We start from the raw sequence: 57,671 nt of genomic DNA on the forward strand, positions 1-57,671 counted from the left end.
CCAGTGCGCCTTCCTCCGCCGCCTTGCCGGACCGGGCGCGGATACGCCGCCCGCTGATCGAACGCCCTATCCTCGGGCGCTCTAAGCGGATGGGAGCCCGCTGCCGGGGTCCCGGCGTGCCACACGGCCACGGCCACGATCGCGAACACCGCTGGCCACTTCACCGCGGTGGCCGCGGTGAGCAGGACCATGGCCGGTATCGGGCGTCCCGCTCGGGCAGCCAGCAGGCCCGCCGCAAGCAGCGCCATCATGATTGCTTCAAGATGGATGGCGCCGAGGAGCTGCAGGATCACGACCGGGCTCCCGGCGGTCGCGAGGGCCAGCGGCCGCTGCCGCGGGTCGGCGGCCCGGGTTACGCATCCCACGATCACAACGGTGCCCGCGAGCGCGACGAGCCGCAGGATGAGGACCGTTCCCAGGACGCTCCCGCCGGACAGCGCATAGGCGGCCTTCAGCAGGGCGAGCGCCAGGGGGCCATAGGGGGCCCGGGACATCCGCCAGACCGGGTCGCTCGCAAGCAGGCTGGGCTGGTGGCCCAGAATGGCCGGGCCGTCCTGGTATGGGTTGAGATCGGCGGTGAGCATGGCTCCGTGCGCTACGTAGCTGTAGACGTCCAGGCTCAGGACTGGCGGGCCCACGGCGACGGGCAGGCACCAGACGGCGATGATGATCCCGGTCTGGCTGAGCGAGACCGACCCCCTGCTGGCCAGCAGGCGCAGCTGCAGCCAGGCGACGACGACGAGCGCAACCCCAACGATCATAAAGGCGGGCAGTGCTGAGGCACGGTCAAGCCGTACCGGGACAAGTAACCCGAACCATTCGGTAGGTAGTTCGACTCCAGCGCGCAGCGCGAGCCGCCCCGCCGTGCCGACCACCAGGCATGTGCCGACAAGCCCGAGCAGGCCGGGCAGGAAGAGGCTGGACAGGAGGAACTTGCTGGGGGCGCTGGAAGCAGACCAGGTGGGCTCGGCCGGCTTCGGGTGGCTGGAGCCTTTGCCGGGGCAGGTGGTCGGGACGTCACCGCCCCGCGGCATGATGCCCGCGAGGGGAGCGCCGGGCCTCGCCGCTGTCATCCGTTCGAGTGCACGGCAGGGCATACGAGACAATCGTAGCTATTTGACATTTTTATATTGATTCCGTCAAAAGTAGGTCAACCCCGAGTTGCCGGCCGGCGATGCTGCCATGTGGTGCTGTTGTCATATGACGTTGTTGTCAACCGATGTTGACGGTGGGTCACATATTATATCATATGATGAACTATTACGTTATTCGCTGCGGCGTGATCGGGGCGGGCCGGGTCGCTGAAGATCTTCGAGGCATGCCCTAGTCTCCGTATGTGTGCCGTGCTACGGGGGTTGACGAACCGGCGTGTTCCGCGGCTGTCGGGACGGCCCGCGTGCTCGTCGCGTCCAACCGTGGGCCGGTGGCGTTCAGCGCGGACGATGACGGGTCCTTGGTCGCGCGTCGTGGCGGTGGTGGGTTGGTCAGCGGTCTGCACGCGGTGGTGGGCGAGGATGCCGCGTCCGGCGGCGGAGATACCGCCGGGGATACCGCCGGTGGCGGCGGGCTGGTGTGGGTGTGCGCGGCGCTGAGCGAAGCCGACCGGCGGGCCACCCGGCTGGCCCCGGACGGCCGGCTCGATCTCGCTGGCCACGACACCGGCGGTACCGCGGTGTGCATGCTCGATGTGGACCGGGTCGTGTTCGAGCGGGCGTACAACGCGGTCGCCAACCGTACGCTCTGGTTCATCCTGCATCTTCTGTACGCCCCGGCCTCCCAGCCGTCCTTCGGGTCGGTGTTCCAGCAGGACTGGCTGGCCTACGAGAGCTACAACACGCTGTTCGCCGAGGCACTGGCGCGTGAGGCGGCGCCTGGCGCGGCCGTACTGATCCAGGACTACCATCTGACCCTCGCGCCCGCGCAGCTGCGTCGGCTGCGGCCAGATCTACGGATCGCCCATTTCAGTCACACCCCGTGGCCGCCACCCGAGTACTTCCGGATGTTGCCGGACAGCGTCGCCAGCGCGGTCGTCGAAGGCCTGCTCGGCGCTGATCATCTTGGTTTTCTGACCGCGGCGTGGGCCGAGGCGTTCTGCCGCTGTGCCCAGGCAACGCTCGGCGCTGACATCGCCGTTGACCGGGCTGCCGAGATCGACCGTGGCGACACCGCGGGCCAGGGCAACACCGCGGGCCAGACCGGTGGGATGACCGATGGCACCGGCCAGCCGCGGCTGCGCTACCGCGGTCGGGCCGTCCGGATCGGTGTCCACCCGCTCGGAGTCGACAGCGCCGCCCTGGTACGGCGCGCCCGCGGGCATGATGTCGCGGCCCGCGCCGCCGAGATGCGGGAACTGACTGCGGGCCGTCGCGTGATCGTGCGGGTGGATCGGACCGAGCTGTCGAAGAACATCGTCCGCGGGCTGGAAGCGTACCGGGAACTGCTGCGTGAACATCCACGCTGGCATGGTCAGGTGATGCACATCGTCTGTGCCTACCCGTCACGTCATGATCTTCCTGAGTACCGCGAGTACACGGCTGCCGTGCAGCGGATCGTGGAGGAGATCGAGGACGAGTTCGCGACCGCTTCGTGGTCGCCGGTCCGGCTCGAGGTCAACGACGACTACCCGCGGTCACTGGCCGCCTTGTCACTCGCTGATGTCCTGGTGGTGAATCCAATCCGGGATGGTATGAACCTGGTCGCGAAGGAAGGCGCGGTGCTGTCGAGGTCCGGAGCCGCGCTGGTGCTCTCCCGCGAGGCGGGAGCCTGCGCGGAGATGGCAGCCGACGCGCTGGTGGTGAATCCCTTCGACGTGGGTGAGACCGCCGCCGCCATCCACACCGCGTTGCTGATGACCGCTGACGAGCGCCGCCGCCGATGCGAGCGGCTCGCCGCCGTCGCCGGCCGGCTTCCCCCGCGCAGGTGGTTTCGCGACCAGCTCGACGCCCTGCTCGCCTGACGGTCGGGAAAGCCCCGCGACCAGGCTCTCAGGAGAGGCGGTCGGCGAGGAGCCGCAGCAGCGCGACCACCCCCTCCGGGCCCGGAACGACGAGATCTGCCTGTTCCCGCAACCGGGCTGGCACCTCCGGGCCGTCACTGCACACGGTCAGCCCCGGGATACCGGTGGCCCGCAGCTCGTCGACCGCGTCGAAGGCTGGCAGATCGCCGAGGTCGTCACCGGCGAACAAGACCGAGCGGGCACCCAGCTCCGTCACCCGGTCGCGTAGCGTGCGGCCTTTGTCGTGGCCGGGCGGACGCAGCTCCAGAACCCGTTTGCCGGGCGCCGCCTCCAGCCCGTGGTCTCTGGCAAGGCTGGTCAGCGCGGGTGTGAGAGCCGCCAGCGAGGCGTCCGGGTCAGAGGTGCGGCGCACATGCACGACGAGCGCGTGCCCCTTGTCCTCTACGACAGTGCCGGCTGGGGCGTCCTCAAGCAGCTGCGGCAGGGCGGCCCTGACAGCCGTGACCCCGGGCAGTGGGTCGGGGCTCGTGATCTGATTGGTAGCGGCGTCCCAGCGTTCCAGCCCGTACTGGCCGAGGATGACCATTGAGTCGAGCCCCGGTTCTTCGCTGAACCGGGCGAGTTCGAGCAGCGCGCTGACCGGCCGTCCGGTGATGATGGCGACCGATCCGACCTGCTGGGCTATCCGTGCCAGCGCGGCCAGAGCACCCGGTACCGGAACAGCGTCCGACGGGCGGGCGACGATCGGCGCGAGAGTGCCGTCGTAGTCCAGCGAGATCAGCGCGTGGCGTGGGTCGGTGAGGAGGGCCGCGAGCCCCGCGCCGCCGGCCAGCGTCCGCGGCGCTGTGGCGATCGGGCCGGAACCGGATGTGGAAGTCATGAGGTCAGGTCCGTCACTTGTTCTCTCAGGGCCTCCGGTCGCGCGCGAAAACCCATGGTCGCGCGGCCTTCAGCCAGCTTGTTCACGCAGGGCCGCCGACGTCGCACACGGCAGGGTGATGATCACACGACCGTTGGCGGGTCAGGGTGCGGTTGGTGAAAAATCCTTGGTTATGACAAGGATGAGTGGGTCATCCGCGATGAAGTTCTTGTTCTTCGGTTTCGCCTGCTTCACGTCCGGGATGAGGTCCAGCACGGTCTGGGCCGCGTCCAGGTGCCCCTCGTCGTAGAACACGGTCGGGATCTCGACGTTGTATGTCGACTGGTAGTTGCCGGTCCGCGTCACCGTGAAGCCGGCGGCCTCCAGCCGTGCTCGGGCGGCCTCCGCCAGCCCCTTCTCCCTGGAGTTGTTCAGGATCACGATCGGGGCGAAGACGTGTTGCGGCGTGCTGGCCGGGGCGGCCGCGGCAGCGGCGACGGGTGGCTGAGATATGACTTTTGGCGATGGTCTAGTGCCCGCCGCGGCTGGCGGCGAGGTTACCGCCCGGGTCATCGCGGTCCCGGCGGCAGATGGCCCGCTCATCACCGGCGGATGCGTGGCGGTGGCCGCTGTCGCCGCCACGCGAGATTTCTCCGCGGTCGGGTCGTTCACCAGGTTGACGACAAGAATGCAGCCGAGTACGGCCAGCACGGCGATGCTGCCGGCCGCGATGGCGTGCAGCCGATCACCGCGACGCAGTCGGGGCGGCCGTGGCGGGCTGGGCGACGCGACAGTGGTATCGGTCATGGCGGATGCTCACATCTCAGCGGGGTCGAGGCGGGCGGTACCGCCGGCGCGCGCCCGTCGGCGTGTCGCTCGCAACCTGCGTAGCCGCTTGACCAACATGGGGTCGGTGACGAGGGCGGCGGGGGAGTCGATCAGAGCGTTCAGTATCTGGTAGTAGCGGGTTGCCGAGATTGCGAACTCGGCGCGGATCGCGGTCTCCTTGGCGCCCGCGTAGCGCCACCAGTGCCGCTCGAATTCCAGGATCCGCCGCTGCCGGTCGCTCAAAGCGGACACCTCATCGCGTTCAGTGTTCGACTGCGCGGTGCGGCTGGAGGCCGGTGAGTCGCCGCAACCCCCAGCCTCGGTGGCTCGCGGGCCGGCGGCCTGTGGCTCAGCTGCCTGCGGCTCGGTGGTCCGCAGTTCGACGGGATGCGGCGGCGGGCCGAAGGTTTCGGCCTCCGTTGCCAGGACGTGGGCGGCTTCCACGGCGATGGCCTCCTCCAGACGGGACGGGATCCGCGAATCACAGGGTTGTGGTTCGCCGCCCACTATTTCAGAGGATGGGTCCGACAACTTCGGCCGAGCCGGCCGACACGCGGGATCAGCCGGCCGACACACGGGATCAGATCACTGATGGCTCGCTGTTGAGCTTGCCGGCGACGCTTCCTACTCTCGGGGAGTGCCCCGTCGCTTCGTCCGTACCACCGAGGACTTCGAGTGCCTTGTCTGCCGGACACCGGTCCGCGGGAACGGCTATACCAACCACTGCCCGTGCTGCCTGTGGTCTCGGCATGTGGATGTCAACCCTGGTGACCGGGCGGCGGGGTGCCACGGCGCGATGCGCCCGGTCGCGGTGGAGACCGGTCCGCATGACATCGTCCTGACTCACCGCTGTGAGACGTGCGGCCACCAACGACGGAACAGGACATCCCCGGCGGACGACATCGATATGATCATCGAGGTGTCGGCGGCGGGCTGGGATGGGGGTGGCGTCCCCATCCCGCCCGGTGCCCGTGAGGAGTCGGAGGGGGGTCTGCGGGGCAGCGCTGTCAGGGGTAGAGACCGCGGGTCCGGTGCGCGTCGGCGACCCGGGCGACCCCGATGATGTGCGCGGCGGTGCGCAGACTCACGTCACGTTCCGTCGCTAGCCGCGAAACCTCCCCATACGCGCGGTTCATAATGTCGCGCAGCCGGTCGCTGACCTCGTCCTCGGTCCAGAAGTAAGCCTGAATGTCCTGGACCCACTCGAAGTAGGAGACAGCGACGCCACCGCCGTTGGCGAGGATGTCCGGGACGACCACGATCGCGTTGCCCTCGAGGATCGGATCAGCGTCCGCGGATATCGGGCCGTTCGCGCCCTCTATGATTATCCGTGCCTTGACCCGGTCGGCGTTCGCGGCGGTGATGACTCCTTCCAGCGCCGCGGGCACTAACAGATCGACGTCCAGCTCGAGCAGCTCGGCATTGGTGATCGTGTCGGTTCCGGGGTATCCGACGACCGTGTCCGCGCCGCGCTGGACGCGGCGGACGAGCGCGGCTGGATTGAGCCCCTGCGGGTTGTACACACCCCCCTTGACATCGGACACCGCGACGACCCGGCAGCCGGCGTCGTGGAGGTACTGCGCCGCAAGCGCGCCGACCTTACCGAACCCCTGGACCGCGACAGTAACGTCGTACGGGTCGAGGCCGTGTTCGGCCAGCGCGGCGAAAGCCGCCAGCTGGACGCCACGGCTCGTCGCGCCGGCCCGCCCGGCTGATCCGCCGATCGACAACGGCTTACCGGTGACGACTCCGGGCGCGGTGTAGCCGGTGTGCGTCGAGTAGGTATCCATGATCCATGCCATGGTCTGCTCGTCGGTGCCCACGTCCGGCGCGGGGATGTCCTTCTCCGGCCCGATGAGCGGGACGAGCTCGGCCGCATAGCGGCGGGTCATGCGCTCCCGCTCGGCCAGGGACAGCAGCTTCGGGTCGACGGCGATGCCGCCCTTGGCACCGCCGTAGGGGATACCCATCAACGCGCACTTCCACGTCATCCACATGGCCAGGGCCTTGACCTCGTCAAGGTCGGTGGACGGATGGAAGCGGATCCCCCCCTTGGCCGGTCCGCGGGCCAGGTTGTGCTGGACCCGGTAGCCGGTAAGGACAAGCAACTGGCCATCGTCACGCATCAGGGGGACGCTGACTGTGATCGAGCGGCGCGGAGTCCGGAGCAGATCGTGCAGGCCGTCATCGAGGCCGAGGTGGTGGGCGGCGTTCTCCAACTGGATCTGTGCCGTGTCCCACGCGGACGGAGACCCGAGCATTCAGACACCTCCTTGTGTCGTGCGCGGTCCCCGCTGACCGCGCCGAGCGCCGGACCGGCAAGCCTCCGGGGCTGCGAGGCCACCGTTGCGCGTTCACCGGTGGCCAGGCGTCAGGCCCTGGATTGTAGATCCCGGCCCTCGTGACCTGTGGCAGTTGTCAGTCTGATCGCCAGGGCGATCCATGCGGCGGTCGTGGGCCGCGGTCCCTCCGGGTGTACATCGCGTTAGGTTACGCAGAGTACTCGGCTGCTGGACAATGTGTCGCAGCAAGGTTGACCAAGGCCTCTCCGAGGTACGACGGAAATCCTACCGGTGCCGATAAAGCGGCTGGAAAGTGGTCGCTTATACAAACATGGTTGCAATTTGTTGCTGATCGGAAGCTCCCGGGTGGTGCTGGGGTTCGGGCCAGGGGTCCCCGTGCGACGCCGGAGGCGTTGCACGGGGGAGGCGGTCTACCGTCCTGATCGTGCGGACGGTAGATATCCGCCCCGCAAGGGCGACACCGCGACGGTCTGGTCGGCGGTCGGGGAACGGGTCTGCGGACCATCGCCCAGGCTGCGTGGACCGCGCCCGCGGGCGGCTGGAATCGGCGCTGCGACTGTGCCGGGCCGCGTGGCTCGAGCCGTGGACGGCCCGGCAGATCTGGCTGTTCTGGCTGGTCAGCCGGCTACTTCTGATTACCTTGGCCATCGCGGTGAAGGTGCTGGGTGCGCAGCATGGTGTGTTCGGCGATGTTCGGCTCTATGACCGGTGGGGCGGTGATCTCGTCGGTGGCCGGGGCCTGCCGGTCACCGACGAACGTTGGCAGTACCCTCCCGCCGCGGCCGTCGTGCTGGCCATCCCGTCCGCGCTGGAGGCGGTGACCAGGTTCCCGTACGGCGTCGGCTTCTTCGCGATGGTTCTCGCGTCGGACGCAGCGATCACCGCCATCGTTGCCCGCCGTTCGGTGTCGGCGGCCCGGTTCTGGCTGACCGGGATCTGCGCGCTCGGCCCGGTCGCGATGGCGCGCTTCGACATGGTGCCGGCGCTGCTGACCGTTGCGGCTGTCGCGGCACTGAGTGGGCCGAGCGGAGGTGGTCGGGGACACTGGGGCAGGGCTGGCCTGGCGGTGGGTCTCGGCACCGCGGTCAAGGTGTGGCCGGTGCTGCTGTTGCTCGCGCTGGGCGCGCCGGGTTCGGGCAGACGCCTGGCCCGGTTGTCGCCCCATCCTGCCCTGTTGCGTTTGGTGGCTGGGATGGCGGGAGCGGCCGCGCTGGTCACGGGGGTGCTGTTCGCCGCCGGCTGGTGGCGGGACGCCTTCGGTTTCCTGGACGCGCAGAAGGCCCGCGGCTTGCAGGTCGAGGCTGTCGCCGCGACTCCGTTCGTCCTCGCGCACATGGTCGGGTTGCATGCCGGGCCGGCGTATGCCTGGGGGGCATTGCAGTTCGGATCCGACGCGGCGCAACTGGTGGCAACGGCCTGTTCCCTTGTGGAGGTTGTGGTCGTGCTGGCCGCGGTCGCGCGCTGGTGGCTGCCTCGGCCGTCCCGCGACCGCGAAGAATGTCGGATGGCGATCGACCCTGCGGATCGCATGCTGGCGCTCCTGCTGGTCGTGCTCGTGACAAGCCGGGTGCTCAGCCCGCAGTATCTGGTGTGGGTCCTGGCCGTCGCCGCCTGCCGCCCGCTGTTGTCCGACCAGGCCGTATCAGCCGTATCAGCGGGGCACCGTGTGGTTGACCCGCGTCGCCGGGTCACCGTCGGTCTGTTGGCCACGTGCCTGTTCTCGTTCGTGGTCTACCCGGTCCGCTATGAGGACGTCATCCAGGGCAGGGTTGTCGCGAGCCTGCTGCTGGTCGCTCGCAACGGTCTGCTTCTCATCGTCTGCTGGTACGCCGTCCGCGCCGCTTGGCCGCTGCCGTGGCGAGGGGCACGAGGATCATGGCGGTGGACGCGGCCAGCACCGTGTGTCCGGGCGGACGTGCCCGGTCCAGCAGGGTCCAGGTCGGAGCCAGCGAGGCGAGCGATGTCAGACAGAGGGTCACCGATATGAAGATCATAATTCGGCGCGGTGTGTGTGCGCTGGTTATGGCGATCATGACTGCCAGGGCTGGGATGGCCAGTGCCAGATACCAGGGATAGAGAACAGGGCTGCCCAGGGCCACGGCGATGCCGCCGACGCCGACGATGGCGATATCGTCCGGGGCTCGTCCGGCAGGCCCGTCCGTTGACGGGTTGAGCCAGGCTCGCCCCAGCAGCCATGCGACGACAGCGGCGGCCGTGAGCAACGACAGCATGCGGCAGCCGGCGAGAGCCGCGTCGGCATGGCCGCCGAGACCCAGCAGCCGCAGCGCTGGGGAGATCAGGTGGGCGAGCAGCGTGGCCGGGGCGATGCCGGTCCGCAGTGTGCCGGAGGTGGCCAGCGCCGCGATCCAGGTCGGGCCGAAGCCGGCCATGACCATGCTGGCCGCGGCCGTGGCCGTGGCCACCGCGAGGTCCAGGAGCGCGCCCGCCGCCGCGGCGGCGCTGCCCGTGGCGCGCCGCGGCGCACCGGTCCTGGCGGCTGCGTCGGAGCCGGCCATGATCTGTTCACGAAGGTGGACGAGGAGCAGCACAACGAGACCGAGGAAGGCGGTCGCCTTGACCGTACCGGCCAGGCAGGCAAGGGCGACAGCGCCGGCCCGGCTCATGGTCGGACCGATCGCGAATCCAGGTGCCCGGTCCCGTTGCCGTTGGATTTCCCAGCGGCGCCGGTGGCGGTCGAGCACGAGCGCCGTGACTGTCAGCGCGCCGGCCAACGCGTCCAGGTGCGCTCCACCGATCAGATGGATGACGGTGACCGGGTTGCAGGCGAGCAGGGCGAGTACCAGCCCGGTCCGCTGGTTGCGGGTCCGCCGGGGCAGCAGGCGGGGTGTCAGCGTCACCAGCACCACCACCGAGATCACGGCGACGAGGCGCAGCAGGAGCACAGCGCCGATCGGACCGGTGCCGAACAGTGCCGCACCGAGCGCCGCGGCCGTCTTCTCGACGAACACGGCTGTTCCCCCGTAGGGGGCATGGGTTTCGCGCCAGCGTGGATCCACGGCGGCCACGAAGGCGTCCAGGTGGGGGCCGAACGCGCGCAGCGCCGAGATGCCGTGTGTCGCCGGGTCCAGCCCGTGGCGGGCAAGCTCGCCCTGACCGGCATAGGCGTAGACGTCCCGGCTGAACAGCGGCGGGCCGAGAGCGAACGGCAGGCTCCAGGCGAACGAGGCGACAGCCAGGCGGGATGGCGCGAGGACCGCGCGGGTGGTCGCACGGATCAGGATGCACCAGGACAAACACAGCATGATTACACCGAGGGCCGCGATCGGGGCCAGCCAGCCCCGGGTGACGTCAGGCGGCGCGCTGGATGGGAGGATTCCCCACCAGGACGATGGATTGAGCGTGTCCGGGTTACGCGGACCGAGCCGGGCTTCGGCGAGGACGGTGGTAACCGCCGCGACAGTGCCCATCAGCGTCGGGCATACGGTGGGTGCATGAAACGGGCCGATACGCGAACGAAACCGCCGATTGGGTCTTCGTTGCCCCCAGCCGATGGCGCCGCCGGGGGTCCGGACCGGCGCTGACCGGGTAGTTCCGGTCAGCGGGTTCCCAGACGTTGGACAGTGGGAGGTGTCGGGTGGGTCTGCTCGGCACCATCCTGCGCGGACGCGGGTCGCACGGGCGTCGGTCCTGGGAAGGCCGGTCGCGGGACGGGCATCGTGAGGATCATCCCGCCGGGTACCCCGACGAGCGTTGTGAAACCGTGTCACGTGAAACCGCGGTACACGGAACCGCGGTATGCCGAATCGTGACAGAGCGGTCGCTGACGGGGGAAACCGGACCACCGGTGACGCGCTCCTTCCCAACGGTTTCTCTCCCGTTCCGGCGGGCGGGGGCCTCCCGGGCGAGGGCCTCCGCGGTCGGGTCCCGCTCCGTCGGGCTGGTTGGCGAGGGACCTCGGCATCGGGCGGTCCGGGGGGTTCTCGCCGCCGCATCGGCCATCGTCGAGGTGCTCCGGCGTCGACCATGGCTGATCACTATGGTGCTGTGCGGGCTGTCGTTGGCGCTTGGGCTCACCGGCCCGGACACCCCCGCTCAGGAATACCGAGTGTGGCTGTTCAAGCACGGTGGCGCCACCCTGTGGGACGATCAGTGGTACGGCGGGCATACCGTACCCGGCTACAGCGTGCTCTTCCCTCCGCTGGGTGCGCTGTTCGGGGTGCAGGTGCTGGGCTGCCTGGCCGGTGTGGCGTCCACGATGATCGCGACGCGGCTGCTGCGCGGGCCCGGCCGTGCGCACGGTCACGACCTGGCCCTGGTCTGGTTCGCGGTCGCCACAGTGGCGAACCTCGTCGTCGGGCGGATGCCGTTCGCCCTCGGGATGGCCTTCGGCGCGCTCGCGCTGCTCGGCGTGCGTGAGCGCCGGATGACGGTCGCGTGGGTGGGCGCGATCGGCTCGTCGCTCGCCTCACCGCTCGCCGGTGGGTTCGTGCTGCTGGCTGGGCTGGCCCTGGTCGGCACGCTCGACCGGCGTCGAGTGCTGCCGCTGGCCGGGGCGGCGAGCGGCATCCTCGTCGCTCTGCTGTTTCCCGAACACGGTGTGCAGCCGTTTCCGGCGCTGACGTTCCTGTCGCTGCTTGCGCTGATCGCGGCCGGGTTGGTCGTCGTCCCGAAGAAGGAGGTGGCGATCCGGCGTGGCCTGGGGCTGTGGGCTGTTTCCGCGGCTGTCTTCTTTTTCGTCCCGACACAGATCGGCGGGAACATCGCCCGGCCCGCGACCCTGCTCGCGGGCCCGGTCGCGGCGATGCTGCTGGCCCGCCGGCCACGGGTACTGCTTGTTGTCGCGATACCGTTGATCGGTTGGCAGATCGGCCCGGTGCACGGTGCGCTGGCTACCTACGGGGACGCTTCCGGCCAGGGCAGCTACTACTCCGGCCTGCTCGACTATCTTGACCATGGTCCGGTGGCGGCGGGCCGGGTGGAGGTCCCGTTCACCCGTGCGCATTGGGAGGCCTCGTTCGTCGCGCCGCACGTCCCGTTGGCCCGCGGCTGGGAACGCCAGCTCGACATGAAGTACAACTCGCTGTTCTACGACGGCACCCTCGCCCCCGACACCTACCACCAGTGGCTGCTCGAGCGCGGCGTCCGGTTCGTGGCACTGCCGGATGTGGAACTGGATGCCTCCGCCGTCGAGGAGGCGAAGCTGCTCGCGGCCGGGCAGCCCTACCTGGAGCTCGCGTGGTCGGACGCGCACTGGAAGGTCTGGCTGGTCGCCGATGCGCCCGGCCTCGTGCGGGGGCCGGCGAGCCTGACCGAGCTCGGGGTCAGCTCACTCGCGGTGGACTTCTCCGCACCCGGGATGGCGACCGTCCTCGTCCACTTCACGCCGTACTGGCAACTGGATGACGGCCACGAGGCCTGCGTGTTCCAGGCCGCGGACGGCTGGACGGGCATCCTCACCGACTCGCCTGGGCCGGTGCGGCTGTCCGCCCGCCTGACCGTCAGCGGCCTGACCAGGGCCAGCGCCCTGGACTGCCCCGCCGACCCCCGCGTCCACTGAGTACCGGTCAGCGCCGGACGCTCGTCGGGGGTCGGGTCAGGTCTGGACCAGCCGGATTCCGTCGCCGGACTTGAGGAATCCGCGCCCGCGGGTCGGCCGGCTTGCGCCGTAGTCGAAGGTCTCGTTGGTGACCCGGTCGGGTGCGGACACGTCTGGCGCGAGGGCGAATCTCGGCCAGCCGGGTCGCTCTCTTGCGATCTTGTAAGTGGTCGTCTCGTACTCGGCGGACAGGAGTCGGTCAAGCCGGTCCGCAACCACGATCCGTAGCTGTGGGAACTTCTCCGTGAGTAGCACGTTCAGCGACTTACCGATGTCGCTGATGTCGTCGACGAGTAACAGAGCGGGGCGTTGCTCGCCACGTATGGTCTCCACCAAATGGCGCGCGGATAGCTCATCGTCGGCGACCCCGTCAAGGAACGAGCAGGTCCGCAGCGGTGACGACGCTGTGGGCGCGACGGCGTACACAGCGGCTGTGTCCGTCCAGCGCCGGCGGGTCAGCTCCGCGATCCGGCTCAGGAGCGTGCTCTTACCGCTGCGGGCAGGTCCGTAGACGAGCAGCGCCTCTCCCTCCGCCAGTTCGATCGAGACGGGTTCGAGCAGCCCCTGCGGCGACACAGCGAGCCCCAGGAGCAACCGCCACGGTGACATGTCCGGGCCTGGTCCACTGAGCAGGGCGGCACCGTCGATCTTCTCGGGCAGCGTCGGGATGCTCGGCGGTCCCGCCGACCATGGAGCAATCCATCCGTTTCCGCCAGCCAGGCGCTGTACCGCCTTCTCGGTGCCGTCGGCGGGCATGGCCACCTGTACCTCGAGCCCGGCGTCGCCGGTGGCGGCGCCGACGGTCCAGACGCCGCGGCCCGGTGTCGGCTTGGGTGCGACCCGCCGGCGCAGCCCCATCTCCACGTAGGTGTTCAGGTCGGCGAGCTGAAGCAGGAGGCGTTGGGACACCTTCGAAGTGATCTCGTTGGGCACCCGGCCACCGAGGACGGAGGCTGCGGTGTGGATGCCGGCCGCGGGGCCGCGGGCGAAGACGGCGAGGAAGTCCTCCGCGAGCCGTCGGCTCGCGCGGCTGCGTGTCTGCTGCTCGTAATGGGTGAGGAAGGCCCCGAGGTCGTCGACGAGAAGCAGTATCCGGGCCGGCGGGGCGCCGTCCGGTGTCCGTCCGGCCGCCTCACCGCCACGGGACCGCGCATCCATCGTGCTCCGCAGGTAAGCGAGCAGGTTGGCGTGGCGTTCCGGGTCGTCCGCGGCAAGCACGTTGCCCGCGCAGTGGGGCAGGTCGGCCAGCGGGTGTAGGTGCCCACCGCCGAAGTCGAGGGCGAACAGGTGGAACTCGTGCGGACCGAGCGCGCTGGCCTGCGCCAGGGCGAGCGAGGTGAGTGTGGTAGACGTCCCACTACCCATCACCCCATATACCAGGAGGTTGCCACGGGCGGTGTCCCAGGAGACCGGTGGCTGCTTGGCGTTCTCGGTACCCTCCGGGTCGTCGCCACGGGCGAAGACGACCGCGCAGGGGCCTGGAGCCGGGCCGTGCGCCACCGTCTCGGCGAGGTCGTCGAACGTCAACATCGTGGGCAGCGGGTCCGGCCAGACCTTTCGGATGGCCGGCCGCCGGCCCCCGTCGCGGTCCTGGTCGGCGAGGATGATCCCGGCGATCAGCGCTGACAGTTCTGTCGGTTCTGTCGCCGGGTGAGTGGCCGCCTCCGGGGATGCGGCCGGGGATACCGCCACCTCGGCCGGTGCGTGGTCGAAGTCCGCCCACCACCGTGGGCTCCGAAAGGCGTCAAGATCCGGTAACCACTGCAAGTCCTCGACCTCCTGCGTCCCGGCCAGGCGGAACCGCGCGAGGTCGAGGCTCTCCTCCCGGGTCGGGTCGATCGGCCCGGTCACCAGGCCGGCCTGGAACGGTCGAACCACGCCAGCTCCGAGCCGGGCGAGGGCACGGCCGGGGTGGCGGAACAGCGCGGCGTCCGGGACGTCGATGAGGCGGACGGAGTCCTCCTCATCCTCGACCCGCAGGGTGATCCGTAGCCGGGTGTTGCGCTTGATCTCGTCATAGTTGCGGATGGACGTCGGGCTCTGCGTGGCGAACAGCAGGTGCACGCCGAGCGAGCGGCCTCGCTTCGTGACGTCGATGATGCTCCCGAGCAGATCGGGAAGTTCGTCCGCGAGGATCTGGAATTCGTCGATGATGACGACGAGTCGCGGCAGCGGCACCTTCAGCTGTTCGATTTTCTGGACGTCATGCCGCAGGAGCAGCTCCTCTCGGTGGGTGAGCTCTGCCTTGAGGTAGCGCAACGCACGTTCGGCCTCGCTGAGGTCGGTCTCGCCGACCAGGCCGACGCAGTGTGGCAGCGCCTCCAGTTCCTGCAGCGACGTCTTGCCCTTGAAGTCGAACAGCCCGAACACCACATGGTCGGGGTCATAGCGCAGCGCGAGTGCCGCGACGATGGTCAGCAACAGTTCACTCTTGCCGGAGTTGGTCGTCCCGCCGATGAGGCCGTGCGGGCCGTGGCGGACGATGTCGAGCGCGAACGGGCCGGTCTCGTCCATGCCGATCGTCGCGGGAAGCTCGGTGCGGTCGGTGTTGGCCGCCCATCCTCGGCGGATCTTCGCGGCGAGCGCGTCGACCGGCGAGCTGAGGTCCACCTCGGCAGCTGCCAGTGCGGACAGCCGGACCAGCTCGGGTAGCGGGGGTTGGCGGAGCTCGACCAGCGGGTCGTCCAACCGGGCCAGTCCCCGGGCACAGTCGGCCGCGGCTCCCGCATCGACCCGCGTGAGCAGGACCCGGACCGATTCGCCGGTGTCGACGTCGGTCTGCCTCCCGGTGACACCGGCCGGGTCGACATCGATGAGCGTGGTGGTGAGGTCCGGCGGGGGCCCGCCGACGACGAGGGCCGCGGCCGACGTACCGACCGCCCGCCGCAACGGGCGGCTGGACCCGGGGCGCAGCCCGGCGCCGTCGACGATCACCAGCGTCCGACGGGCCTCGTCGGGGTCCGTCCGGTCAGTGCGCTTCCCGCCGGCGCGGCGGCCGGCCGGGATGGTGTCGATCAGGGTTTCGACAGCCTCGTCCAGATCGGCCGGGCCGTCGATCATCCGCACCGCGATCTCGCCGGTCGCCTCGTCGCGCAGGTGCGGGAGCCACTTCGCCCAGTCCCAGTCATCGATGCTCGAGCGGTCCACGAGCAGTGCCAGCCGGACGTGCGCGGGGCCCTGTGCGGTGACTACCTGGCATACCAGTGCCCGGACGGTGTCGAGGACGTACGCGCGCGAGCCGGTGACGGTGACTACCGCACCCCGGTTGAGCCCGACGGTCAGCGGGACGGAGTCGATGGTCGAGGTCCGGGCGAGGATGTCGCCCACATCGTCGGGCGGCGCTCCAGCGCGGTCGAGCTGCGGGCGCCACCACGACCGGCCGACCGCGGCGAAAGTGGCGAGGAAGTCGTCATCGGTGGGGTGGCGCGTCCACAGCTTCGCGGCCGCCCGGGCCGGCCATTCGCAGCAGTCCGGTGGCGACGGCGTCAGCGCCCAACGGCGGTGGAACTCGTCCTGACCGGCCGCACCGAGCGCCCGCTCGAATGCGGCCAGCGCATTCCTGCGGTCGGTTCCCTGCGCCCGCTGTTGCCTCCCGCGTCTGATCCGGCTTTCCACGAAGGTGCCCAGGGCGATGAAGACGGTGAGCAGCGAGATGAGCGCATAGCTGACGTTCCTGGTCGTCGCGTAGATCCCCCCGGCGAACAACAGAGGGGCGAACAGCATGGCGAAGTTGAACGGCGAGGTGTATGCGGAGTCCCGCGGATTCTCCGGCACCCGTAGGGGCGCCGATGCCGGCGGGGGAGCGTCCCGGTGCCGGCGGTGGAATGTCACCCGTGTCCGCCCGTCGGCGGGTGGGAGATCCGCCGTGCCGCGGGCGGCCGAGGAATGCTGGATGAGTTGTGACACCGCGTATGGGGTGGCGAAGACCGCTCCGGGGCCCACCTCGATCGTGCTGGTGGCACCGCGCGCCGCCGGGCCAGCCGGTTTCCGCCCTCGGCTGCGCCGGGGCTGGCGCAGACCAGCCGCCGGTGTGGGCGAACCGGTCGGGACGTCGGTGCGTACCGCGCCGCCGACCGACAGGGTCACGTCCGGCAGTACGGTGACGCGTACGCCGTCTGGGGAGACTGAGAGCAGGGCGATCGCGTCTGCGTCGGCGCGGGCGGTCGGCACTAGGCCGTCGATTGGATCCGCCCGCAACGCGTGGTCGCCGAACGGCAGCCGGCCGCGCACGCCCGCCCCAACGCCGGCGACGCCAGCGAGATCCCAACCACCTCGGGGTCGTTCCGGCAGCCGGGTGCGCTCCGTCTCCTCCCTGGTCGCCGGGGCGATCAGGGAGCCGTCGAACACCGGGGTCCGCCCGAGCCGCCGTTCGGGTTCGATGGGGATGCTGTCGATGACCAGGCCGTGGCGGTCGGCCGGGCCGAACAGCCTTTCGGCCAGCTCACCCGCGGTCGCAGCCGATCCGAATGTCACCTCCAGGTCGACCGCCCTGCCGGCCCGCACCACCCGAACCCGAACGTTCACGTTTATTCACTCCCGCTGCGAGAAACTCCGGCCGCTCGCCGCCGGGCCGGCCATTCCACTATTCGACGTCCTCGAAGTCACGACCCTCGCAGAGCACGTTGATCGCCTCTTCGCCGGATGGCGCCACCCGGAAGAGCAGATCGTCGACTCCAGCGAAGACTTCCCCCTTTTCGGTCATCAGGAGCGTCAGGTACCCGGATCTGGCCTCGCCGATCGGGCACATTGCCTCGCCGATCTTCTCTTCCCAGAAGTGCACGTTCTCCGAAAAAACGTCGGTCGCCGCGCGGGCCGCGTCGAAGTGACAGTTCTCCACCGCTGTCGGGACTCGTTGGTGGACGTAGGTGAGTTCCAGGTCGCCGAACCGTTGGAGGAAATCGAGCGCCGCTTTGTTCGTACGATGACCTTCAGCCCGGAACTGCTGCCGGAACGGTTCCGTGTTAACGTCGCGGTCCTCCCGCCAGCCAGCCTCGCGGAGGCGGTCCAGGGTTTTCGATGAGAAGAGGCCGCTGGTCACGGCAATATCTCCTTTGCTCCCTGCAGCGATATCTGACAGTTTGGGCAGGCCGGCATGGACGCTCCGGTGCTGACTCGTGCCGCCGCATATTGTATGTCCTCCATCCGGGCGCCATCACTAAGCGCGTCGTTGACCGCCTTGAATTCCGCACAGTTCTGGGGCTGCCACTCCTTGAGCGACGGATTAGGCATCTGCCGTTGCAGCACGGGGTCGAATTCCGTGGGCCACGGCTTACCGCTGTTATTGAAGTAGACCTGCCCGGTCCTGGTGTCCACGGCCACGCCCGCCATGGTCGGCCTTCGGCCGGTAGCGGCAGATCTGATGTCGTCCGCGTGGGTGCGCGCCAGCCCTGGAACGTCCGGAGCGCCGTCCTGCACGATACCGTTGGCGTCCGCTGTGAATCGCGCCTTACCGGCGGCCGCAAACGCGTCATCGGCTTGGCTATGCAAACGCGCCGGGCGTATCTTGCCGGGGCTGCCACCGAGAAGCCCGCCAGTGACGGCGCTGGCAACGACGGAGCCTGTATTGAGGCTGCCTGGGTGGTTCAGCTGCTGCCCGATGACGTCCTCGGCAGCGCCCCTGACGGCTGCAGAGCCGGCCTCGGCGGCGAGCGGGCCGAAACGAGCCAGCGCGGGGCCGGTCGCTTTGCCGATGAGGCCGCCCAGCGGTCCGCCGATCCCACCCATCACGCCGCCGATCGCGACCTGTCGGGGGTCGAAGTTCCCGGTCGCCAGCCCGATCCCGCCGGACACCGCGGCGCCGATGAGGATGCCGGCGCCGACCGCCTGCCCGCCCGGGACGAACATGAGCCCGACGCCGACCGCGACGACCCCGACCGCGGCAAGCGTCCCCCATGGATCCTCCTTGACGGCATCCCACGCCCGACCGAAGCTTCCCTTGCGTTCCTGATCCTGATGGGCCTGGAACTCGGCGTCGGTGAGCGGGCGTTGGCCGGTCGGATCCAGAAAGCCCACCGGGTCGTTCCAGGCGTAGTGGTAGGGGTTGCCCGCGCAGGGCATGCCCGGAACGTGGGGGAGCGGGTCCGGTGACAGGAAGGACCGGGTCGCAGGGTCGAGCACCCTGTCCCGCTGCCAGACCAGATCGCCGACCATCAACTCGCCCCGGAACCCGGGGAAGGCGGCCGGGGATGCGGTCGCGCCGTCCAGCGCAACGCCCCACGGGTCGAAGGTGCCCAGGGAGCCCTGGCCGTCGGTCTCCCACCAGCCAGTGCCCTGCGCCGTCGCCGCGTTCAACCCGGTTCGTTCTCCTGGTCCGGCGTTCGCCCCGCCCAGGGATACCGCCGCGATCGCCGCGCCGATCCAGCTGAACGCGGTTTCGTCCACGGCCCGCGCCTGGCCGGGCCAGGACAGCGGATCCCACCGGATCGGCGCGTCGTCGACCTGTATCGGATCGCCGCCGCCGTCACAGATCAACCGGTGATCCGTCCGCAGACCCAAACGGTCGGTGCGGACGACCGATTCCAGCCGGCCGATCCGATCCCAGCTGTAGGTCGTGGCTGTGCCGTCGTCTGCGTCTTGGCCCGTCCGGCGGCCCGCCGCGTCATAGCGGAACCGGCTCGAGGTCCCGTCCGGTCGGCGCAGGTCGGTGAGCTGGCCGGCGGCGTCGTACCGGCAGGCCGTCACGCCGGCCGGGCCACGCTCGGCAATCCGGCGACCGGCCGCGTCCCAGCTGATCTCCTGCGTTCCCCACGGACCTTCGGCGCGGATCAGTTGACCGGCCGCGTCATAGCCGTATCGCAGCTCGGCCGGGCCACCCGCAGCCGGGCCACGCACGGCGCGGACGACCCGGCCGGCGGCATCGTGTTCCCGGCTCTCCCCGGCGGTCCACAGCTCCCCGTCGGGGTGGCGGGGCACGGCGCGTACGCCGAGTTCCGGATGGCTGACCGAGACCAGCAGGCCGTCGTCGTCGTAACCGAACCGGAACGGCTCCGCGCCGCCCGATCCCGTGGCCACGCACCGGCCGTCATCGTCGTAGTCCCACGTCAGGGTGCCAGCGGGTGTCGTCCGGGAAACCAGCTGGCCCGCCTGGTCGTAGGTGAGGGCCACGTCCCGGCCGTCCTCGTGTGCCGCGACGAGCCGGCCAGCCTGGTCGTAGGAGTACCCCACCCGCGGGGAGCCGTCGCCGAGCGCCCCGATGCCGGTGACCTGGCCGCACGCATCACGCCACCACCGCTGGCCCGTTCCGTCTGCATAGCGCCGGCCGACGACCCGGCCCGCGGGGTCGCGCGCGAGCGATGTCGTGCGCGCCAGCGGGTCGGTGTGGGCGGTGAGCCGCCCCACCTCGTCGTAGCGCTGGCTCCATCGCCCGCCGAGAGGGTCCGTCCACCCAGCGAGCCGGCCTCGGGAGTCGTGGCGGTAGTGGGTGGTGGCGCCGAGCGGATCCACGGCGTGGACCAGCGCGCCGCGGGCGTCATAGCTGAAGGTACGGGTCGCCCCGTCCGCGCCGGTGACCCGTGCAGGCAGCCCGAGCGGGTTGTACTCGAAGTGGACGCGCCGGCCGGCCGGGTCGGTGGTCGTCTCCACCTCGCCGGCCGGGTTGTAGGTCATCCGGGTGACCCGCTCCGAGGGCGAGGTCACCGATGTCACCCGGCCGCAGCCGTCCAGGCCGAGGCGCACCCGGCGACCGGACGGGTGCTGAATCTCGACCAGTCGGCCAGCCCGGTCGTAGCCGTACGAGGTCGTGCGACTGCCCGGCGATGTGACCGAGCTCAGCCGGCCGGCGGGCGTCCAGACGATGGCGGTACGCCTACCCGCCGGGTCGATGACCCCGACGACACGGTGCCGTGCGTCGTGCTCGTACCGGGTTGCCCTGCCCGCGGGGTCCGTCTCGGCGATCACATTGCCGACTTGATCGTAGTCCCGGCGCCAGCTGCGTCCGTCCGGCGCGGTCGCTAGGACGACGCGTCCGGCGGCGTCGTGGCGTCGATTCCAGCTGTTGCCCTGGCTGTCGGTCTCGGCGACGAGCCGTCCCTCAGCGTCGAAGTCCGCAAGCGTGGTGGCGCCGGCCGGATCCGTTGTGATGACCGGGCGGGACAGCGCGTCATAGCCGAAGCGGTACTTCTGGCCGTCCGGCGCCACCACCAGGGTCGTGTTGCCGAACTGGTCGTAGTCGAACGCGACCCGCGAGCCGAGCGGGTCCCCGACGTCGGCGAGGCGTCCGTGCACACCATAGGTCGAGCGCCAGATCCCGCCGGCCGGGTCCGTGTGGCGGCTGACCCGGCCGGCGGCGGTGTAGGTGAACTGGCGGGTCCGGCCGGCCGGGGCGTGCTCGACGACGACGTTCCCGGTCGCGTCGGTCTCCCATCGGGTTTCCACACCGCCGGCGTCGACGATCGCGACCAGTGTCCCGGCGGCGTCGTAGCGCAGCTCGGTGCGTACCCCTTCGGCACCGCGGACGCCGGTGAGCTGGCCATCGCCGTCCCAGCGCAGATGTGTCGACACACCGTCCGGGTCGACGATGCAGTTCGGGAGATCCTCGGCGCTGACCGTGATTCGGGTGACCGCCCCGACGGGGTCGATGATTTCGACGGGCGTCCGCTGCGTGCCCGCGTAGGACCAGCGGGTGACCGCACCGCCCGAATCGGTGTGGCTGACTAGCCGGCGCAGCTCGTCCCATTCCCGCTGTTCGGTGACGTCGCCCGGCCCGCTCCGCTGGGCCAGGTTGCCGTCGGCATCGTGGGACATCCGCCACTGCCCGCCCGACCTCGTCCGTACGCCGGTCAGTCTGCCGGCGGCGTCGAACGACCGCCGCAGCGTCGCGGACCGGCCGTCGGTGACCGCGACGAGCCGGCCGGCCGCGTCATGCTGGTAGAGGTTGGCCGCGCCGCCCGCCTCATCGGTGACAACGGTGAGGCGGCCTTCCTCATAGGAGTAGGTCGTGCTCCGGCCGTCCGGGGAGAGCTGGCGCAGGACCCGGCCGGCGGGGTCGTAGGTGTTACGGGCCTCGACGACCCCGTCTGCGTCGGTGACGGCCAGCACCAGACCGGATGACACCTCGTAGTGCCGCGGCCCGCGCGGGGTACCCACCGCACCGACCAGATCACCTTCATCGTCGTAGGCGTAACGTACCTCGCGGCCGTCCGAGGACGTCACCGCGGCGATCCGGCCGCGGTCGTCGGCGCCCACCGTGTCGTCCCACCGGACGGTCACCGACCGGCCCGAGCCCGGGTGGGTGAGCCTGGTCAGCCGTGGACCGGCCCAGCTCAGCCGGGCCTCGGTGCCGTCCGCTTCGACGTGGACCGGCCTGCCGGCACTGTCGTACCACCAGGTCTCCCCACCGCGTGCGCTGCCGCCGTGCCGCTCGAGACGGAATCCGTCGGTGGTGGCCGTAAGAACCGCGTCGAGCAGTGGCATCGCCGTGGCCGCGCCGGGTGCGGGACGTGGCAGCGTCGACTCGGCTCCGTCCAGCCCGCACCACCGCAGCACGTCGGTGGACACCACCAGTGCGGTGTCCGCCCAGGAACTCCAGCCGCGGCCGTGCGCGCCTTCGGAGCCACGCGAGCGGGAGTTGTACGTCCGCCGCCAGCCGATCAGGCCGGCGCGTGCGGGCAACGGCAGGTCCAGTTCGGACTCGACGAAGTTCCCGTTCGCCGTACACACCGGGTCGTCGGCCCATCCGCTGTCCGCCGGCCTGCCCCGGACCTCTGGCGCATCGATCGTGATGACGGTCTTCGGCAGGTCACCGACACCGCGTTTGCGCAGCTCCGAGGCGATGGCGTTGTCGTCGACGACAACCGCGCCGTTACTGGTGAGCGATCCCGTGTCCGCGTCGAGGAATGCCTGCCGCACGCCTGCGACAAAGATCTCCCGGTCGTGGGCCTGGCTGAGATGAGTGTCGAAGGCACGCCACAGGCCGTGTTCGGGCAAGGGATAATCGCGGAGTCCCGGGGTGACCTGGTGATAGGTCGCCCGTACCCCGGCGGTCGTCGCGGCAAGGTCGTCGCGGGCCGTTGCGGCCTGGTCGACGAACGCTTTCAGGTCCTCCGGGTCAGCCGCGCTGGTCGCCATCCCTCGTTGTTCCCTTCGGCTGTGGTCCTGGCTGGTGTTGCTGCAACTGTCTCTGCCGCTGCCGTACGCTCGGCTGACGTGTCTGCGGCTCTCGGGGGTTCGTCGTGGGAATTCATGCGGGACAGCATGTCGTCTTCGACTTTGACGGAGCGCTGGAGCTGGCCCGGCAGCTGTGGCGGCTGGCCGACGACACCGAACGGCAAGAGGGCGTCCGGGTGACCGCCGCCCGCACCGCCCTCGCGGATTGGCAGGGCGGTTACGCCGTCGACTTTGCCGAAAGCATGAACGCTGAGACCACAAGCGCTTCGACCGTGGCCGCGCACCTGCGCAATGACGCCCGCATCCTCGCCCAGCAGTGGGTGCGGGCCATGGATGAAGAGGGCCGGGTGCGGCATGCGGAGCATGTCGAGCGTCTCAAGGCGCAACGTAGCCTGTGGGAGCATGTCGAGGACTTTTTCATCGGCGATGACCACGACTACGGCAACCTGCCCGCCACGCCCCTCGAGCCGCAGCCGCCGTTGTTCGATCCGACCGCGGTCCTGCCGCATTATCAGTAACTTTCAGTTGCCGCCAGCTGTCATGATATCGATATTAATCTTCGAGATCTGCTGACGGAGCTGCTCAAGTTCGGTGAGCGCCTTGTCGAGCGCGGCTTTTGTGTCAGGCCACACGCTGGAGCGGAACTGGATGGCGAGCTGGCCGTCCCAGTTGTTTGGGTCGCTCAGGAGCTGACCTTCCTTCGCGAGGTTCCCGATCTCCTGCTGGAGCCCGCTATTGATAATCGTCTGCATGCGAGTGACCGCGTCGCGTGCCGCGTCGGATGACACAACCCTTGCCATGAAGATTCCCCCTGCGTGCGCTGTGGGGCTCGGTGTCAGCTGGCAGACACAGTCGCCCGTCGATACTGAACGAATATTCTCGTTTTGAGGTCGTGCAGTCTGATTCTAGCCGTGTTGCCAGCGGATGTCGCCGACGACTGACGGCTCCCGTCATCCCTGCGGGGTCCGGCCGGATCGCAGGACCTCCTCGGCCGCCGTTCGTGCGGTGCCTTTCAGGTCCTCGCCGGCGGTCGGTCTCAGCACAACGGCCACGGCGACGGCGTGCGTCCCAGGCTGCGCGCTGGCCGGTACGAAGCCGACAGCCCAGGACGCTTCGTTGGAGCCATTGCTGCCGCCGAACTGGGCGAGTGCGAGATCCTTCCGGTCGTCCTGTGATCCTTTCATCGCATCCATGATTTCGCCTGCGACGATGTGGTCGATCCGAGCATTCTCCTGGTGACAGGACTTCGCAAAGCCGGGAGTGAACTGGGGGCAGCTGACAGGCTTATCGGTCCTGGCCCACGAGGCGAGGACAGCGGTGAAGATCGCGGCCTCGATGGCGGTGCTCCTGAGCGGACCCACGCTTTCAGCCTCGCTGGCGGCACAAAGACCCGTGGCTCCGAAGAAGGACGGCTCAGTGGAGATTTCACCGATCGTCAGTTTTCCGCTCGAGAGGGAGGCCAGTGGGCAGATGAACTCCTTGAAGGTCGAGGCCATCCTCGTGAGGTCGCGAGTTGGTATGTCGCACAGGCCGTGCACCACCGCGTCCATGAGGGGGCTCCTGCAATTCGGTGGCAGACTGTATTTGCCGAGGTCGTCCTTTGAGAACCCGGTGAGTGCGGCCAAGCCGGCGAGGCCGTATACCGGGAACAAGGTCTGTGTCGTCGATACGTGATCGCTGGCGGTGGCAGCGATCACATTGCCGGAATTAAGATCGATCGCGACTATGGCGCCTTCGTGCGTGCCCAATGCCTTGTGTGCGACCTGTTGGACGGCTTGGCTGAGCGTGACTGCGACCTTGTAGGGCGTTGTGCGTTTGGTGAAGGTTTTAGCGACCGCTTCGGCGAAGGGCCCGGGTACCGAGGCGGAGAGGAGAGGATGACCGTCCCGCAGCGTTACAGTCCCGATTGTCTTTCCGTCGGCCGCTACCACCTCATAGGTGGTAGCGGCCTGTTGGACGTGATAGAAGCCCACTGACACGATCAAGGATATGGTCAGACTGCCCACGATGATGCCTGGAGGCCGCGGTTGGGCCCGTTCTGGTATACCGGCTTGCACTCCCACGCCTGTGATGAACCCGATCACGGCGAGGGCGAGGACGAAGGAGGTTCCGTCGGCGGACAGCAGCGGCATGCTGACCCCGAAGGCGAAGCCGGTGAAGAACGCGATGATCGGGAGAATGCAGGCGGCAGTGAACATGGCCGTCAGGCCGAGCCCGAGGTCCCCGCCGAGAGTCCCGGCGGCTCGCCGTGCGCAGTAGAACAGCCACAGGATGAGGGCGGCGAGGAAGGCGAGCGTGAGGACACCACTGATCAATCCGTATTGTTCTATGACGCCGACCAGCCCGAGCTCATGGCGTACCCAGCGGGCGGTCTCAAGCCCGGGATCACCAGGGCCCACGCCCCATATTTTTCCATCGGCGTGCTGGACGGCCTGCGCGACATCATCCCGGGTGAACACGATTCCGGCCGCGTTGCGCTCCGTGTCGAACCACGGCAGCTGGCAGCCGAGTATTGCCGTGGCGCCGTATAGCACCAGCGCTGAAACGGCGGCGATCACACCGCAGCGTATGAGTAGTAATGTGAGCGTTCCGGCTGCGAGAAGCAGCGATGAGCCGAGGTCCGAGGTGAGGATCAGAAGCAATAAAGGTGGCGCAACTGTCCACGTGACACAGGCTGCGTTCTCCCGCAGTTTCCTTGCTAGCGAATGATTTCTGCCGGGAGGGTCCTCGCCCTCGCTTCTCGGGAGGGCAGAGGCGACCAGAATGAAAAGAAAATATGGTAGCAGCTCGGTCGGCTGGATTCCGAAGACGACCGAGCTGACGAGGGTCTGCTCACCGTTGATTTGTGCTACCAGGACGAGGCAGGAAGTCGCAACAGGCGCGACGGAAATCCACCGGGGAAAGTGGCTGCGATCACGATTTCTGCTGAGCAGCTCGCCGATCGAGAGGAAGGCCCAGAGCGCCACCAGAGCGCCAGCGAAGACGAAGAACGAGGATGCGTTCGTAGCAAGATGACGTCTCGAAAGGTACCCGATGAGCAGCAGGGGCGCCAGCAGCACGGCAGTCCGGGTCATGATGCAATACTTGCGACGCCGAGTATGAGCGCTACCAAGATTAATGCGATAAAAACGCCAGCCTGTTGGTCGAGCCTGTTCTGAATTGTCCGCATTCTGAATGGTGTAGAATGCGTACCATCAGCCTTTCGATCATTTTTGACGACTTTGCGGTTGATATTCTCCACGGTCTTCTCGAAGTCGAGCAGTCTGTGATCGTCGGTAGGCAAGAATTCTCGTAGGGGATTCAATTTGACAAGAAAATCGACGAGGGATTCAATGTTATTGATCTGGTTTTTTTGATCTAGGGTTTTTAGGCGCTCGGTCTTCTCGTTGAGGATTTTTCCGGCCCTGTCGGGATCGAGGCCTTTGCTGCGTGCGGTGGCCGCCGCCTTCCTGGTCTGATCGAGCTCGGCCGTGAGACGATTGAATCTTGCAGTTTCTGCAGCTTGGCGTTTGTCGTCCCAGGCACGTACGTGCGCATTGACGGCCGCACTCAGCTGGCGGACGTGCTCCATGAGTCGCTCGTCGTTCTCGTCGGTCTCGGCCCGGACGAGAACGACGATCTCCCAGAGGATGTCATTGCACAACACTGCCACGATGTTCCAGGCGTTTGGACCTGACTGGGTTTGCTGCAGCGTGGTGGTGGCGCTATTGATCCGTTTAACGATCCCCTCTTGGAGGGCGGTGAGATCCCTGGGAGCGATGTCTGCCGGGGCCTGCGCCGACCAGCCGTCACCGTCCGGTTCATTGGGGTATGTCGTGGCCTGCCTGCTGGCATTGTCTATCCCAAGGTGAACGAGCTGTTGTCGAACGAGATTACGGAGAGAGTGCCCGCGTTCCGTTGCGATCCATGCGCTGGCGAGTGGGATGTCCACCAAGGTCAGAATCACGTCGGCAAGGTGTGCGACCCGTGTGGTCCGCTGGTAGGCGGTTTCTAGCAGCTCTTCGAAGCGAGTCCTGACCGCGTCCCGCGCGCTCGTCGCTGGTGACTCGTCTGGTGGCCGCGGCCTGAACAGGGCATCGATCACGTTGCGAAGGTCGTTGATGGGACCGTCGCAACGCGCTGCTCCCGGCGGCCCCACAGCCTCCCGAGAGATCTTCTCAATCGCATTGACAAGCATGTCGGCGGCTTGCGCCTGCGCGTCGGAACGGAGTGTTTCTGTGGCTTGGCCGAACTCACTCAGAATTTTAGATGCTTGACGGCGAACAACGCTAACAGTTGAAGGATCGAGGCGCGAATGCAGCTGCCCGGCAGGATGATGTTGGCGATGGGGTGCTGTTAGAACCAGGCGTGTGAACAACGCTGGGCGTAGGCCCGCGAGATCGTGTTCTTCGAGCAGAGAGCCGTCCCGTGCCGCGTCCAGCAGCATCTCAAGGGTCCAAGCGGGCAGCGTCCAGCCTGATTCGAGCCGATCGCTGATCTTTCTGGTTGAAGTCTCGATCGCACGCGCCAAGCGGTCCCCGATGATCCTGATTGTCTTGTTGTCGTCCGCCTGCGGGTCTACCCTGTGTGGGTCCGGGCCGACGAGCGACTCAAGCGCGTTCCGCAGACGGACACCGGTCTCGGGCGGGTTAAACGGCATGAGCGACGAGACGAGCGCCTCGATGATCTCATCGCGGGTCGGTTTCCAGTTTCCATTGGCGTAGGCGATCAGCTTCCCAACGGGGACAGAGCGATTAGGCGAGTGGCGGCTGGAAGCATTGTGGCGGGCCTCGTGTCGGGATGGCCTGGTTGCCGTGTCCGGCAGGTCCCTCAGCAAGCGCACGAGAACGGGGTGCAGAATGTCGGCCTCGTGTTGGGAAATCAAACTTCTGGTTTCCAAGGCGTCGATCAGGGCGTCAACGGTGTGACGATCGTCGGGAATCTTTCGGCGCCCCATCGCGCGAATCCAGTTCCGGAGTACCGATTCGGCCTCGGCCGGGCTGAGCCGTGCCGATGGCTGGGAATTGATCGGCCACACAGGCTTGTTGTCCGTACTCGGCACGCCGGGTTTGGCGGAGCGGACCTCGACCTGCTCGACGTCTGATGCCGGTCGCTGATCCGGGGTGTCCCGGAGGCCGTGGGCGGCCCGAGGCTGCGACAGCGCGCTGGGCGCCATCGACCGGTCCCGTTCCTGCCACGAGTTCAGGTCTATGCCGAGCCGTTGCGCGTTCCGCACGACCGACGAGGCCCAAGCGGCAACGTCGCTCGTGGTCGATACCGATTCCGGCGTGATCCGCCGCAGTGTGTCATCAGGCTCAAGGTAGGCCAGCACGAGCACCTTGGCCGCCGGGACGACGAGGTTGCCGGGGTCCGCTTGGGAGCTGCCGAATTCGAGAATGTTCCGGTCGTGTGGCCGGCGTGTCCGGTCCAGGAACACGTATGCGGTCGGAGCGGAGACGCCGTGCTGCGGGGGCTGGTAATCCGGCATGAACAGCAGGTCCGGCGTCCGGTCCGGGTCCGATACGTTTGGGAAATCCGCCTCGAAGGAGGAGAAGGATGACCAGGACATCGACGGCGGCAGGACGTCGGTCAGCGCCCAGAGGAGGTACCGGGCACGTGGCTCGTCCGGTCCGATGACCGCGAGCTGGTATCGGGTTTCCCTATCGCGATGCAGCTGACGCTGCTGGAGTACGGCGGCGATGAGCGTGGCCAGTTCGCCTCGGGCTGAGTGGGCGACGATGCCGCGCACAGTCTCCGAAATTTGATCTTCGTATGCTCCGTCCAGGTGCGGATCCGGCGCGGCGACCGAAAAGGGCTCCAGCAGGACAGGGCCGGAGATTCCGGCGGCGGGCTGGACCGTCCAGAGAAGCTGCGACCCGGGCCAGAGATCGAGGCCTGCCGTCCGCAGCGCCCACCGAGCGGTCAGGGTCCTGGCTTGCCCGACGAGAACGTGTGTCCGTACGTCGCGGCGGCTGTCCGGACCCCGCTGCTCGCGGTGGATGACGGCGGCGTTCGTTCCGTCGGTGAGGTAGCACAGAGACGTGTGCGGAAGCTGGATCCCGCCACGTTGGCGGGGGTACTGCAAGGTGTCGAGCCACGTGTCCCACGCATGGTGGTGGTCACCCTGGAGGGAGGTGCCGGCGGCGGCGAACCCGTCCGACTGCTCGAACCAGGCGTACACGATCTGGTGGACCTCTATCCGGTCGACCTCGCCGCCGGCCTGGCCCGCTTGTTGGTGCGTCCCTTTGCCCGGCATATCAGATGCCCACCTCCTTGGCCGCCTCATCGCCCAGGATGCCCGTCATGGCGAGGATCGCGGCCAGCGGGTCCAGTACACGACGCGGGCGGACGCCACGCCGGAAGATCCGGACTGTCCCGGTTCGAGCATGCTCCTCGACCGGTCCGGAGCCGGTCGCCGACACGAAGTGCAGGGTGGACCGGCGGAACGCCTCGAACGGTCGCAGCCACGGCGTCGCGCCGTGGGCGTACAGGAACGCGTAGGCGTCGCGACTTTCCTCTTCGATCTCGCTCACGGCCGGTACGAGCCTGGGGCTGCGGTAGGCGGTCAGCGTAGGCCGGCGCAGCCAGCGGGCGACCGGTGGTTCGAAACGCCACTGGTCCGATTTGGCGATCACGGTTGCCGCCGGCACCGTAGAGATCATTCCGTCCTGGCCGCGCAGCCGGTTGAGCACCATGTCGAATGCCGGGTCGCCGCTGACGGGACGGTGGCTGGTGCCACCGTCGCGGCCGATCGCCTGCTCGGCATCCACGACGAAAATCAGCGCGTCGACGGCGAGCACGAAGTTCATCGATGTGGTGTTTCTGGTCAGGTCCTCGCCGGAGACGTCAAAAAAGGCGACCGCGCGCCTGCGCTGGGCGTCGCCCACGAGTAACGCGTCCATGAACAGAACCTGCGCTTCCGCGGGGACCGGTTCCGTCTGCGGGATCACCTCGCCGCGGGCGAGGGGCGCGACGCTGCTACGGACGAACTCCTGGTGCATGTCGATGTCCACCGGCTCTGCGGTCAGCCCGAGTGGACTGAGGCCGTTACGTTCTATTTCCATGATTATTGATGCCAGCAGGTGGGACTTCCCGCTTTCCGTCCGCCCCACCAGGCCGATCACCAGCGGCGATCCCGAGCGGGCGTACGCGACGGGGAGGTAGTGGTCCCTGGGCATGTCCCCGGACGGATTGGGGCACCGCTTCCAGGCGCCGAGCATCTTGTTCGCGCGCTTACGGCCGTCCGCGGTCGGACCCAGGTCGAGCTCGGCGTAGGTGCCGTCCGGTAGCCGTCGAAACAGGTCGGAGTCGTTCCAGGCGAACAGGTCCAGACAGATCGGGCACCGGACCTGGGTCGAGGGCTGGAGTCCACCCCGCGGGGAGCGGGCGTACGCGTACGAGCCACTCTCGCGAAAGGGCGGTGGCGGCGGTGGAACGAAGTCGCTCATCTCATCATCCCTCCCACGGCGGGTTGTCGTCCACCCGGGGGAAAATCCGGGTCATGTCGAGGTCCGAGTCCGAGTCCGAGTCCGAGTCCGATCTGCGCTGCCGCCGGATGCGGTCGAACCGCACCCTGCCCTCGAGGAACTTCGGATCGGCGAGCTGTGGCGGCATCTCGGCGCCACCGGCCGATGTGCTGGGGGGGACGCCCATCCGGGCCAGCACATCGCGTGGGGTCGACCGCAGGTTCGCGGCCTCGAAGAAGTCGGCCAGCACTTCGGCGACGTCCCCACCGACATTCCGTGGGTCCGGCGCACCGCTCATCCCCGGGAGGCGACCGGTGAGCATGTGTACGAGAACCAGGCCGGCGCTGTACAGATCTTCGGATGGGCGGGCGGGTTCCAGCCCGTCCCGTGTCTCCGGCGCCGCCCAGCGGAATTCCGGCGCGGGGCCGGTCGGCTCCTCGGCCAGTGCCGCGTGCCGGAAGTCGGTGACCTGGACGTGGCGGTCGTCCCAGCGCACGGTCTGCGGGGTCAGGCAGCGGTGGACGACACCAGCGGCCGCCAGGCATTCCAGTGCGCGCAGCAGGCTCGCTGGGAAGGCGTCTACCTGGTCGAGCAGGAGCCGGTTGGCCACGTTCTCTGCCGGGTAGCCGCGTTCGGCGAGCAGGATGAACGGTTCTTCCTCGGTGTCACCGAGGTAAGAGCCGACCAGTCGTGACAGTTCCCGCGGATAGCGTTCGGCGCTGAACGACTGAACGAGGTGGAGGCCAATCTGGATCTCATTGTCGAGTAGATCATAGCTGTCTGTGTCAGAGCTGGTGCTGGTTGGTGGCCTGCGTCGGCGGCTGCTCCCGGCCGGAAGTCGTTTCTGTACATACTCGGCGCGGGTCTGGGTGTCGACTACGCGGCGGGCCAGGTAGACCGGGTCCGTCGGCGGGCCGTCCTCACCCACCAGCGCGCGCATGACGCGCTGGGCGCCATGGATGTCCCGGTAGACGAGGTGGACGCTGTCCATGCCGTCGAAGGGGTCGGTCCGGCCGGCGCTGGTCCGCCGGCTGGACCGTCGTCCGGTCGGTTCCGCCGGCCACCAGGAGGGGCGCGGCGGCCAGCCATCCGCCGGGCTGGTCACGAACCCTCCTCGATGATGGTCTCCACCGCGCCGGGGCGCATCCGGGCGAGCCGGAGTACCCCTGCAACCTGGCCCCAGTCCGTCCAGACCAGATCACCGAGCAGGGCCGGGCCCAGGTTGAGGGAGGGGTCGGCGGGCGCTTCCTGCCCCCGGCGGGCCAGCGCATGTTGCGCTGCCTTGGGCGCGAACCGCACCAGCGCGGCGGTCGACGGTGCGACGTCGATGAATTGGAGGTGCTCGGGTGCGCACAGCTGCAGGATGCCCGGGTCGGTGACGGACGCTCGCAGCAGTCCGGCCACCCGCCGCGACTCCCGCCAGACCGCGTCGACCAGGTTGTGCCGGTCGGCGCTCACGGTGCCGAACGGCGGAGTGGCGTGGATACCGGTCCGGTCGAGATGTCGGCCGTAGACAGCGAGGGTCGAGTTGACCTCTTTGGTGACCCAGTGTTGCAGCGCGTCGATGGCGTCACGTTCAAGATCGGCCCAGCAGTCCTCGACCACGGTGCTGACGACGTCGACGATGTCGTCAGCGATGATCTTTGTGATCTCGGGGCTGTGATCGCGGAGCAGCCTCGCGACTTCGTCGTCCACTCCGGCTGCGCGGTCAGGCCGGGGCGACGGCGGATGTCCCCGCAACCGCTCGGCGTAGGCGTCCAACTCCGTGCTGATGTCCTCGAATGCGGTCGACATCGCCCGGGTAAGATCGGCGGCCTTGCGACGGACTGCGATCAGGACCCAGTCGTGCAGGGCGACGTCGACGATCAGGTCGTTGAGGTTCTCGATGTGACGGTCGGCGAAGCTCACGAGGCGCTCCGGCCGCCATTGCCGGACAGCTCGAGACCAGACAGCCTGTGGCCACCACAGCAGGCCAACTACCGCGACGCCGAGCGCCATCAGCTGGACCGGCGTGGTCAGGTACGGATCGAGCAGGGGCCATGCGGTCAGGGAGACGCCGACGGCTGCCCCGATCGCGGCCAGCAGGCACAGCACGAGCAGGTCCCTGGAGCTCTGGACGTGCGCTGGGGTCTGCCGGGCGACGGTGAGCCGCCACCCGCCGGCGGCGGACGCGGCCAGCGCGGCCAGCGCGATCGGTATCCCGAGGAACATCGAGCCGGCAGCCAGCCCCGCCAACAGACAGCAGACGACGACCGGCAGTGCCGCAGGCGTTGAGGTGAGTTGCAGGACCAGTGCGGGAGGGCGGCGTAGTAACACGATGTCCTCGTCGCTGCACACTCGGTCGAGATCATCGACGCGTGCGCGGCTGCCGGTCGGCGTCAGCATGGCGTGCATCCGGTCCAGCCAGCCGCCGATCTCCGTGATCGGGTGTCGGCGTTCCAGCGCGGTGCGGATCAGGTGCTGCAGGCCGCTGAGCACATCCCGGCCGCTGGTGTCCGCGGGTGGGGTGAGGTCGAAGCCGTGCCGTTCGAGATCCATGGTCGAGGTGGTGTCGAGCGGGTGACGGCTGTCGTAACGTGTGAACAGCTCCCCCAGTAGCCCGCGGAGCTCGGCGAGCCCGTCGCCGGTCGCCCGTACGTTCTCCCAGATCGTCCCGGCGTGGCTGAGCCCTCGTCCGGTGGTCACGCCCCCCGGTCGTAGGATCGCACCGCGGCTTGTGACGACTGCCCGCGAGTCGCTGGCCTCCTTGATGAGGTTCCGGCAGCGGGCGATATCGCGACCGACCGGTCCGGTCGGCCCTACCACGAACATGTCGGCGTGCGGTGTCCGTGGGTAGCGCAGCAGGAGGGTCAGCGGTTCGATCACAAGGTCGGGCGGGGGGATGTCGCCTCCGTCCGCGCGCCGCCGGACCAGTAGCCGGTCGACGGCGCGGACCTGTGCGTCGGCCAGCACCTCGTCGTCGGCCCGGCCGACCATCGCCCGTAGGCCCGGAGCGGCGACGCCCTCGGGCAGCGCGCCGACGGTCTCGTAGACCTGGTCGAAGATCCGCGGTGTCCGTAGCGCCTCGATGAGGGCGTCCAAGGCCGCGCCGTCGTCCGCGGCGTCGCCGACGGCGATGGTGGTCGGCTGTGCCTCGCTCATCTCCCAGCCGATCCCGCGGGCGTCACCCACCCACAGGGTCACATGCGGCGCCCGCAGCGCGAACGGCCTGCGCAACGCTACCCGCCGACGCGGTGGTGGCGCGTTCGCCGGGCCGAGCGGCGGACCGAACCGCTGGGCGACATCGTCGTGGGCCGGGCCGATGACCAGGCAGATCACCTGGCGGACGCTCGGCGCCTTGACGATTTTCTCGATCCCCGCGATGTGACTCTCCAGGTCGCGGGTGTCATCGATGATCAGGATCCGGCCGCAGTCGCTTTCGGTCAGGCCGAGGCCGCGGGCAAACGCGCGCTGGAGCTCGGCGAACGGCCCGAAGTCCATGAGGTCGTCGTAGCGTTCCCGGAAGTCGATGTCGATGACGGTCGGTTCGATGTCGGTCAGGAGTCCGGTGGTGCCCACGGCGTCACGCCTCCGGGTTGCGGGTCTCGACCATGTCGAGCAACTGCCGAAGGTTCGCCCGTACCGGGGTCGCGACGTTTTCAAAGGGCATGTCCAGCGCAGCTGGAACGGTCGTCGCCCAGAAGTCGTACTGCTGGCTGGCCCATCCCTGCGCGCCCGGTGGGAGTTTAGCCAGCATCTCCTGGAGTAACCTGGCCTGCTTTCCGGCGGTCTCGGCGAAGGCCTGCATGACCACACCCGGGTTTCTCAACCGGCCTGTCACACCGTCGGGCTGGGTCCGCATCAGTTGCTCGCAGAACTCACCGCGGATGCGATCGTCACCCGCGAGCGTCCAGTCCTCGTAGGCGCGCAGCACGCTACCCCAGGACGACGCCGGCTCGAACGGTGTGAGTTCCAGAGTCATCGCCGCCGCGTCAGCCGTCCCGAGCGATACCCGGATGGTGTCAGGGGATGCGATGACGCCGTCGATGACGGTGATCCTGTCGTTCCACATGGCGCAGAGAACGTGGTGCAGGATGCGGATCCGGTCCTCCTCGGTGGTGGCGAGCCAGCCGTAGTCGTATCCGAGCCGCTGTCGCCATTTCAGGAAGTCCTGCGGTTGCTCGTCCTTGAGCGCCTCGGCCCAGTGGGCCAGGATCTCGCGCAGTTCCGGTACCTCGGTGATGCTCATGGAGGTGCGGAACAGGACGACCGCGATGGAGTCCGCGTTGATCGGTCGGAATTCGACGACCGTGTTGGTTTCCTTGGGGAGGCGTATCTCCTCGCGGAGATACCGTTCGATCCGGGTGTCCTTGCTGCCAGCGGGGTAGGAGATCAGGACCTTCAGGTCACCGGAGCCCTGCGGGGAGAAGTTCGCCGGCACCAGCCCGTGCACCTTGTTGCGGAACTGGCGGATGTCATCGTCGCCGAGCGCAGTCGGCCCGTCCCGTCGGACGGTCGCGGTGAGCAGGCTTGCCATGGTGGGCAGCAGCGGTTCGGACTCGAACCCGTCCTGCTGCAGGAATAGCCGTTTCACCTCCTGCTTGAGCCGGTCCCGAGCCACCGCCACACCGGCCGCGCCACCCAGGTTGATGCTTGTCTCCCACACGTGCCGCCAGCCGTCCGGACCGAGGATGCGGTGGACGACATCGCCCTCCGTGCCGGCGCGCCGACCGTGGTGGATCTCGATGAGCCGGGCGAGGGCGTCGCGGTAAAAAGCGTCCATGTCGCCCCGCGGCGGCAGCAGGTAGGTGACCCCGACCCGGGGTCGGTAGAGATCCGCTGTGCGTTGGGCGAATTGGCCGGGCTCCGCCTGGGCGTGCTCCTCGAAGGCTTCGATCAGGCCGGCCAGCTGGCCGCGGAACCGCCGCATCGTCCTGTCCCAGCGGTTGACCTGCTCGTCCCAGGCCGCGTTCCAGATACACCTGGCCCGCCATGAATACCAGCTGTCCTGGTCTTCCAGCGTCTGGCGGACGGGCGTGTCGCCCCACTTCGCCTTGTCCGTGCCGAGCCTGCGGTCTTTCAGTGACCGCGTCGCCGGTGGGTTGATCTGGATTCCGGGGGGAGCGGGGGGCTCGGTGCGGCGGTTGGCGAGGAACCCGACAACGCCGCCCCGGCTGGCCGGGTCGTCGTTGGAGGCCGGGTCGCCGTCGACGACCCGGCGGACCCGGAACAGGTCGACGTCGGTGAGGAGGTCCTCGAGGCCGGCGGCGGGGTCGTAGGTCATCGCCAGTTCCGGCACCGTCCGGCGGACCTGGGCCTGGAGGGCGACCAGGTTGTCTTCCATTGTCTGGACGCGGGTACGCAGCGCCGAGAGGATGGCGGCCGACCCCCGGGCCGGGCTGGGCTCGCCGAACGGCAGCGGCTGACGGGAGACGATGGCGCCGATGTTGGCCGCGGCGGCGAACTGGCGGATCATAGCTGTGTTGTCCTCGCCGGCACCTGTCCGCAGGGTTGCCAGGTCCTCATAGGCCCGTGCGAGTAGCCGGGAGGCCACGACGTCAGCGAGGCCGTCGACCGGGATCGTCATGGACGCGACGAGGCTCGTCGACACCCCGCGCCGGCCGATACCCGAGGCGGCCGCCACTTGGCGCTCGACGCCACGGTTGATGAAGTCGTCGGCGAAGGACTGGTAGATCCGATCCGCCACCGTGCCGCCGTCATCGTGTTCGGTGCCGGTGCCGACCAGCGAGAGGATCAGCGAGACGACCGAGCGGTGGAGGTCGTCACGGTCGACGCCGTCGCTTTTGCTGAACAGGAACCCGGTCTGAATCGTCGAGGGCAGGAGAGAGACCGGGGTGTCTCGGTCCGGGTAGCGAACGCCGAGGGTTCCGGTGGTCCCGCGGACCGTCAGTTCGGTTCCGGACGCACGCCCGTTCTGGTCGTCGATGAGCCGGTAGAGGTCCAACAGTGCCCGCCCTGCGTTCAGCTTCGCCCGCCGGCCGCCGCCGACGCCGTCCTCGAAGGCAGACGGCATCAGCACGAGCGGGTAGATCTGCGCCCGGAACCTGGTCCGCTGGAACACATCGCCGATCAGATGCAGATAGTCGTAGAAGATGCCGGCGCCGGTGCCACCCGCGACCGAGAACGCGACGAAGACGTCGCAGGTCTGGCCGAGTCGGCCGCCGAGCGCGGCGAGCTCGGCCGCCGAGTTGCTGATTTCGCCGGTGGCATCGGCGAGCGGCTTACGCGCCGGGGACAGGCCATTACGGAACGTCTCGAACAGGGCGGCACGCCCAACGGTCGGTAGTTGGCCGGCGCCGCGGACGAGAGGCGAGACCTTCGGCTCGCCCGTGGGCGGTGGCAGCCACTCCCGGACGTAGTCGTTCGCGTTCGTGCGCAGGCTACGGGCGACATCCGGGAAGGTGTCGAGGTCGGGAATGAGGTCGTGGACTAGGTGCAGAGTCGGGCCGGCAGCCTCCTTGTGCTCCTCGGCGGGGACGACGCGCTGGCGCAGTCTGGTCAGCTCCGACTGGTTGAGATCCGCGTAGACGAACTGCAGGCAGGAGGGAAGCTGGTAGGGCAGATAATTCGTGCCGGGTACGCGATCGATGAGATCGCGACCGTCGGGTCCGCACAGCTCGTCGCGCAGCCGACGTTCCAGGTCGGTGCCGACGAGGCAACCGGTGCCGCCCAGGCCGACGAACAACATCGGCTGGTAGATGTTCATACGCGGATCCTCAAGTTAGTCGGTCAGGTCGTCGTTACGGGGGCGATCCCGGCGGGGCGGCAGGTCGGGGCGACTCCTTCTGGGCGGTCGACCATCACCAGGGCGGCCCTCGGTCTGCCGGTCTACCGACCTGCGGGTCGTGGCGTCGGCGTCGGACCATCCGCTCTGGGCCTCGGAGGACCCCGACCGCGGGTGGCGTGTGGTGTCGCCGTGGGACCCGGTCGGGCTGTCCCGTCGGGAGGACATGTCGTACGGATCGCTGTCGCGGCTGTCGCGGCTGTCGCGGCTGTCGCGGCTGTCGCGGCTGTCGCGGCTGTCGCGACCGGACCGCCCGTCGCGCTCGTACGTGTCGCCCCACCCCGCGTTCGAATCCCCGTAGGGATCATCAGCGCGGGTGTTGCCGTTGGTGCCGGAGGGCCGCTGGCCACCGCGAGCGCGGCCGTCCGCGACCCCGGTGGAGGCGGCGTCGCTGAAGGTCAGCGCCAGACCGCTCCCCACCGGCGACGGCGTTCGATCGCTCAGTTGCAGGGCCTCGCCGTCCGGGGGGCGGACCATGATGATCCCGTTCCTGTTCCTCGTCAGGACGAACACACGGTCGGTCGGGCTGGCGTGGTCAAGACGGGGCGACGGGGTGGCCGCGTCGCGGATCGTGAAACCGAACCTGGTGCCGGCCCCGTCGGGTGCCTTGAGCCGGCCGATCTGTTTGCCCTCTTTGTGTAGATGGACGGTGATGTCACCGACTCCGCGACCGGTTTTGTACGAGCTGCGCAGCCGCACGAGCATGCAGGCGCCGACGACCAGCGCCAGGATGAGCCCGAGCCACAGCCGCCACAATCGCCGCGGCCAGGACGGGGGGATCTTGACGTCGGTGTCGAAGAAGGCCGACGCGTAGACGATGGCAGGGTCGGCGGTGTCGACGAGCTGGATCCGGCCCGAGGCCGGACCCTGCACGCTGTCGGCGGCGAACACGATCGTGAACTGTCGCTCGTCGTGATTGTCGGCGGGGCTGTCGATCTCGGCCGGTGTGATCGTCGCGTCTGTGCCCTTGTCGAGGTCGACCATCTGCAACCGGAGTCGATGTGGCGCGGTGCCGGTGTTGGCGATGGTCACTGTTCCGGCGAGACTGGCGCCGGGGCGTACCGGCCCCCGGCCGACGGTGATGCTCGCGGTGATCGGCGGCGCGCTGCGGGCCACCCGGGTGCTGAGGTCGGACTGGGCCGACACCACGCCGGGGCCGTCGACGATGCCCCTGAACAGCAGGCCACCGGTCGCCCCGGCGGGAATCGTGACGTGTCCGGTGTATTCGCCATCGGCCGCACGATCGTCCGGCGCGTGCCCGTCGTCGGCGAGCTGAACGCTCTGCTCGGCAACGCCATCGCCGCTCATCGTGGCCTCGAACCTGAGGCCTTTGAGGAGGGCAGCGTTACTGATCGAACCGGAGCGGGTCTGCAGGCGGACGGAGACCTTCACGACCTGGCCGGCCTGGGGCGCGGGCGGGTCGAGATTGATGACCGCCCGCAGCACGCCCTGCCAGATCACCCCGGCGGCAACCTGCTGATTCGGTACGTCGGATCCGGCCCGCAGCTGGACCTTCCAGGGCCCCGGGCGCGGGTTCTCGATCCGCAGCGACTCGACGGTTCCGCTTGTGGCACTGGCGGAGAATCTTGATCCGTTGGCCTCGCCGGCCCGCGGCGCTTCGTGGCCGTCCGGGTCGAGGTAGGTCACGATGACGCGCGTGTCGCCCTTGAGTACGAGGATGACGCCGTCCGTGCTGATTTCCGGTATGTCGACGACCAGCTCCGCCTCGGAACCGCTGCCGAGTGGGGCGGAGTGAAACGGCGTGGTCTGGGCGCAGGTGGCGGAGCCGATCGCGGCGGCCAGCGCGGTGACGACGTCCTGAGAACTGCCGACGATCCGCGCTGCCGGCCTGGCAGACGGGTCGTTGTTGCAGGTCTGTTGGGCACCGCCGGTCGCGAAGGCGTCCAGGGATGCCTTGTCGACCGCACCAAAGCCCAGCGGCCAGATCTGCGCATTTGCTTGGCGGGCCGCGTTGATTTCCTTGGTGAGATTACGCTGGGCATTGACGTTGCGCGAAGCCTTGCTGCCGTATTGCGGGCTGTTGGGGACGTCCAGACGGCCGTCGGTGAGCAGGAAGGCGATCTTTGCTCTGTTCTTGTCGTCCGGCCTATTGAGGATGTTCACAGCCTGGGTGAGTGCGGCCACGTGGTCGGTGTCGTTGCCGTCGGCCGGGCTGCGACGATGCAGGAGCCCGATGCAGGTGATGAGGGACTGCTGTTTGGTGGGGTCGACACCACTGAGTGGGCAGACGTCGTCGACCGCAGCCTGGCCGGGTCCGTTGGAGCTCCCGAAGCCGACTACCGCAATCTCGGAGTCGGTGCTGAGGTTACCCAACGCCAGAACCTGCGCTGCTTCCTTCTCACTGGCGACGTCGGCGTCGGTCAGGCTGCCCGACTCATCGACGAGGATGACCGCCCGCACGGGTCGTGGGGCGATGCCGGGCATGTTTCCGGATTCGCTGTCGCCGGGCGTTGGGCTCGGCGCCGCCTGCGCCTGTGCGGGCGCCGTCGCGAGGATGGCGCCGAGGCAGACGGTTGTCGCCAGAAAGGCAGCCTTCCAGGCGAGGGCATAATGACGGGTTGCGTGCCGGACGAATTTCTGCCCTTGCCCCGAAGCCAATGGACTCTCCCCCAAAGCCGCTGCTTGCTCGACCGGATCGTACCGAACCCCTAAGTCTTTCCCGGCGACGCGAACGGTATTGCGGGTTGACCGCTGTCGTCGAGGAGGGTGGTACGTGGCGAAGTCCACTGGCTATTTTGGAGCGCAGAGTAGCCGAGATATAGCCGATCGTATGTGGACTGTCAGGTGGCCGCAATGCGGCGACACCGTAAACCGGGGGTTCACCAGCCGATCGTGATCGTCTGGTCACGGATTACCAGGGTGGTCCGGTGGCTGGGCTTCTAGCGAGTGGCGTCGTCGGTGACCAGGTCACCGACGACGATGGTGGTGTCGTCGCGGGCTCCGGCGATCATAGCGGCGTCCACAAGCGCGTCGGCGGCCTGTTCGGGGCTCATGGTGCCGAGTTCCATCAGTAGACCGTCCAGTTGTTCGGGCGTCATGACCTTGGTGATGCCGTCGCTGGCGAGGACGACCCGGTCGCCGGCCCGGACCGGCTCCTCCAGCAGGTCCAGCTCCACCTGCTCGTTGAGGCCGATCGCGTTCAGCAGCGGCCCGTTCTTGATGGCGTGCGGGGTGGTGAGCCGGCGAGGCCGGCCACGCCCGGGCTGCAGCCACACGGTGCTGTCCCCGACATGCGCGACGAAGAGGGTCTCGCCCGTGTCATGCTGGCGGCCGAGAACGACGACGTCGAGGGTGCAGGCCATGCCGTGCCAGGACGGCTCCTGCAACGGTTTCTCCCGGACCGTCCGGTTGGCCCGGTCGAGCGCTCCCCGCAGGCCGTCGCGGGGGTCAGCGGCGTACTGCGGACGGAAGCTCGCCACGGTGGTCACCGCAAGGGTGGAGGCGATCTGGCCAGCCGCTTCGCCACCGACCCCGTCGGCGACCGCCAGCAGGCCGTCGAGGACGACGAAGGCATCCTCGTTGGGACCGCCACGCTTGCCCCGGCGGGTCCGCCCAGCGGCGGCCAGCCGCAGCGCCGGCGAGGTGGAGACATCGGGCTCGTTCGCGACCAGCGGGGATACCGGGGGAATCGTCTGCTCCGGTGGCATCGTCGCGGCGGGGTCGTCCCGCGGGTTGCCAACCGCACCGGCGCCGGCATCACCGTGGTCCGAATAGTCGGCGCTCATTCGAGTGATCGCCGTCTCGTCGGTACCAAAGCCATCCTGGCCGCCGGGCATGCCTCGTTCCACGTTGCCAGGGTACGGGTCGTCAGCACGGGGGTCGGCGGCGTGAGGCACGTCAATGCCCGCTGTCGCTGTCGCAGGCGCTGTCGCAGGCGCGACCGCAGGCGGGGGTGGGTCAACGGGTGGCGGTGTCCACCCGGTCGTGTCTTGTTGACGGGGCTGTCCGGCGGCGGATGCCGCCGCGTTGACCGGTGCGGCTGTGGTGACCGCGGTCGCCGTGGCTTCGAAATCCCGATGCGCGGAGTCGTGGGCCGGCTGGGTCGACCAGACGTCCGACTGCCTGTCGTCGGACAGGTCGGACAGCGTGACGTAGGCGGTCGTCGGTGGTTCACCGGATGGCGGTGGTATTGGCGTGGTGGGGGCCCCCGCGTTCCCTGAAAAGGCCGGCTGGCCCAGGCTGCCGGGGTCGGTGGAAGCTGCCGGTCCACCCGGTCCACCCGGTCCACCCGCGCTGGCCGGGCCCGTGCCGGCCGGTCTACCCGGTCCACCCGGTCCACCCGCGCTGGCCGGGCCCGTGCCGGCCGGTCTACCCGGTACGCCCGCTCCAGCGGCGCGGGTGGCACCAGTCGAGCTTCTCAGGGAGTCTCGCAGTGTCGCGAGGACCCCCTGCCGCCGACGTCGGCGTTGTCTGGGCCGTGGGCTCCCAGTGGGCGCCGCCGAGCGTGGCGGATGCGCCGGCCCTGGGCCGAATCCTGAGGCGCGGCTGGAGACGACGACGAAGAGAATCGCGCCGATCAGCAGCACCACGATCAATGTGATGGGTACCACCGAACTGTCCATGGCCTCCGTCCCCCACGTGCGGGTATTCCGATCACGCTAGCGGACGTCCGCGCTGGCGTCCCCCGTACCCACTCAATGGCATCAAGGCAGATCAGCCGATGGATGTGTCGCGACATCGACACAAGGGACCGACACGACTTGACCAGCGCTGACGAGCAGCGTCCGAAACGGGTCAGACCAGTGTCAGGCAGCCGCGCCATCGATGCCAGGACGAACCCGCGGGGACGGAGACGGTCCGTGGTCCGATGGGTGGCCGGGCACCGGTCAGACCCGGGCCGCTGCCCGGTCGGCGCACCGCAGGGCGTTGCGGGCGTGCTCGGCGAGGGCGGCGGCCCGGGGATGCCCGGCGATCTCGATCGCGCTGCACAGGGTCAGCACATCAACCCTCGCGTTCTCCGACGCGACGCAACCGGCCAGGTCGATTGCCTGGTAGCCAAGGTTGACGGCCTGCTCGACCTCGCCCGCGTCGACCTGGGCCACTCCCAGCCAGACCCGGTGGTGAACCAGCTCCCGCGGGTATTCACAGGCGTTGAGCTCGTCGACGGACCGGCTCAGATGCCCGATGGCGGTGGCGGCATCACCGAGGCACAACAGAGCCTTGCCGGCGTAGTACTCGATGGTCGACCGGGAGCACCAGTACACATAGTCCGGGTCCTGGGTGGGGTCGGCCCGCTCGATCTGGGCGAAGGCCTCGGCGATCTCGGTCCGCACAGCCTGGATGTCGCCGGCCTGAGCGTGCGCGATGGCCAGGGAGCCGGCGAGTACCGCCTTCTCGGTCGCTGTGAGGGCGTCTGCGGCACCCGCGCGGGCCGTGCGCAGCAGGACGACCGCGTCGGCGGGGTCGCCGTAGCGCACCGCCTGCTCCGCCATGCAGCGCAGGATGTTGGCGCCGATGGCTCGATCACCGGCCTCGTGGGCGGTACGCAGCGCTACCAGCCAGAACTGCTGGGCGATCTGGTGGCGGCCGCTGTCGAACGCGGCCCAGCCCGCCAGCCGGGCGAGTTCCGCCACGACGGCGTACAGCCGCGCGCGTTGGTCCTGGCTGTAAGCGCCGGTGCGCAGCAGCCGGACGATCACCCGTAGCTCGGATACCGCAAGCCCGTGCACGTCCTCCCCGCCGAGGACGTCGTCCATCCGCCGCAACGCGTCGACGCGCTCGGCGAAGCCGGCGACGAGCGCGTCGTTGACGTGCCTGCCGTTGAGTACCGCCACGGACCGGGCAGGAGGCGCGACGAGCCAGGAGTGGACGACCGCGCCGAGCGTCGCGCTGGTGAAGGTGAGGACGGCGGGCCGTTGGACGCGGCTGGTCACCTCTTCCAGCGCGGCGTCAAGCCCATCGGATGCCCACAGGTGCTGGAGCGTCCATGGCGGGGCCTCGGCGGTCAGTGTGATTCCGTTGTGAACAAAACCGGCGCTGGCGGCGGTGGCCGCCGTGCCACGGCGAGAACGGCGGGCTCCAAGTTCCCGAGAAGCCCGTGACCGCCCGAGCAGACTGCTGGGTTCTCTCACGCCCGGCCTCCTCAAAATGGCCAGTCAGGAAATAGTCGTTGGCCTTGCGGCCGTAGTCGTAGGCTTCATCGCGATCACAGGTTGCTACCCGGGACATTCCAAGATAAACAGCAAAACCAGGCCGACGACTGCCGCTGGTGCAGCGTACGTCAGGCTCGGGGGCGGAACAAGTAGTGCAAGATTGCGTCCGCGGTGTTGTTATATCCCGAAGTGTGCAAGAAACCCAACGGTCGGCCGGCTGTTGAGGTTCAACAGGTCGATGGTTGTGGTTGTTGAACCTCGCTGCCGCAACGTCCGTTCAGGCGGTGGCCGGGCTGGTGGCCGAGCTGGTGGTCGCGTTCACGGGCTGCTCCGGCACGCTGGGAATCCGTCCCGGCCGGCTGTTTGGCCCGATCATTTTGGCCCGATCATTCGGGACGGTCCCGAAGGCTGGGCACGGCTGGTGATCCGGAATGGTTTTCAAGGGCTGGGAAAATCCGGCTGCCCAGCTTCGCGCAGGATCTTCGCGCAGGCGGCGTCCGTGTAGCGGCGGCGCGAATATCATGCGCGTGGTCGCGGCGGAATCCAGCGCACGCAATTCCCGGTGTGCCGAGTGAAGGCCTCGGCTTAGAGCGCCCGAGGACAGGACTGTCCGGCTCGCGGCTCCCCGCGTCCCGCCCGGCCGCGTTGTCCTCAGTCGGCGCCCAGCACCAGGGCGCCTTCCTCCGCCGCCTTGCCGGATCGGGCGCGGATGAGCCGCTCGCTGATCGAACGCCCTATCCTCGGGCGCTCTCAGGGATTATTGATCTTTGGCATGCCCGGTGGGCCCGGTGGCCGTGGAGAGGGGTTCCCGACCCTCCGTCCAGAGCCGGGAACCCCTCGTATCCTCTGACGCTCGAGCGCGCCGTGGGGTTGGCGCCGAAGGCTGGTCAGATCTGGCGGCCCGGTCCTGATCAATCCCGATCGGTATTGATCAGTCTCGATCGGGGTGGACGAGGTCGAACACGTACAGGCCTCCGTCGCCGCCGATGACAAGCCGGTCGTCGGTCGAGTACCAGGCGACCGAACGCAGCGGTCCGTCCACTGTCAACGCGGCGATGCACTCGAACGAACCGGTATGCCATACCCGGACCGACCGGTCGTCACCGGTGGTTGCGAGATATCTGCCATCGCGGGTGAAAGCGAGGTCGGTCACTCGGCCCGCGTGGCCGGTGACGGTTCTGGCCGCGGAACCGGTTCGATGATCGAAAATGTGGATGTTGCCGTCGATCGCCCCGCACACGACATCGTGACCGCTCGGCGCCAGCTTCATCACCGCCACCGTGAATCCCTCCCACTGGGTGGTATCCAGTGGTCTTCCGGTCGGGAGGCTCCAGCGCCGGAAGGTGCCCGTGCCGTCGACGGAAACCAGGGTCCTCTCGTCGGCGGTGATGTCGATCGCGCGGACGTACTGTTCGCAGTGCAGGGACGCGGTCGTGCCCCGCCGGATCCGCAGCCGCTTCGTGGTGTCGGCAACCGCTGCCAGGCGGCTGACGTGGATCCATCGGCCGAGCCGTCCGGCGAAGGCTATGTACTGATCCCGTGGACTGATCACTACCTGGGCGGGCGGCTGGACGGACGGCATGCGGGCAAGCGGCTGGCCTGAGCCGGTCTCGTAGAGACGGATGTAGTGGTCCTCACCGGCGAGGGCAAGGATCTCGCCGTCCTGGCTGACAGAGAGGGAGGTGATTCCGGCGCCGGGCAGGACCCGCAGCTCGAGCCTGCTGGACGAGTCCACCAGATGGACGCCGTCATGTTCCGCCGCGGCGAACCAGCCGTCGTTCGGGTGCGTCAGCACCGCGGCGGTACTGCCCGCGAAGACCGGCCGCTCGACCGGGCGGAAGGTTCGTCCGGCCCCCGGCCAGGCGCGGGAGGCGTCCCACAACCGGACGGTCGTGTCCTCGCCTGCTGAGATGATGGTTCCGTCCTCGTTGAGGGCGACTGCGGTGACCGGACCGGAGTGTCCGCGCAGGACCGCCCGCCGGTCGTCGGTGAGGTCCCAGACCCGGACCGTTCCGTCGTGGCCGCCCGAGACCAGCCGGTCGAGGCTGGGATGCACGGCCAGTGAAGTCACTTTTCCGGTGTGGCCGGAAAACGAGTGGGTCACCGTGCCGGTGGACCATTTTGTGATCTCTATCCGTCCGCTTTCCTCGCCGACGACGAGCCGTGCGCCGTCCGCGGTCAGCGCCACACAATGGCGCGGGCTCAGCCGTACCTGACGTGCCTGGCGTATATCGGTCGCGAGATTCACGAAATAGAAGACATCGATCTTGCCACCAGCGCAGACGATATGGTTCCCATCCGGGCTGAATGCCAGCGGCTTCGCGCTCATGATGCCACGGATGACCCGGCGCTCCTGGCCGGTGTCGACATCGATCACCCGCAGCGAGTCCTGATCGGTGCAGGCATACCAGCGGCCGGTCGGATCAAGCAGCGGTGCGCGGCCGCCCGCGAAGAGACGGGTCACGGTGAGGTCGCCGGCCGCCACGTCCAGCCGCAGCAGGAAACCTTCGCTTGTCGTGAGGAGGAGATACTTCGAATCAGGGGTAAATCGGACGGAGAGGATCAACCCGCTCTTCGCCGGCGGAAAAACCATGCTTTGTTGGCCGCCGCTGGTCTCGCTGACCCGGACGGATGTGTCCGAACCCGCCGCCGCGACCCATCGACCATCCGGACTGGCCGCGATACCAACGACAACGCGCGGGTTGCCGGTGAGGACACGCAGCAGGGCGGGATCCGGGAGATCGGGCATCGGCCAGGCGGGGGTGAGGCGCCCGGCTGGCTGGGCCGCGCTGAAGGTCCGGGCCGCCGCGCCGAAGTCCGGATCATCCCATAACCGGCTGACGAGGGTGGCCGCCTGTGCGTGCGCGGGGTCGGTCGGAGCCAGCAGGTAGGCGTTCTGTTCGATGCGGGTCCGCAGCAGGGGCGCGCGCGGGTCCCGGGCCAGCGCCAGGTCCGCGTTGATCGCGGCGACTCCGTGCAGCCGCAGGCGAGCTGTTACCCAACGTAAGTCAATGACCAGCGCGTCCAGTTCGATCCCCGCCGGATCACGTGTCGTGTCGTCAGTGGTGCTCTCGGCGGTATCGGCGGTCGTGTCGTCGGCGGTGTCGGCGGTATCGGCCGCCGGGCTGTCGATCATGCCAGTCATGCTGGCCAGGTGCAGGTGTCCGGCGAGGTGGTTCCACAGGTAGGGCTCGTCGGGCGAAAGCGCCCACCAGGCGGTACACCCGTCCGGTTCGGTCGGGAGGCCGGTACGGTGCGCGGCTATCAGCGCACGGTGCAGCGATGGTAACCGATCAGCGTCACCGCCAGGCCGGCCGGCGGTGTATTCGTGGCGCAACGCACGGCGGATGTCGTCATGCAGCCGCAGCCCTGGTTCGGTCGCGCCGGCCTCGGTCGCGAGGGAGAGGCGTAACAGGTCGTTGCACAGACGGCTGCTGTCCTGCGGACTCAACTGGTCCAACTGGGCCCAGAAACGTTCAAGCGTGACATACGGGATCGTCACATCCTCACCGAACACCGCAAGCGCCGTGACGAGCGGCAGGCGATCGTCACCGATCAAGGTCAGACTGGCCGCGACCGCTGAGCTGACCGCATCGGAGCGCGATTCGCCGTCCGCAAGTGGGGACGCAAGGGTATCGGACGGCGCCGCGGGCCATGACGGACCGGATAGCGCTGGACCGGGTTGCGCTCGAGCGGGTTGCGGTGGAGCGGCCCGTGGCAGCCCGGCTTGTGACGGTCCGGGGCGTAGTAGTCCGGGGCGGTGCTCCGGAGCACGTTCCACCCAGGCAACGGCTTCGGCGAGCGTCGCGCCGGCATTCATCCGGGCCCGGAGCTGGCCGTTGATCAAAGAGATCAACACTGGCCAGCCGCCCGTCATCGACAGCAGGCCCGTCAGGTCCGCGCCTGTCAGGGCGTCCCGTGACAGGCCGGTCGTCAACAGGTCGAATGCCTGGTCAGGTGGCATTTCGTCGACCGCGATCGCTCGTGCGTCGGCCGGGATGATAGTGGGAATGCGGGTCGTCATCAACCGTATACAGCGGTGCCCGCCGATGAGGAACGGCTCGATCTGGTCGGTTCGCCACGCGTCGTCCACGACCAGCAGCCGGCGGTCGGTCCCGCCCGTCGCGTCCTCGCCCGGACGGTCAAGGAGGCGGCCGAGATGGCGCCCGGCCTGGAGCGGGTCGACGAACGTCGGACGGCGCCCGTCGAGCACCTCGGCGAGCTGATTGACACGTCCAGCCAGATCCGGGCCTGAGATCTGCTCGCCGAGCGTCGTCCACAGGATGCCGCCGGAGAACCACTCCAAAACCTCGGGATCGGCACACAGAGCCTGGGCAAGGGTCGTCTTACCCAGCCCGCCGGCACCGTGCAGCGCCGTGGTCATTGCCACCGGCCTGCCGTCGTGTGAACACAGCAGATCTACTAGCGGCCGGGACAGCTCGGGCCGCGGAATAGGGACCCGGGTCAGCTCCGGAGCCATGTTCACCGGTCCGGAGCGCGTTGCCCCGCTGGCCCCGATGTCCGCGCCGCCCGGGGCAAGTTCGACCAGGGCCTGGTAGAGCGCTCGCTCGAGACCGTCCGGGGTGGCGAAGTAGTGCGCGGTCACTCCGGAGTTCACCACCTCCTGCCGGAACACGGCTTGGCGTGGTCCGTGTTCGAGGTCGATGACGGCTTCCGCCTGGATGCTCGCCTTCTCGTCAAGCAGGAACGCCAGTCGGGGCATGCCGAGCTCAGCGGCCGTCCGGAACTCCAGCTCGGTGTAGGAGATATCGGGTGAGTCCCGGACGGGTGACCCGTAACGGAAGCCGAAAAGACCGACATAGACATCGGCGGTGGCAACCGCGTCCTCGCAGTAGCTGGCCGTTTTACCGTCCCGCGCGGTGAAATAGGCCATGTCGACGATGACATGCCCGGCGCGGCTGACCGCCCGCTCGGCGGCATGGACGAACGAACCGGCCGCACCGGTGGGAAACCGCCGCAGCTCGGAGGTATGACTGAGAAATATCCGCAGTACCCTCGTCGCCCTACGCACAGGTGAACGGTACACAGCTGTCGCGGCCCCGGTTTCGGTGGCACTCCTGGTGGCTCCGGCAGCAGGGGATGCCGCATCGCGGGGCTGGGGCACGCCCGCCAGCCCCGTTCCTTGATCCACGCCTCTGTCGCGGGCACTCTTATCAGTTCACGGGCCTGTCGATATATGGCGTCTGCGCGTAATCACCAGGCGTTCCCGTCCGCCGCGCGCCCCGGTGGCGATCAACCCACGAGGTACGGGGGAACGCGCGGGCCCACCGTGTTCCCACCGGGACGCGAACAGAAGGTAACGAATTTCGTACCATCGGTGCAAGCTCTCGGCTTTGCCTCGGTGGCAAGCGGTCAGCGGGTCCGGGTGGGGACGGTCCCGTCACCGTGGGCGCCAGCCTGGTCGCCGGTCCGGTCGGCGGTGGTAGCGCAGGTCCTGACCAGTATGAAAGCGTCGAAGGGGACGGGCGAGGGGCCGGAGCTGTCGTACACGGTCACTCGGATGCGGGTTGCGCCGCCAGGCTCGCCCGGATCCACGTCGAAGCCGGCGAATGCGTACGGATGCTCCGGCGCGCGCAGCGCCAGCCAGGGCGCTGGTTCGCGGGCGTGAATCGCGCGAAGCCGCGTCGGGTCAGATTTCCGCGGCTCTCCGCCAACGATCACTCGGCCTTCGGGCGGATCGAACAGCTTGCCAGCTGACGGCGCTGAGGAGCCGCCCGTTCCAAGGACCATGTGGACGGTTCCGGCTGAGGTGTCGATCACATCTGTTTCGTGTGACGCTGGCCGCGGCGTGAGCACCTCTGAGCCATCGACTACCCCACGTAGTGGATATGTCCGTTCGTAATGGTGCTCGTGCCCACACAGGACAAGGTCCACTTCGAAGGCGTCGAACAACGGCAGCCATTCCTGACGGATTCCGAGGTCTGCGCCGTTGTGCTGTGCGGCGCTTGACACGGCGGTCTGGTGCATACAGACAATGATCCAGTTAATGCTCGGATCAGCGCGGGCCTGACGCAGGGTTTTCGCGAGCCAGGCCCGTTGCCGGCCGCCACTGTAACCGCGGATGTACATCATGCCGGCGTCCTGATAGCAGATGTCGTCGTTCTGCAGGACGACAAAACGCACGCCCGAAACGGTGAAGGCGTACCACAGGCCGGCGACATCCGGGTTCGCGCGGTCAGTGATTTCGCCAGCGGTGTCGAGGTCATCAGCGGGATCAGTGCTGTCGGGCAGGAGAAAGCGGCTTTGATAAGCGCTCAGCCCATGCGCTCCGTTACCGCGTTCGACCTCGTGGTTGCCAGCGGCGGGCATCCACGGGCGGTGCCGAGCGGATGTACTGATCATGTTGAACCAGTCAGACCATGCCCGGAGTGGGTTGCTGCGCTGATTGGCGTACGACAGATCGCCGACGATCAGGGTGAACAGCGGGTTGATGCGTTCGATGCCGGTCACGACGTGCCCGGACGCCGGGGTGCCGAACGGGTCGTAGGCGGCGGAGGTGCCCTGATCGCCAAAGCAGGTAAACGTGAAGCGCGCCCGGCCGTCGGGTGCCGTCCGCAGCGTCCCACCCTCGCCGCGGGCGATCCGATCATGTAGTACCTCGTACACGTACATGGCATCCGGCTCGAGGTTCCCGAGCAAGGCGTGATGATTGATCACGTCCATGCCGGTGACGCCATCGGTGTACACCCGGGTGACAGCGGGGACCTCGCGATCGAGACCGCCCGGAGGGCTGCCGAAGCGTACCCGCGGGTGGCGGACCATGATCGGTGTTGTCCACGACACGGCCATTGATCTCGCCGGGTCCGGGCCGAACGTCAGATGGATGTGTTCAACGGGAGTTCCCGCGCGCGGGGCCAACTACCCTCCTCGCTTTTTGTCACCATCACTGTTGCCGCTGACTGCTGTTGCTGTCCGCTATGCCGTGGTGTCAACACTCTCCGAAGGACCATGCCGTGGCATCAACGCTATCCGGAGGGCATGGACGAGTTCCGCCGACCACACCGACGGGTATCAGACAGCCCGTGCAGGGTTCGGTGCGGTTTGTGGGATGTCGCACAGACGGCATGGCGAACATGGCGAAGGGGCGGCTCCGCTGCCGCGGAACCGCCCCTTCCTGATCCAGGGTCTTACCCGTAAGACGACTCCTACTCGCTGGACTTGGCCAGATCGATCGGCAGCGCGTCAGGCACCTGGTTCGGCTTTGGTTCACCTCGGAAGGTGAACGTGGCGGCCTCGCCTTCGCCCTCGACATCGCCGACGACGATCTCGCCGGGACGCAGCGTCCCGTACAGGATCTTCTCGGACAGGACGTCCTCGATCTCCCGCTGGATCGTCCGGCGCAGCGGCCGGGCGCCCAGCACCGGGTCGTAGCCCTTCTTGGCGAGCAGCGCCTTGGCTGCGGGGGTCAGCTCCAGCGCCATGTCCTTGTTCTTCAGCTGGACGTCCACCCGGGCCAGCATGAGGTCCACGATCTGGATGATCTCTTGCTCGGACAGCTGGTGGAAGACGATGATGTCGTCGATCCGGTTCAGGAACTCAGGCCGGAAGTGCTGCTTGAGCTCGTCCTGGACCCTCGCCTTCATCCGCTCGTAGTCGATGGCGCCCTGCCCGGTCGCGAACCCGATGCCGGGGCCCTTGGAGATGTCCCGGGTGCCCAGGTTCGATGTCATGATCAGAACGGTGTTCTTGAAGTCCACCAGCCGGCCCTGGGAGTCGGTCAGCCGACCATCCTCCAGGATCTGCAGAAGGGTGTTGAACACATCCGGGTGGGCCTTCTCGACCTCGTCGAACAGCACGACCGAGAACGGCTTGCGGCGCACCCGCTCGGTGAGCTGGCCGCCCTCCTCGTACCCGACATAACCGGGCGGGGAACCCACCAGCCGCGAGACCGTGTGCTTCTCCATGTACTCGGACATGTCGAGCTGGATCAGCGAATCCTCGTCACCGAACAGGAACTCCGCCAGCGTCTTGGACAGCTCGGTCTTACCGACACCGGACGGGCCGGCGAAGATGAACGAGCCACCGGGACGCTTCGGGTCCTTCAAGCCCGCGCGGGTACGCCGGATCGCCTGGGAGACAGCCTTGATGGCCTGCTGCTGGCCGATGACACGGCGGTGCAGCTCGTCCTCCATACGGAGCAGGCGGGCAGTCTCCTCCTCGGTGAGCTTGAAGACGGGGATGCCGGTCCAGATCGCCAGCACCTCCGCGATCTCCTCGTCGCCGACCTCGGCGACGACGTCCATGTCGCCGGCCTTCCATTCCTTCTCCCGCTTGGCCTTCTCAGCCAGGAGGGTCTTCTCCTTGTCACGCAGCGACGCGGCCTTCTCGAAGTCCTGCGCGTCGATCGCGGACTCCTTGTCCCGGCGGACGCTGGCGATGCGCTCGTCGAACTCGCGCAGGTCCGGCGGAGCGGTCATCCGGCGGATACGCATCCGGGACCCGGCCTCGTCGATGAGGTCGATCGCCTTGTCCGGCAGGAACCGGTCGGAGATGTACCGGTCGGCCAGCGACGCCGCGGCGACCAGCGCGCCGTCGGTGATCGACACCCGGTGGTGCGCCTCGTAGCGGTCGCGCAGGCCCTTGAGGATCTCGATGGTGTGTGCCACCGACGGCTCGGCGACCTGGATGGGCTGGAACCGGCGCTCGAGCGCGGCGTCCTTTTCCAGGTGCTTGCGGTACTCGTCCAGGGTGGTGGCACCGATCGTCTGCAGCTCGCCGCGCGCCAGCATCGGCTTGAGGATGGAGGCCGCGTCGATCGCGCCCTCGGCGGCGCCCGCGCCGACGAGCGTGTGGAGCTCGTCGATGAACAGGATGATGTCGCCGCGGGTGCGGATCTCCTTGAGGACCTTCTTGAGGCGTTCCTCGAAGTCACCACGGTAGCGGGACCCGGCGACCAGCGCGCCGAGATCGAGGGTGTACAGCTGCTTGTCCTTCAGGGTCTCGGGGACCTCGCCCTTGACGATCGCCTGTGCCAGCCCCTCGACGACCGCGGTCTTGCCGACACCGGGCTCGCCGATCAGTACCGGGTTGTTCTTTGTCCGGCGTGACAGCACCTGCATGACGCGCTCGATCTCCTTCTCGCGCCCGATGACCGGGTCGAGCTTGGACTCACGAGCGGCCGCGGTGAGGTTACGGCCGAACTGGTCGAGGACCAGCGAAGTCGACGGGGTGCCCTCGGCCGGGGCACCGGCGGTGGCGGGGTCGCCCTTGCCCTGGTAGCCGGACAGGAGCTGGATGACCTGCTGGCGGACCCGGTTGAGGTCGGCGCCGAGCTTGACCAGCACCTGCGCGGCGACGCCTTCGCCCTCACGGATCAGTCCGAGCAGGATGTGCTCGGTGCCGATGTAGTTGTGGCCGAGTTGCAGGGCCTCCCGCAGGGACAGCTCGAGGACCTTCTTGGCCCGGGGCGTGAACGGGATGTGCCCGCTCGGCGCTTGCTGGCCTTGCCCGATGATCTCCTCGACCTGTGACCGAACACCCTCGAGGGAGATCCCGAGCGACTCAAGTGCCTTGGCGGCGACGCCCTCCCCCTCGTGGATCAGTCCGAGCAGGATGTGCTCGGTGCCGATGTAGTTGTGGTTGAGCATCCTGGCCTCTTCCTGAGCCAGGACGACGACCCGACGTGCCCGGTCGGTGAATCTCTCGAACATGTGCGCTCCTTCGAGCGGTGCGACCGACCACACGGCAGCCGGTATCCGCATGCTAGCTCCGCCGAGGCATGTCCCCACGCATCGAACGGAAACCTACCCGCCGGCCTCGCCCTCTTCGTCGTGGACGGCGGACCAACCGGGACAGTCGGCCCACCAGCGAAGACGTCTTAGTCAACGGTGACCGACCGGGAGCGATTCCGTCCCGCTGTTCCGCCGAGAGCAGAACGAAATCTCATGATTACCGGGTCGGTGTGCCCAGCTGCCGGGCGATCGGGTCACACCCGATCATCGGTGGTCACGGGTCTCGGTCCAGATGTCAGTCGCTTGCCGCTAGTTTCTGACAGTGATATTTTGTGTACTTTTAGTTATAATCTTGTGTAAAAGCTGAATGATCTTACTTGTTGATTGCGCTATGGTAGCTAATTGTATCCGCTGTTGAGCGGAGGGCAAGTAGCGATCACCAGATGGTCCTGCGCTGGCCGCCTGGAAAACAAAAGCAAGAGGCTCCGGCTGGTTCGATGGCCGGGATTTTCCGTGCCCCGAACGCTGGCTTGGTTATCGGGGGAGCGTCTGACAACAATGCTGATTGTAATGGCTCGGCGCGGTCGCGGTGACCAAGCGTGTGGTCTTTATAACCGCAATGCCTGATCGACGATCAGCAGATCGCTACCACGTCATGGGGGCGAAATTGTCTACCAAGCAACTTTTTTCAGCCAGAAAATACCCAATATCCGGCTCGCGCTCATGGCTGGAGGTCGCGCTGCCCGCACCCCTCGGCTCCTGCTAGCATCACCTCTCAGGGCATTTTTTGGGGGATGTCACTACATGCACTATCCGGCTTGCGTCTGCCACGAAGAGCTGCCGATGACCGATTGGGGTCGGTCGTCGACGGATCGTCTGGAAGGTAACAGCAGGCCGTGTCGTCACAATCTACCGTACGTTACCGGGAGTCGACTTGTCGACCGATGGAACGGGGGGGAACGCGTGGGGGGATGAACCGGCTCTTAACACCATCGAGTCACCGTCGTCTCCGCTCTGCCGCATGGGAGCTCACTCGCCGCCGATCGTCAGGCGCGCTGGGAGCCAATGGCCCGAAAACGCCTGTCCGCCGGGGCCTGTTGCCCGGCAAACGGGTCGATCCACGTGGGCGGGGCCACGCGGCCGATCGTCGGGCGGACCTGGCGATCGCCACCGCTGTCCTGGTCTCCCTTGTTTCGGCCTGTGGAGCCTCGCCTGGATCGGCGAGCGTGTCCGAACGAAAAGCGAGCGTGACCGTTTCCCTCGCGGGCCGGCCCCTGAATCCGGCGGTCGTCCAGCCAGCCAGCCACCTTATCGACACGAATGGATCTCCGTTTGATGTGCGGTCGGGGACCGCGGGCAGGCTGGCGTTCGTGTTTTTCGGTTACACCCACTGCCCGGACGTCTGCCCGACAACGGCAGCCGACATTGCCGCGGCTCTCGGCCAGCAAACCCCGGCCGTTCGGGCCAGGACCACCTTTGTTTTTGTGACGACCGATCCCGAGCGTGACTCGCCGCAGACGATGCGTCGATGGCTCGATCAGTTCGACACATCCTTCATCGGCCTCACTGGAAAATGGGCGGACATCGCTGGCTACGCAGCGGCCCTCGGGCTCCCGGTCGTTCCGCCCGAGCAGGCGGCAGATGGGAGCTGGCTGGTTCAGCACGTGTCCCGAGTGACCGCCTTCGCACCGGATGGCACCGCCCGCGCCGGATATTTTCCCAGCACGACCGTCGCTGACTATTCACATGATATTCCCCTGTTGCTGGAGAATCGACTGTAGTGGGTGCCTTTCCGTGTACACAGCATGTACGCACGATACGCGCACTGACCGTCGTGGAGGAGATCCGGGACATGCGGAGGACTCGCAGCGGTGACCGGCAAACGCAGTTGTGGCGGTGGTGGCCACTATGAGCCGGCCCGTGCACGGCGGCGGTCCAGGACCTTTTTCGCAGTAACACCTCGCGGTCCGGTAGCCAGCACGGAACTCGGCGGTTCATCCCCCGATCTTGGGTTGTAGTTGATACCCGTAAGGTGAAAGGAACGACCTTGCTGTCTGCCCTTGTCTCGGCAGCAATCGTTGTCATTGCTCTCACGCTGTTCGCGACATCCGGTACCAATCTGTGGTGGATGCTTCACGCATGGCGCACGCCTGAAACGTACCACGAGACCTTCTACCTGCCGGCCGTGGGCAAACCCTGCCACAGTTTTTCGATTATCGTTCCCGCCCGCCACGAGAGCGAGGCGGTGCTGAGCGCGACCGTCGCCCGTCTCGTCAACCAGACGCACCCGCAGGTGGAAATAATTCTGGCTGTCGGCCACGATGACCCGTCGACTGTGCAGGTGGTACAGAAAATTGCCGCCGGCCAGCCAGGCCTGAAAATCTCAGTCGACCAGTCCGAAGTCAAGAACAAACCGCGCCAGCTGAACACCGCCCTCGCGGACTGTACCGGCGACATCGTAGGCGTCTTCGACGCGGAGTCACTGGCGGCCGCGGAACTGCTCGCCCATGTTGACGAGGTATTTCAGACAAGTAATGCCGACGTCGTCCAGGGTGCGGTCCAGCTCGTCAACTTCCAGTCCAGCTGGTTTTCTCTCCGCAACTGTCTGGAATATTATTTCTGGTTCCGTTCACGGCTGCATCTGCATGCTCAGAAGCAGTTCATCCCGCTCGGCGGGAACACGGTGTTCGTACGCCGGACACTGCTCAACGAAGTTAACGGATGGGATGGCAACTGCCTCGCCGAGGACTGCGATCTCGGTGTCCGGCTGTCCGCGCTCGGCCGCAAGGTCAGTGTCGCCTTCGATCCTCGCCTCGTCACCCGGGAGGAGACACCTGACACGATATACGCCCTGGTGAAGCAACGGACCAGGTGGAATCTCGGTTTTATGCAGGTACTCCACAAGGGCGACTGGCGGAAGCTGCCGACCCGCCGTGCGCGGAACCTCGCCCGCTTCACCCTTACGCAACCGATGACACAGGCGTTTTCGGGACTGGTGCTCCCGGTCGCTCTGTTGACTGTCGTGGCCGGTAAGTTTCCTATGGTCGTCACGTTGACCTCCTTTCTGCCGGCTGTCCCGACGATCGCCATGCTCGGCTTCGAAACGGCCGCGCTCCGGGCATTCGGACGGGATTACGACTTTCGTATCCGGGTTCGTGACTATGTCAGTCTCGTGTTCTTTATGCCCGCCTACCAGCTGATCCTCTCGTGGGCGGCCGTCAGATCAGCCTTTCGTTTCTTCGCCGGAAACTTCGAGTGGGAGAAGACCGCCCACACCGGAGCCCATCTAAGTACATCCGCAACCGCCGACGACGCGGCCTGAAGAAAGTCAGGGGGATCCGGACGTGTCCATGACCGCAGTGCTACCGCAGCCAGTCCTGAGCGCCTTACGAACACCCGCGGCGGCGGTCGACCGGCATCGGCGGCGGTGGCCGGATGTAGTGATCGTCATGGGGCTAGTGACGATCACAACCATAGTTCTACTTGTCAATCTCCACGGTTACCCGACTGTCCAGGACGACGAGGGAACCTATCTCTCCCAGGCAGAATGGGTGCGGGCGCACGGCGCGCTGTCGCCATACACCTACTGGTATGACCATCCGCCGTTCGGCTGGATACAGCTGGCCGGGCTTTCCTGGATCCCAGCCTTCCACGGGGGCCCGCTGACGGTCGCGTCCGGGCGCGCTATCATGCTCCTCTACGCCGATGCCTCGGCTGCGCTGCTCTACCTGCTGGCTCGCCGGCTGGGTATCCGCCGGCCCTTTGCCATCCTGGCCGTCCTGCTGTTCGTCTGTTCGCCGATCTCCGTGACCTTTCTGCGTCAGGTGTATCTGGACAACCTCGCGATCCCGTGGCTTATCGCGGCCTTCTACTTCGCCTGTACACCCCGTCAGCACCTCTGGCACTATGTGCTGGCCGGAGTTTTTCTCGCGGTTACCGTGCTGACCAAGGAGACCACCACCATACTGGTGCCCGCCGTGGCGCTCGCGGGCTGGCAGTCCAGTTACGCGAGGACCCGGGATTTCGCCTCCGTAGGCTTCTGGTCGGGTTTTGTGCTGATTTGCCTGGCATATCCCCTGATGGCCTTATTGAAAAATGAGCTGTTCGCTGGCCCCATCCGGGTGTCGCTGCAGGCCGCGATGGAGTTCCAGTTCGTGAAACGGTCCGGCTCGGGCTCGGTGTTCGACCCGGTTGCGTCGGCTCACGCCACGGCCCTCGGCTGGGTGCAGCTGGACCGGTGGCTGCTGATTCTGGGCGCCCTGAGCGCTCTTCTCGCGCTCACCATCCGTCGGCTTCGCCCGATCGGGCTGGTGGTCGTGCTGCTGGGAATCACCTTGCTACGAAAGGGCTATCTGCCGCAGATGTTCATCATCGTGGCGCTGCCCTTTCTCGCGTTGTGCGTGGGTGGCGTGGTCGACCAGGCGTGGTCGACCACCCAGCGGTGGGGCAAGCCGGCGCGATTGATCGGCGACGGCAGCCTGCTCGCGGCTTTTACCGTCGGCATTGTGCTGCTCGGTGCCGCATGGCAGCCTGGCCTCGCGCGGGCTTTCACATCCTCCAACAATACGGAACACGTCGCGGCCGTAGCTTATCTGCGAACCTCGGCGATCCCGCGGGACAGTCGTATCGTCGTGGATAACACGATGTGGCAGGATGTTTACCATGCCGGCTTCTCCTCACCCTGGCATACGATTTGGTACTACAAAGTAGATCTTGACAGTGCGGCAAAGAAAGAGCTGCCGGACGGCTGGCGCGATCTGGACTACATCATCCTCACACCATTCATGCGACAGGATATTTCGACTCTCGGGCTGACTACGATGGGTATCGCGGTCGAACACTCGCGGGTAGTCGCACGTTTTGGCACGGGTCCGGCCGCGGTTGAGCTCCGAGCGGTGACAAAGTGATCAACAGCCGCGCTGAATCGACGGCGGACAGGCGGCAAGCGGCTTTCAAGACTGTCTGAAAACCAGCGGATCTGGGGGTAGCGTGAGTCGAAAAAAGAAACAGCCGGCGGGTGTCGCCGTCGG

Annotated in this window: 30 protein-coding genes and 1 pseudogene; 9 read left to right on the forward strand and 22 right to left on the reverse strand. The window is 67.8% G+C overall.

The features are described 5' to 3' along the window. Positions 1-1,097: polyprenol phosphomannose-dependent alpha 1,6 mannosyltransferase MptB (mptB, locus tag MJ797_RS11720; RefSeq protein ID WP_239334364.1), on the reverse strand; the 1,097-nt coding region annotated here is incomplete at its 3' end. Between the two features lie 299 nt (positions 1,098-1,396). Here mptB (MJ797_RS11720) and MJ797_RS11725 point away from each other — a divergent pair. Continuing rightward, positions 1,397-2,956, forward strand: coding sequence for a trehalose-6-phosphate synthase (locus MJ797_RS11725; RefSeq protein WP_239334365.1), 1,560 nt, complete (start codon positions 1,397-1,399; stop codon positions 2,954-2,956). Positions 2,957-2,984: 28 nt separating this feature from the next. Here MJ797_RS11725 and otsB read toward each other — a convergent pair whose 3' ends face one another. The 3 genes from otsB to MJ797_RS11740 form a co-directional block, all read right to left on the reverse strand. Then, positions 2,985-3,836 carry a trehalose-phosphatase gene (gene otsB, locus MJ797_RS11730; protein WP_239334366.1) on the reverse strand — a complete coding sequence of 284 codons (852 nt, stop codon included), beginning with the start codon at positions 3,834-3,836 and terminating at the stop codon, positions 2,985-2,987. A gap of 141 nt (positions 3,837-3,977) precedes the next feature. After that, positions 3,978-4,622, reverse strand: a complete 645-nt coding sequence (locus tag MJ797_RS11735; RefSeq protein WP_239334367.1) for a LytR C-terminal domain-containing protein — start codon at positions 4,620-4,622, stop codon at positions 3,978-3,980. A 9-nt stretch (positions 4,623-4,631) separates the two neighbouring features. After that, positions 4,632-5,087: a DUF3263 domain-containing protein gene (locus tag MJ797_RS11740; RefSeq protein WP_239334368.1), complete on the reverse strand. Its 456-nt coding sequence runs from the start codon at positions 5,085-5,087 to the stop codon at positions 4,632-4,634. Between the two features lie 193 nt (positions 5,088-5,280). Between MJ797_RS11740 and MJ797_RS11745 the strand changes: the two genes are divergently transcribed. Beyond that, a complete protein-coding gene (locus tag MJ797_RS11745) occupies positions 5,281-5,706 on the forward strand; it encodes an RNHCP domain-containing protein (protein ID WP_239334369.1) in 426 nt (141 codons plus the stop codon). Here the strand turns inward: MJ797_RS11745 and MJ797_RS11750 are convergent. Next, on the reverse strand, positions 5,651-6,904 hold the full coding sequence (locus tag MJ797_RS11750) for a Glu/Leu/Phe/Val dehydrogenase (protein WP_239334370.1): 1,254 nt from the start codon (positions 6,902-6,904) through the stop codon (positions 5,651-5,653). The genes MJ797_RS11745 and MJ797_RS11750 overlap by 56 nt on opposite strands. Positions 6,905-7,763: 859 nt before the next feature. On the opposite strand from MJ797_RS11750, the pseudogene MJ797_RS11755 reads away from it, so the two are divergent. Beyond that, positions 7,764-8,375, forward strand: a pseudogene (locus MJ797_RS11755) (hypothetical protein); the annotation flags it as partial. 382 nt (positions 8,376-8,757) lie between these two features. Here the strand turns inward: MJ797_RS11755 and mptB (MJ797_RS11760) are convergent. Then, positions 8,758-10,374: a polyprenol phosphomannose-dependent alpha 1,6 mannosyltransferase MptB gene (gene mptB, locus MJ797_RS11760; RefSeq protein WP_239334371.1), complete on the reverse strand. Its 1,617-nt coding sequence runs from the start codon at positions 10,372-10,374 to the stop codon at positions 8,758-8,760. A gap of 569 nt (positions 10,375-10,943) precedes the next feature. Here mptB (MJ797_RS11760) and MJ797_RS11765 point away from each other — a divergent pair. Further along, on the forward strand, positions 10,944-12,464 hold the full coding sequence (locus MJ797_RS11765; protein ID WP_374582030.1) for a hypothetical protein: 1,521 nt from the start codon (positions 10,944-10,946) through the stop codon (positions 12,462-12,464). A gap of 36 nt (positions 12,465-12,500) precedes the next feature. Here MJ797_RS11765 and MJ797_RS11770 read toward each other — a convergent pair whose 3' ends face one another. From MJ797_RS11770 to MJ797_RS11780, 3 genes are read right to left on the reverse strand one after another with little or no spacing between them, the layout of a single operon-like run. Then, positions 12,501-17,027: an ATP-binding protein gene (locus MJ797_RS11770; RefSeq protein ID WP_239334372.1), complete on the reverse strand. Its 4,527-nt coding sequence runs from the start codon at positions 17,025-17,027 to the stop codon at positions 12,501-12,503. A 58-nt stretch (positions 17,028-17,085) separates the two neighbouring features. Then, complete coding sequence (locus tag MJ797_RS11775; protein ID WP_239334373.1) at positions 17,086-17,541, reverse strand: SUKH-3 domain-containing protein; 456 nt, start codon at positions 17,539-17,541, stop codon at positions 17,086-17,088. Further along, on the reverse strand, positions 17,538-22,568 hold the full coding sequence (locus tag MJ797_RS11780) for a DUF6531 domain-containing protein (RefSeq protein WP_239334374.1): 5,031 nt from the start codon (positions 22,566-22,568) through the stop codon (positions 17,538-17,540). Before MJ797_RS11780 ends, MJ797_RS11775 begins: the two co-directional genes overlap by 4 nt. A 104-nt stretch (positions 22,569-22,672) precedes the next feature. On the opposite strand from MJ797_RS11780, the gene MJ797_RS11785 reads away from it, so the two are divergent. After that, on the forward strand, positions 22,673-23,125 hold the full coding sequence (locus MJ797_RS11785) for a hypothetical protein (protein WP_239334375.1): 453 nt from the start codon (positions 22,673-22,675) through the stop codon (positions 23,123-23,125). 3 nt (positions 23,126-23,128) lie between these two features. Here the strand turns inward: MJ797_RS11785 and MJ797_RS11790 are convergent, their stop codons facing one another. The 10 genes from MJ797_RS11790 to MJ797_RS11835 form a co-directional block, all read right to left on the reverse strand. Next, complete coding sequence (locus MJ797_RS11790) at positions 23,129-23,407, reverse strand: hypothetical protein (RefSeq protein ID WP_239334376.1); 279 nt, start codon at positions 23,405-23,407, stop codon at positions 23,129-23,131. Positions 23,408-23,557: 150 nt separating this feature from the next. Continuing rightward, entirely contained in the window at positions 23,558-25,681 is a 2,124-nt protein-coding gene (locus MJ797_RS11795) for an FtsW/RodA/SpoVE family cell cycle protein (RefSeq protein WP_239334377.1), read from the reverse strand. Then, a complete protein-coding gene (locus tag MJ797_RS11800; protein ID WP_239334378.1) occupies positions 25,678-28,335 on the reverse strand; it encodes a hypothetical protein in 2,658 nt (885 codons plus the stop codon). The genes MJ797_RS11795 and MJ797_RS11800 overlap by 4 nt, the downstream gene beginning before the upstream one ends. A 508-nt stretch (positions 28,336-28,843) precedes the next feature. Further along, positions 28,844-30,034, reverse strand: coding sequence for a hypothetical protein (locus MJ797_RS11805; RefSeq protein WP_239334379.1), 1,191 nt, complete (start codon positions 30,032-30,034; stop codon positions 28,844-28,846). A 4-nt stretch (positions 30,035-30,038) separates the two neighbouring features. After that, positions 30,039-31,157: a serine/threonine-protein kinase gene (locus MJ797_RS11810; protein WP_239334380.1), complete on the reverse strand. Its 1,119-nt coding sequence runs from the start codon at positions 31,155-31,157 to the stop codon at positions 30,039-30,041. Further along, positions 31,154-33,610, reverse strand: a complete 2,457-nt coding sequence (locus MJ797_RS11815; protein ID WP_239334381.1) for a hypothetical protein — start codon at positions 33,608-33,610, stop codon at positions 31,154-31,156. The genes MJ797_RS11810 and MJ797_RS11815 overlap by 4 nt, the downstream gene beginning before the upstream one ends. Before the next feature lie 4 nt (positions 33,611-33,614). Continuing rightward, the gene (locus MJ797_RS11820) at positions 33,615-36,758 is read right to left on the reverse strand and encodes a tubulin-like doman-containing protein (RefSeq protein WP_239334382.1); all 3,144 of its coding nucleotides are present in this window, start codon (positions 36,756-36,758) and stop codon (positions 33,615-33,617) included. 15 nt (positions 36,759-36,773) lie between these two features. After that, on the reverse strand, positions 36,774-39,455 hold the full coding sequence (locus tag MJ797_RS11825) for a vWA domain-containing protein (RefSeq protein ID WP_239334383.1): 2,682 nt from the start codon (positions 39,453-39,455) through the stop codon (positions 36,774-36,776). Between the two features lie 281 nt (positions 39,456-39,736). Beyond that, positions 39,737-41,419 carry a PP2C family serine/threonine-protein phosphatase gene (locus tag MJ797_RS11830; RefSeq protein WP_239334384.1) on the reverse strand — a complete coding sequence of 561 codons (1,683 nt, stop codon included), beginning with the start codon at positions 41,417-41,419 and terminating at the stop codon, positions 39,737-39,739. A gap of 264 nt (positions 41,420-41,683) precedes the next feature. Then, entirely contained in the window at positions 41,684-42,928 is a 1,245-nt protein-coding gene (locus MJ797_RS11835) for an XRE family transcriptional regulator (protein ID WP_239334385.1), read from the reverse strand. A 272-nt stretch (positions 42,929-43,200) separates the two neighbouring features. Between MJ797_RS11835 and MJ797_RS11840 the strand changes: the two genes are divergently transcribed. Next, positions 43,201-43,374, forward strand: coding sequence for a hypothetical protein (locus MJ797_RS11840; RefSeq protein WP_239334386.1), 174 nt, complete (start codon positions 43,201-43,203; stop codon positions 43,372-43,374). A gap of 506 nt (positions 43,375-43,880) precedes the next feature. Here MJ797_RS11840 and MJ797_RS11845 read toward each other — a convergent pair. The 3 genes from MJ797_RS11845 to MJ797_RS11855 form a co-directional block, all read right to left on the reverse strand. Beyond that, complete coding sequence (locus MJ797_RS11845) at positions 43,881-47,981, reverse strand: DUF4062 domain-containing protein (RefSeq protein WP_239334387.1); 4,101 nt, start codon at positions 47,979-47,981, stop codon at positions 43,881-43,883. A 341-nt stretch (positions 47,982-48,322) separates the two neighbouring features. Further along, entirely contained in the window at positions 48,323-49,828 is a 1,506-nt protein-coding gene (locus tag MJ797_RS11850; RefSeq protein ID WP_239334388.1) for a metallophosphoesterase family protein, read from the reverse strand. Positions 49,829-50,115: 287 nt separating this feature from the next. Then, positions 50,116-52,620 carry an ATP-dependent Clp protease ATP-binding subunit gene (locus tag MJ797_RS11855; RefSeq protein WP_239334389.1) on the reverse strand — a complete coding sequence of 835 codons (2,505 nt, stop codon included), beginning with the start codon at positions 52,618-52,620 and terminating at the stop codon, positions 50,116-50,118. Positions 52,621-53,888: 1,268 nt separating this feature from the next. On the opposite strand from MJ797_RS11855, the gene MJ797_RS11860 reads away from it, so the two are divergent. The 3 genes from MJ797_RS11860 (at position 53,889) to MJ797_RS11870 (ending at position 57,548) form a co-directional block, all read left to right on the forward strand. Further along, positions 53,889-54,422, forward strand: coding sequence for an SCO family protein (locus MJ797_RS11860; RefSeq protein WP_239334390.1), 534 nt, complete (start codon positions 53,889-53,891; stop codon positions 54,420-54,422). Between the two features lie 266 nt (positions 54,423-54,688). Then, positions 54,689-55,963 carry a glycosyltransferase family 2 protein gene (locus MJ797_RS11865; RefSeq protein WP_239334391.1) on the forward strand — a complete coding sequence of 425 codons (1,275 nt, stop codon included), beginning with the start codon at positions 54,689-54,691 and terminating at the stop codon, positions 55,961-55,963. Between the two features lie 367 nt (positions 55,964-56,330). After that, entirely contained in the window at positions 56,331-57,548 is a 1,218-nt protein-coding gene (locus tag MJ797_RS11870; protein ID WP_239334392.1) for a glycosyltransferase family 39 protein, read from the forward strand. The last annotated feature ends 123 nt before the right edge of the window (positions 57,549-57,671 follow it).

Source organism: Protofrankia sp. CiP3 (assembly GCF_917627345.1).
Lineage (GTDB): Bacteria > Actinomycetota > Actinomycetes > Frankiales > Frankiaceae > Protofrankia.

Bases quoted from the DNA above. Each gene is read 5' to 3' on its own strand.
- MJ797_RS11870 (WP_239334392.1), top strand. From the start codon at position 56,331: ATGCTCCTCTACGCCGATGCCTCGGCTGCGCTGCTCTACCTGCTGGCT.
- MJ797_RS11780 (WP_239334374.1), bottom strand. From the start codon at position 22,568: ATGGCGACCAGCGCGGCTGACCCGGAGGACCTGAAAGCGTTCGTCGAC.
- MJ797_RS11765 (WP_374582030.1), top strand. From the start codon at position 10,944: ATGGTGCTGTGCGGGCTGTCGTTGGCGCTTGGGCTCACCGGCCCGGAC.
- mptB (WP_239334371.1), bottom strand. From the start codon at position 10,374: ATGGGCACTGTCGCGGCGGTTACCACCGTCCTCGCCGAAGCCCGGCTC.
- MJ797_RS11855 (WP_239334389.1), bottom strand. From the start codon at position 52,620: ATGTTCGAGAGATTCACCGACCGGGCACGTCGGGTCGTCGTCCTGGCT.
- MJ797_RS11805 (WP_239334379.1), bottom strand. From the start codon at position 30,034: ATGAGCGACTTCGTTCCACCGCCGCCACCGCCCTTTCGCGAGAGTGGC.
- MJ797_RS11830 (WP_239334384.1), bottom strand. From the start codon at position 41,419: ATGGACAGTTCGGTGGTACCCATCACATTGATCGTGGTGCTGCTGATC.
- MJ797_RS11750 (WP_239334370.1), bottom strand. From the start codon at position 6,904: ATGCTCGGGTCTCCGTCCGCGTGGGACACGGCACAGATCCAGTTGGAG.
- otsB (WP_239334366.1), bottom strand. From the start codon at position 3,836: ATGACTTCCACATCCGGTTCCGGCCCGATCGCCACAGCGCCGCGGACG.
- MJ797_RS11795 (WP_239334377.1), bottom strand. From the start codon at position 25,681: ATGACCCGGACTGCCGTGCTGCTGGCGCCCCTGCTGCTCATCGGGTAC.
- MJ797_RS11820 (WP_239334382.1), bottom strand. From the start codon at position 36,758: ATGAACATCTACCAGCCGATGTTGTTCGTCGGCCTGGGCGGCACCGGT.
- MJ797_RS11790 (WP_239334376.1), bottom strand. From the start codon at position 23,407: ATGGCAAGGGTTGTGTCATCCGACGCGGCACGCGACGCGGTCACTCGC.
- MJ797_RS11735 (WP_239334367.1), bottom strand. From the start codon at position 4,622: ATGACCGATACCACTGTCGCGTCGCCCAGCCCGCCACGGCCGCCCCGA.